The 57,671-nt window shown below is 40.2% G+C and carries 50 protein-coding genes and 1 other RNA gene (1 of these 51 cut by a window edge); 31 read left to right on the top strand and 20 right to left on the bottom strand.

All coding sequences use genetic code 11. The features are described 5' to 3' along the window. The 5 genes from HPC41_RS08830 to HPC41_RS08850 all read left to right on the top strand — a co-directional run. On the top strand, positions 1-1,080 hold the 3' portion of the coding sequence (locus tag HPC41_RS08830; protein ID WP_246250507.1) for a SusC/RagA family TonB-linked outer membrane protein. 2,574 nt of this gene lie to the left of the window's left edge; 1,080 of the gene's 3,654 nt are visible here — the last part of the coding sequence; the start codon falls outside the window, past its left edge; the stop codon is at positions 1,078-1,080. A 14-nt stretch (positions 1,081-1,094) separates the two neighbouring features. Next, on the top strand, positions 1,095-2,747 hold the full coding sequence (locus HPC41_RS08835) for a SusD/RagB family nutrient-binding outer membrane lipoprotein (RefSeq protein WP_172393671.1): 1,653 nt from the start codon (positions 1,095-1,097) through the stop codon (positions 2,745-2,747). A 30-nt stretch (positions 2,748-2,777) separates the two neighbouring features. Beyond that, entirely contained in the window at positions 2,778-3,971 is a 1,194-nt protein-coding gene (locus tag HPC41_RS08840; RefSeq protein WP_172393672.1) for a purple acid phosphatase family protein, read from the top strand. Between the two features lie 18 nt (positions 3,972-3,989). After that, positions 3,990-4,838, top strand: coding sequence for a glycerophosphodiester phosphodiesterase family protein (locus HPC41_RS08845; protein WP_172393673.1), 849 nt, complete (start codon positions 3,990-3,992; stop codon positions 4,836-4,838). 298 nt (positions 4,839-5,136) lie between these two features. Then, positions 5,137-7,500, top strand: a complete 2,364-nt coding sequence (locus HPC41_RS08850) for a glycoside hydrolase family 3 N-terminal domain-containing protein (protein ID WP_172393674.1) — start codon at positions 5,137-5,139, stop codon at positions 7,498-7,500. Here HPC41_RS08850 and HPC41_RS08855 read toward each other — a convergent pair whose 3' ends face one another. The 6 genes from HPC41_RS08855 to HPC41_RS08880 all read right to left on the bottom strand — a co-directional run bounded on the left by HPC41_RS08855 (position 7,501) and on the right by HPC41_RS08880 (position 16,842). Continuing rightward, positions 7,501-7,911, bottom strand: a complete 411-nt coding sequence (locus tag HPC41_RS08855) for a hypothetical protein (protein WP_172393675.1) — start codon at positions 7,909-7,911, stop codon at positions 7,501-7,503. It lies immediately after the preceding gene. A gap of 57 nt (positions 7,912-7,968) precedes the next feature. After that, complete coding sequence (locus HPC41_RS08860; protein WP_172393676.1) at positions 7,969-9,003, bottom strand: sialidase family protein; 1,035 nt, start codon at positions 9,001-9,003, stop codon at positions 7,969-7,971. Between the two features lie 184 nt (positions 9,004-9,187). Next, positions 9,188-10,624, bottom strand: a complete 1,437-nt coding sequence (locus HPC41_RS08865; RefSeq protein ID WP_172393677.1) for an alpha-L-fucosidase — start codon at positions 10,622-10,624, stop codon at positions 9,188-9,190. 71 nt (positions 10,625-10,695) lie between these two features. Continuing rightward, entirely contained in the window at positions 10,696-12,276 is a 1,581-nt protein-coding gene (locus tag HPC41_RS08870) for a SusD/RagB family nutrient-binding outer membrane lipoprotein (protein WP_172393678.1), read from the bottom strand. 12 nt (positions 12,277-12,288) lie between these two features. Further along, entirely contained in the window at positions 12,289-15,513 is a 3,225-nt protein-coding gene (locus tag HPC41_RS08875; protein WP_172393679.1) for a SusC/RagA family TonB-linked outer membrane protein, read from the bottom strand. Positions 15,514-15,645: 132 nt separating this feature from the next. Further along, on the bottom strand, positions 15,646-16,842 hold the full coding sequence (locus HPC41_RS08880) for an ROK family protein (RefSeq protein WP_246250509.1): 1,197 nt from the start codon (positions 16,840-16,842) through the stop codon (positions 15,646-15,648). 249 nt (positions 16,843-17,091) lie between these two features. Here HPC41_RS08880 and HPC41_RS08885 point away from each other — a divergent pair, with 249 nt between their 5' ends. Both HPC41_RS08885 and rpsO read left to right on the top strand, forming a co-directional pair. Continuing rightward, the gene (locus HPC41_RS08885; protein ID WP_246250511.1) at positions 17,092-18,306 is read left to right on the top strand and encodes an acyltransferase family protein; all 1,215 of its coding nucleotides are present in this window, start codon (positions 17,092-17,094) and stop codon (positions 18,304-18,306) included. A gap of 101 nt (positions 18,307-18,407) precedes the next feature. After that, a complete protein-coding gene (rpsO, locus tag HPC41_RS08890) occupies positions 18,408-18,686 on the top strand; it encodes a 30S ribosomal protein S15 (protein WP_104385015.1) in 279 nt (92 codons plus the stop codon). Positions 18,687-18,803: 117 nt separating this feature from the next. Here the strand turns inward: rpsO and HPC41_RS08895 are convergent, their stop codons facing one another. Further along, the gene (locus tag HPC41_RS08895) at positions 18,804-19,463 is read right to left on the bottom strand and encodes a DUF6266 family protein (RefSeq protein ID WP_172393681.1); all 660 of its coding nucleotides are present in this window, start codon (positions 19,461-19,463) and stop codon (positions 18,804-18,806) included. Positions 19,464-20,258: 795 nt separating this feature from the next. Here HPC41_RS08895 and pnp point away from each other — a divergent pair. Together pnp and HPC41_RS08905 are read left to right on the top strand one after the other, a co-directional pair. Continuing rightward, positions 20,259-22,445 carry a polyribonucleotide nucleotidyltransferase gene (pnp, locus tag HPC41_RS08900; RefSeq protein WP_172393682.1) on the top strand — a complete coding sequence of 729 codons (2,187 nt, stop codon included), beginning with the start codon at positions 20,259-20,261 and terminating at the stop codon, positions 22,443-22,445. Positions 22,446-22,537: 92 nt separating this feature from the next. Beyond that, on the top strand, positions 22,538-22,993 hold the full coding sequence (locus tag HPC41_RS08905) for a hypothetical protein (protein ID WP_172393683.1): 456 nt from the start codon (positions 22,538-22,540) through the stop codon (positions 22,991-22,993). A 38-nt stretch (positions 22,994-23,031) separates the two neighbouring features. Here HPC41_RS08905 and HPC41_RS08910 read toward each other — a convergent pair whose 3' ends face one another. Beyond that, positions 23,032-23,358, bottom strand: a complete 327-nt coding sequence (locus HPC41_RS08910) for a DUF493 domain-containing protein (protein WP_172393684.1) — start codon at positions 23,356-23,358, stop codon at positions 23,032-23,034. A gap of 77 nt (positions 23,359-23,435) precedes the next feature. Beyond that, the gene (locus HPC41_RS08915) at positions 23,436-25,718 is read right to left on the bottom strand and encodes a GH92 family glycosyl hydrolase (RefSeq protein WP_172393685.1); all 2,283 of its coding nucleotides are present in this window, start codon (positions 25,716-25,718) and stop codon (positions 23,436-23,438) included. A gap of 142 nt (positions 25,719-25,860) precedes the next feature. On the opposite strand from HPC41_RS08915, the gene HPC41_RS08920 reads away from it, so the two are divergent. Beyond that, a complete protein-coding gene (locus HPC41_RS08920) occupies positions 25,861-26,871 on the top strand; it encodes a LacI family DNA-binding transcriptional regulator (RefSeq protein ID WP_172393686.1) in 1,011 nt (336 codons plus the stop codon). Here HPC41_RS08920 and HPC41_RS08925 read toward each other — a convergent pair. After that, positions 26,861-27,274, bottom strand: coding sequence for a methionine-R-sulfoxide reductase (locus tag HPC41_RS08925; protein ID WP_246250555.1), 414 nt, complete (start codon positions 27,272-27,274; stop codon positions 26,861-26,863). The two genes, HPC41_RS08920 and HPC41_RS08925, sit on opposite strands and share 11 nt — an antisense overlap. A 391-nt stretch (positions 27,275-27,665) precedes the next feature. Here HPC41_RS08925 and HPC41_RS08930 point away from each other — a divergent pair, with 391 nt between their 5' ends. From HPC41_RS08930 to HPC41_RS09005, 16 genes are all read left to right on the top strand, one after another. Beyond that, the gene (locus HPC41_RS08930) at positions 27,666-28,928 is read left to right on the top strand and encodes a cytochrome c3 family protein (RefSeq protein WP_172393688.1); all 1,263 of its coding nucleotides are present in this window, start codon (positions 27,666-27,668) and stop codon (positions 28,926-28,928) included. A gap of 37 nt (positions 28,929-28,965) precedes the next feature. Then, positions 28,966-31,980 (top strand): TAT-variant-translocated molybdopterin oxidoreductase, encoded by a 3,015-nt coding sequence (locus tag HPC41_RS08935; RefSeq protein ID WP_172393689.1) that lies wholly within the window; start codon positions 28,966-28,968, stop codon positions 31,978-31,980. A gap of 29 nt (positions 31,981-32,009) precedes the next feature. Then, entirely contained in the window at positions 32,010-33,494 is a 1,485-nt protein-coding gene (gene nrfD, locus HPC41_RS08940) for an NrfD/PsrC family molybdoenzyme membrane anchor subunit (RefSeq protein ID WP_077437920.1), read from the top strand. A gap of 6 nt (positions 33,495-33,500) precedes the next feature. Next, on the top strand, positions 33,501-34,037 hold the full coding sequence (locus HPC41_RS08945) for a DUF3341 domain-containing protein (RefSeq protein WP_104385006.1): 537 nt from the start codon (positions 33,501-33,503) through the stop codon (positions 34,035-34,037). 106 nt (positions 34,038-34,143) lie between these two features. Continuing rightward, entirely contained in the window at positions 34,144-34,659 is a 516-nt protein-coding gene (locus HPC41_RS08950) for a c-type cytochrome (protein ID WP_313533445.1), read from the top strand. 19 nt (positions 34,660-34,678) lie between these two features. After that, positions 34,679-35,914 (top strand): quinol:cytochrome C oxidoreductase, encoded by a 1,236-nt coding sequence (locus HPC41_RS08955; protein WP_172393690.1) that lies wholly within the window; start codon positions 34,679-34,681, stop codon positions 35,912-35,914. A 43-nt stretch (positions 35,915-35,957) separates the two neighbouring features. Continuing rightward, positions 35,958-37,295 carry a cytochrome c oxidase subunit II gene (locus HPC41_RS08960; RefSeq protein WP_172393691.1) on the top strand — a complete coding sequence of 446 codons (1,338 nt, stop codon included), beginning with the start codon at positions 35,958-35,960 and terminating at the stop codon, positions 37,293-37,295. Positions 37,296-37,323: 28 nt separating this feature from the next. Further along, positions 37,324-39,195: a cytochrome c oxidase subunit I gene (locus HPC41_RS08965; RefSeq protein ID WP_172393692.1), complete on the top strand. Its 1,872-nt coding sequence runs from the start codon at positions 37,324-37,326 to the stop codon at positions 39,193-39,195. Positions 39,196-39,274: 79 nt separating this feature from the next. Next, complete coding sequence (locus HPC41_RS08970; protein WP_172393693.1) at positions 39,275-40,318, top strand: COX15/CtaA family protein; 1,044 nt, start codon at positions 39,275-39,277, stop codon at positions 40,316-40,318. A gap of 73 nt (positions 40,319-40,391) precedes the next feature. After that, positions 40,392-41,297 (top strand): heme o synthase, encoded by a 906-nt coding sequence (cyoE, locus tag HPC41_RS08975; protein WP_172393694.1) that lies wholly within the window; start codon positions 40,392-40,394, stop codon positions 41,295-41,297. Next, entirely contained in the window at positions 41,297-41,878 is a 582-nt protein-coding gene (locus tag HPC41_RS08980; protein WP_172393695.1) for a cytochrome c oxidase subunit 3, read from the top strand. The genes cyoE and HPC41_RS08980 overlap by 1 nt, the downstream gene beginning before the upstream one ends. Before the next feature lie 9 nt (positions 41,879-41,887). Beyond that, positions 41,888-42,622, top strand: a complete 735-nt coding sequence (locus HPC41_RS08985) for a cytochrome c oxidase subunit 3 (protein ID WP_108635989.1) — start codon at positions 41,888-41,890, stop codon at positions 42,620-42,622. A gap of 27 nt (positions 42,623-42,649) precedes the next feature. Further along, positions 42,650-43,027 (top strand): cytochrome C oxidase subunit IV family protein, encoded by a 378-nt coding sequence (locus HPC41_RS08990; RefSeq protein WP_120261492.1) that lies wholly within the window; start codon positions 42,650-42,652, stop codon positions 43,025-43,027. Between the two features lie 12 nt (positions 43,028-43,039). Next, the gene (locus HPC41_RS08995) at positions 43,040-43,768 is read left to right on the top strand and encodes an SCO family protein (RefSeq protein WP_172393696.1); all 729 of its coding nucleotides are present in this window, start codon (positions 43,040-43,042) and stop codon (positions 43,766-43,768) included. 8 nt (positions 43,769-43,776) lie between these two features. Beyond that, a complete protein-coding gene (locus tag HPC41_RS09000; RefSeq protein WP_172393697.1) occupies positions 43,777-44,322 on the top strand; it encodes a DUF420 domain-containing protein in 546 nt (181 codons plus the stop codon). Positions 44,323-44,342: 20 nt separating this feature from the next. After that, positions 44,343-44,798 carry an ABC transporter ATPase gene (locus HPC41_RS09005; protein WP_172393698.1) on the top strand — a complete coding sequence of 152 codons (456 nt, stop codon included), beginning with the start codon at positions 44,343-44,345 and terminating at the stop codon, positions 44,796-44,798. Between the two features lie 102 nt (positions 44,799-44,900). Here HPC41_RS09005 and mtgA read toward each other — a convergent pair whose 3' ends face one another. Beyond that, positions 44,901-45,665: a monofunctional biosynthetic peptidoglycan transglycosylase gene (mtgA, locus tag HPC41_RS09010; RefSeq protein WP_172393699.1), complete on the bottom strand. Its 765-nt coding sequence runs from the start codon at positions 45,663-45,665 to the stop codon at positions 44,901-44,903. 136 nt (positions 45,666-45,801) lie between these two features. Here mtgA and mutS point away from each other — a divergent pair, with 136 nt between their 5' ends. Beyond that, positions 45,802-48,408 (top strand): DNA mismatch repair protein MutS, encoded by a 2,607-nt coding sequence (mutS, locus tag HPC41_RS09015; RefSeq protein ID WP_216660715.1) that lies wholly within the window; start codon positions 45,802-45,804, stop codon positions 48,406-48,408. A 134-nt stretch (positions 48,409-48,542) separates the two neighbouring features. Here mutS and HPC41_RS09020 read toward each other — a convergent pair whose 3' ends face one another. After that, positions 48,543-49,688 (bottom strand): hypothetical protein, encoded by a 1,146-nt coding sequence (locus HPC41_RS09020; protein WP_172393700.1) that lies wholly within the window; start codon positions 49,686-49,688, stop codon positions 48,543-48,545. A gap of 93 nt (positions 49,689-49,781) precedes the next feature. Between HPC41_RS09020 and HPC41_RS09025 the strand changes: the two genes are divergently transcribed. Both HPC41_RS09025 and HPC41_RS09030 read left to right on the top strand, forming a co-directional pair. Further along, positions 49,782-50,489, top strand: a complete 708-nt coding sequence (locus HPC41_RS09025; RefSeq protein WP_172393701.1) for a tRNA1(Val) (adenine(37)-N6)-methyltransferase — start codon at positions 49,782-49,784, stop codon at positions 50,487-50,489. Between the two features lie 3 nt (positions 50,490-50,492). After that, the gene (locus HPC41_RS09030; RefSeq protein WP_172393702.1) at positions 50,493-50,987 is read left to right on the top strand and encodes a metallophosphoesterase family protein; all 495 of its coding nucleotides are present in this window, start codon (positions 50,493-50,495) and stop codon (positions 50,985-50,987) included. A gap of 15 nt (positions 50,988-51,002) precedes the next feature. On the opposite strand, the gene HPC41_RS09035 is transcribed toward HPC41_RS09030, so the two are convergent. The 3 genes from HPC41_RS09035 to HPC41_RS09045 all read right to left on the bottom strand — a co-directional run bounded on the left by HPC41_RS09035 (position 51,003) and on the right by HPC41_RS09045 (position 52,193). Then, positions 51,003-51,308, bottom strand: coding sequence for a cupin domain-containing protein (locus HPC41_RS09035; protein ID WP_172393703.1), 306 nt, complete (start codon positions 51,306-51,308; stop codon positions 51,003-51,005). A gap of 14 nt (positions 51,309-51,322) precedes the next feature. Further along, positions 51,323-51,688 carry a DUF488 domain-containing protein gene (locus HPC41_RS09040; RefSeq protein WP_172393704.1) on the bottom strand — a complete coding sequence of 122 codons (366 nt, stop codon included), beginning with the start codon at positions 51,686-51,688 and terminating at the stop codon, positions 51,323-51,325. A gap of 169 nt (positions 51,689-51,857) precedes the next feature. Then, entirely contained in the window at positions 51,858-52,193 is a 336-nt protein-coding gene (locus HPC41_RS09045) for a MerR family transcriptional regulator (protein ID WP_077437903.1), read from the bottom strand. A 299-nt stretch (positions 52,194-52,492) separates the two neighbouring features. Between HPC41_RS09045 and HPC41_RS09050 the strand changes: the two genes are divergently transcribed. Continuing rightward, complete coding sequence (locus HPC41_RS09050; protein ID WP_172393705.1) at positions 52,493-52,828, top strand: hypothetical protein; 336 nt, start codon at positions 52,493-52,495, stop codon at positions 52,826-52,828. An 83-nt stretch (positions 52,829-52,911) separates the two neighbouring features. Here the strand turns inward: HPC41_RS09050 and accD are convergent, their stop codons facing one another. From accD to dprA, 5 genes are all read right to left on the bottom strand, one after another. Next, positions 52,912-53,754 carry an acetyl-CoA carboxylase, carboxyltransferase subunit beta gene (accD, locus tag HPC41_RS09055; protein WP_172393706.1) on the bottom strand — a complete coding sequence of 281 codons (843 nt, stop codon included), beginning with the start codon at positions 53,752-53,754 and terminating at the stop codon, positions 52,912-52,914. Between the two features lie 222 nt (positions 53,755-53,976). Then, positions 53,977-54,074: signal recognition particle sRNA small type (gene ffs / locus HPC41_RS09060), an RNA gene on the bottom strand. Positions 54,075-54,216: 142 nt separating this feature from the next. Next, positions 54,217-54,453, bottom strand: coding sequence for a DUF6814 family protein (locus tag HPC41_RS09065; protein ID WP_172393707.1), 237 nt, complete (start codon positions 54,451-54,453; stop codon positions 54,217-54,219). Continuing rightward, complete coding sequence (locus HPC41_RS09070; protein ID WP_172393708.1) at positions 54,446-55,948, bottom strand: MFS transporter; 1,503 nt, start codon at positions 55,946-55,948, stop codon at positions 54,446-54,448. Before HPC41_RS09070 ends, HPC41_RS09065 begins: the two co-directional genes overlap by 8 nt. An 87-nt stretch (positions 55,949-56,035) precedes the next feature. Continuing rightward, the gene (gene dprA, locus HPC41_RS09075; protein WP_172393709.1) at positions 56,036-57,157 is read right to left on the bottom strand and encodes a DNA-processing protein DprA; all 1,122 of its coding nucleotides are present in this window, start codon (positions 57,155-57,157) and stop codon (positions 56,036-56,038) included. 221 nt (positions 57,158-57,378) lie between these two features. Between dprA and HPC41_RS09080 the strand changes: the two genes are divergently transcribed. Then, positions 57,379-57,612 carry a hypothetical protein gene (locus HPC41_RS09080; protein WP_172393710.1) on the top strand — a complete coding sequence of 78 codons (234 nt, stop codon included), beginning with the start codon at positions 57,379-57,381 and terminating at the stop codon, positions 57,610-57,612. The last annotated feature ends 59 nt before the right edge of the window (positions 57,613-57,671 follow it).

Genomic DNA, 57,671 nt, shown 5'->3' on the forward strand with positions numbered 1-57,671 from the left:
TCAAGTGGCTTCAATTCCAAAAATATCAATGCTGGACTATTGAGCAGCCGTGGCATCGAACTAACTCTTTCGGGACGACCTATTGCTAAGGAACATTGGTCTTGGGATCTCGGTATCAACTGGCACCGCAACCGTACCCGAATCGATGAGTTATCCGAAGGTGTAGAGTTCTATACCTTCTGGACAGACGGAAGAGGGGGAGCGCGCACCTATGTTGGTGAGGAAATTGGCGATTTATACGATTCGAAATTGGTGACTGTCGAAGATCAGTCCTCACCCTATTACGGATTTCCTATACTGGACAAAAATGGTTCCTGGCAGGCTGTCCGAATCAATAACAGCCGGAATAAGATCGGGAACTTTAATCCGGATTTTACCATGGGGCTGCAATCCAGCTTACGGTATAAGAAGTGGACTATGAACATTGCTGCGGATATGCGTTTTGGAGGTAAGTTCATGTCGCAAACTTATCGGTATTTTGAATCTAACCTGACTACACAACGTTTTCTCGATAAGTTGATCAACCCCAACGGAATGACGGGGGAGACGCTTCGGAATTATTTGATAGACAATAATTTGGTGCGTGTGCAAGGGAATCGTTATCCGATTGTCGGCGGGCCTGGTGAAGCCTATGGCGGTTATCCTGTTAATGTAGGCGGTGTCACTGGAAATTTTGGTGTATTTAATCCCGGGGTTATTGCCCAGTACGATGATAAGGGGAACATCACGGGATATACTGAAAACTTAGGCGCTGAGGGGACTAAGTATATTGCATACTCCGATAATTATCCCTGGGACTTTATGAATGCGGCGACATTCGATGCATCTTTTATTAAGCTTCGAGAGCTTTCTTTCAGCTATGACCTATCGGGGAAATGGTTGAGCCGTCTCGGTATCGCACAGGGAAGTCTGGGCATCTATACACGCAACCTGATCTTATGGACAAAAGCAAAAGTAGGGATAGATCCGGAAATGGCTTTCCAACCAGAAACGGGCATTGGATTTAAACAGGGGATTGAGCGCTATAACGTCACCCCTTGGTCAATGCCGATAGGATTTAAAATAAATGCGACATTTTAATATTTGCAACAACGATGAAAAATCAGCTGAAGACATTAACGAAAATGATCATTGCTCTGGGGATGATCCTAAATATTTCTGCTTGTAAAGACCTGACAGAGCTCAATATCAATCCGAATGGAGTGAGTGAAGAGGATGCAAATCCCAACCTGCTATTGCCAACGATCTTGACAGGGGCCGCAAAAAAATACAATGAATTAAGTTTTTCCGACCTTGGTGGAGTGATTCAACATACACAATTAGACGCTTGGTTCAACGCGCATAACGATTATGAATGGACGGGGGGAATTTTGAGCTGGGATAGCTATTATGGCTATCTGCGGGATAACGAATTAATGCGTAAACGTGCCGAGAAATTAGGGCTGGATTTCCATCAGGGGGTCGGCCTGGTGATGCGTGCTTATCTGTTTGGATTGATCACGGATTTATGGGGCGATGCGCCCTATACAGATGCATTGAAAGCAGAACTTGGGGATACAAAATATAATTTCCCAAAATACGATAGTCAAGAAGTGATCTACAAAGGGATTATTGAGGAATTAAAACAGGCAAATGAACTCCTTTCACGACCAGATGCGTCGTATGAGGTATTGGCGGGTGCCGATGTGTATTTTGGTGGTAAGGCCTCAAAATGGCGTCGTTTTGCCAATTCCTTGGCCCTGCGTTATTATATGCGTATTTCGGAGAAGGCGAATGCTTTTGCCAAGCAGGGGGTTGAAAACATGGTAGCCAACCCCGATAAGTTTCCGCTGATCAGCAATACTGCAGATGAGGTACTGATGGATTTTGCTGGGAATAATGCGGCTGACTCATGGCCATCCAATACGATATTTGATGCCAGTGGAAGCAATTTCAGGAGGATGAAAATGTGTGCGACACTTGTTGACCGACTTCAGGAATTAAGCGACCCACGTCTGGCTGTGTGGGCAAAGAAGGTAGAGATACCAATCGAAGTAAGCAATACCGTACCTGCTGGTACCGATAAAATCGTCAATGGTGTCCGTATCGTGTCACCGGATGTGGTTAAGGGGATACCTATTGATATGGACAAGGACTATGTCGGTTTACCAGCAAGTGGATCGAAAAATCCATCGGCCTACAATTTGAATCCGACACCGGGACAGACTTCCATTAATCCCCATGTGTCTTACCTCAATGAAATTTATCGTTCGGCCAAAGGAAGCTTGCTCAAAGCAAGGTTGTTAACTGCTGCTGAAGTGGAGTTTATCTTGGCAGAGGCGGCTTGGAAGGGTTGGGCTCTACCAGAGACGGCGCGTGCATATTATGAACGTGGTATTCAAGCTTCGCTGACAAGCTGGGGGAAGACAGCGGAATACGCAAATTATATCCGTCAAAAGGGCGTAACATTTGAAAATACACAGGTACAGATTATGGAGCAAAAATGGATTGCAAGCTGGTCTACCGCTGCACAGGCCTGGTTTGATTATCGGCGAACCGGTTATCCGAGGTTGAAAGCTGGTCCAGCGGCAATTCGGACACAGCTTCCGGTACGTGTACCCTATATGCAGACAGAGATGAGTGTGAATCAAAAGAATGCCGAAGAGGCATTACGCCGCATAGAGAAAACAGCCTATTCACAGGCCGATAACGAAAATAGTGCCTGGTCTAAACCTTGGCTATTACAAGGAACGGGCAAGCCATGGTAAAAACAATACATAAATTAAAATAGAAATCCAATGAAAATAAACTCTCGTTTTTTTGTAATAGCGTTATGCTGTTCCGTGGCGCAGGGCCGTGCACAATCAGAAGCTATAAGCAATCAGCCGGATCGGATTATGTTGACCTGGTCAGCTGATCCTAGCAGTACACAGTCGGTCTCTTGGCGAGCAACTGGTGCCGGGGATAAAATAATAGGGCAGATTGCCGAAGAGCAAAGCCATCCCGATTTTGAAACACAGGCACAGACGGTTGTAGGGACACGCCAATATCTGGCGCGCGACGAACAGCGGCATGCCTACAATCAAGTAAACTTTACGAATCTGAAACCTGGAACCACCTATACCTATCGTGTCGGCGATGGTACAAACTGGAGTCCATGGAATCAATTTCGAACGGCAGGAAAATCGGGGGATTTTTCTTTTATCTACCTGGGCGATGCACAGAATGACTTACGTTCGCGCTGGTCAAGGACGATCCGGCGTGCTTTTCAGCAGGAATCAAACGCACGATTTATTGTTCACGCGGGTGATCTGATCAATCGTTCGAATACAGATGAAGAATGGGGTGAATGGTATGAGGGGGGAGGTTTTATTCATCAAATGATACCCGCTATCCCTACTCCCGGAAATCATGAATATCGACGGGATTCAACCGGAAGCCTAGTTTTGGATCCACATTGGAAGGTGCAGTTTAACCTCCCTAAAAATGGGCCTGTTGGTTTGCAGGATGCCGTCTACTACTTAGACTATCAGGATTTAAGGATTGTTTCACTGAATTCCCAATTAATTATGTTGGATTCGTTGGCAGCTAATACGCAAGAAAAGTGGTTGGAGAGTGTATTGGCTTCTTCTACGAAAAAATGGAATATCGTCGTGATGCATCATCCCGTATATTCTACGGCAAAAAAACGTGATAATACGATCTTAAGGGAACGATTCAAACCTATTTTGGAGAAATATGGTGTTGATTTAGTTCTGCAAGGCCATGATCACACCTATGCACGTGGCAGTCTTGGAAGAAAACGACCTGTATACCTGCTGTCAGTAGCCGGACCGAAGATGTATGAATCCGATTCTGAGCGTTGGATGGATGTTGCTACAGCACAAACACAACTATATCAAGTGATAAAACTAACGACAGATAAACTCTATTTTGCCAGTTACAAGCTCAATGGACAATTGTTTGACTCGTTTGAACTGTCAAAAAAATAAAAAAATATCTGTCTACTGATGAAAAAGATGCTATTTTCAACAATATTATTGAATGTAATAATAAGTTCTACCGCAAGTGTATATGGTCAATCGATCGAGTTATTAAAAAAGCTGGATCAGAAAAGTTTGCATATTGCGGCCCACCGTGGCGCACATCAGGAGCAGCCAGAAAATTCGATTGCTGCTATTGAAGAAGCCATTCGGCAAGGCGTTTCAGTAGTTGAGGTCGATGTGAGAGCGACCAAAGACGGTGTACTGGTTCTTATGCACGATAAAGCCTTAAACCGCACTACAACTGGAGAAGGGGAGGTATCCAAACATACCTTTACCGAGATTCAACAGCTGCGCTTACGTAACAAGGCTAACGGAGAAGCTTCGGAACATGTTGTACCAACGTTAACAGAAGCTTTACGCGTAGCGAAAGGAAAAATTATTGTAGACCTAGATTTTAAGGAAGATCGAAAAGAGTTTATTAAGAAAACCTATGATCTCGTCGAAAAAGAAGGGATGGAAGATGAGGTGTTGTTTTTTCTTTACGATTATAAGGATATGCCTAGGATTTACAAACTCAATCCAAGAGTGACGCTCTTTCCACGGGCACGCAGTATGAAAGATTTAAATGCCATTCTTCAAATGAAGATAACGTCAATCATTCATCTTGATGAGTCGTTTACGGACACCAAAAAGCTTAATACAATGCGGCAGCAAGGTATTTATTTTTGGATGAATAGCCTTGGTGAATATGACGATGAAGCAGGACAGGAGGGAAAGGATATTTATCGGTCGTTTTTGGAAAAATATCCTTTTGTACGGCTGATTCAGACAGATTATCCCAATCTATGGCAAGAAGTACTTAACGGATTTTAATATGTAGTATATTTCCTATAACACTTAAAGAAAGACGGCAAGCCGTCTTTCTTACTTTTTTATCAATATATTTATTGCTAATTTTCAGCATCACAGATCACATTCTTCGATCAGCTATGCATAAACGAGATACGTTCGTTGCCAAGCTGATTATCGAAAGGACTAAGGAAACAAATATTAACTTGTTTATTTCTGCTAAATCGTTAATTTAGTATTTTGAAACCGGTTGCATTAATCGTGTGATGTTTAAATTTAGGTTCCGTAAAGGAATAGAAAATAGAAAAATAATAATCTACTTATGAAACTCCGAATATTACTTCTGACTGCAATGTCAACATTCCTTCATCCGCAGCTCCACGCACAACAATTGCCTTATAAAAATAGCGGCCTCGGAACCGAACAACGGGTCAAAGATCTGTTGGGACGCATGACCGTTGAAGAGAAGGTCGGGCAGCTGAGCAAATTGCTTGGATGGGATATGTATGAGAAAAGGGGCAATTATGTTGGCGTTAGCGATAAATTAAAGAAAGCGGTAAAGGAACAACATATTGGATTATTGTGGGCCACGTTGCGTGCCGATCCCTGGACGCAAAAAACATTAGTTAACGGTCTTAATCCTGTAGAAGCAGCCCGTGCGACTAATGCCATCCAGCGGTATATGTTGGACAGTACCCGATTGGGTATTCCACTGCTGCTGTCTGAAGAAGCTCCGCATGGTCACATGGCTATTGGTGCCACGGTATTTCCTACAGCAATAGGGCAGGCCAGTACTTGGAATCCAGTTTTGATTGCGCGTATGGCATCGACGATCGCGCAAGAAACCTATGCTGTGGGTGGAAAAAATGGCTATGGCCCTGTGTTGGATCTGGCCCGTGATCCACGCTGGTCCCGGACAGAAGAAACCTATGGCGAAGACCCTTACCTCATTAGTCAGATGGGAAGTGCCATGATCCGTGGTTTTCAGGGCCAAAAGCTGGGGCAGCAAGATAAAATTATTGGTACATTAAAACATTTTGTAGCTTATGCCGCACCGGATGGTGGGCATAATGGGGAGTCTGTATCCTTCGGCGAACGGAGCTTAAGACAGTATTTCCTACCACCTTTCGAAGGTGCCGTTAAATCTGGCGCAGGGTCGGTGATGACGGCATATAATAGTATTGACGGTATCCCTTGCTCTGCAAATCCGTGGTTGTTGAAAGATATTCTCCGCAAAGACTGGGGATTCAAGGGATTTGTGGTTTCGGATCTATTGAGTATCTCAGGTCTCAACGGCGGGCATGCTACCGCTGCAACAGCAGTGGAAGCGGCTTCACAAAGTATACATGCAGGATTGGATGTTGATCTGAGCGGATCAGGATATGGCCCGAATCTATTGAAAGCGGTGCAAGAAGGCCTGGTCGAACCTGCCGTATTGGATACCGCAGTGTCCCGGGTATTACGCATGAAGTTTAATCTTGGGTTGTTTGATCGTCCATACGTGGATGAAAAAGTGGTTACGCAGAAAGTTGCGACCGTACAGAATAAATCGGTAGCAAGGCAGGTCGCAAGAGAATCCATTGTTTTGCTGAAAAACGATCAGCATACCTTGCCATTAAGCAAATCCTTAAAACGGATAGCGGTTATCGGACCGAATGCGGACAATGTTTATAATCAATTGGGTGATTACACTGCTCCTCAGGCCGATGGTAAGGTGCAGACCGTATTGACAGGTATCCGTGCGGCTGTAGGTAAAGACACACAAATTGATTATGTTAAAGGCTGTGCTATCCGTGATACGGCAAATTCTGATATTCCAGCTGCGGTGGCAGCGGCACAGCAGGCAGATGCCGTGATTTTAATTCTCGGTGGTTCCAGTGCAAGGGACTTCAAAACCTCCTACCAAGCGACCGGGGCGGCCAATGTAGATCCTAATACCGTCAGTGATATGGAAAGCGGAGAGGGTTTTGATCGAGTATCGCTGGACATGCTGGGCGATCAAATGAAGTTGATGAAAGCGATACAGGCAACGGGAAAACCTGTAGTCTTGGTGACGATCATGGGAAGACCTCTAAATCTTAACTGGGCTTCAGAACATGTTCCTGCAATCGTCAATGCTTGGTATCCTGGGCAGGAAGGTGGATCGGCTATTGCAGATGTGTTATTTGGTGATTATAATCCTGCTGGCAGACTACCGATTTCGGTACCACGTTCGGTAGGACATCTTCCGGTACATTATAACCATACAAAACCCAAACACCACGATTACGTTGAAATGTCAGCTAAGCCTTTGTATGCTTTCGGATATGGCTTGAGCTACAGTAGTTTTGAATATTCAAATTTGCAGGTAAAATTGGCTGAAGAGGCGACAGACTTTGTGTGTACCGTAACATTCGATGTAAATAATACCGGAAAATTAGCAGGTGACGAGGTTGCACAACTGTATGTTGTTGATGAAGTTAGTTCGGTGGTAACGCCTGTGATGCAGTTGAAGCGATTTGCACGTAAAAATATTGAGGCAGGGAAGAAGGAAAGTTATTCTTTTCAATTGACCAAAGAGGATCTGAAACTCTGGAATGCGAACCAGGAGTGGAAAACTGAAAAAGGAAAGTTTAAGCTATTGGTAGGCACTTCATCGGATGATATTCGGCTGAAGGGAGAAATGGAATTAACGAAGGATTATTAATTAATCCTTCGTTAATTTATAGATATAGCTATTGTTTTGATAGGGAGCTTTTGACAAAATAAGATCTTTTCCATCGAAAGAGTACGTGTAGTCATGGTTCAATATCAATGCCCAGTCGAAATCTGCGGTCCAAATATTTTTGTCTTTAAAAATAATTTGGTCTCCAACAATTTTGTACGTTCCTGAACCACCGGCAGGAAAACGGTTTTTGTTTGCTGTACAAAAGAAACTGTCTGCTTTAAATCGGACGGTTACGTCTCCAGTAAAGGTTTGGTCCTGATTTTTATAGGTGGCTATAAATTGCCCTGAATAACTTCCTTCGAGATACCGGTTTTGATTAGAAGTTTCCTTTGAGCAAGCTACGCATGCGAAGCTTGCTAAGCATGTTAATAATTTTGATATTGATCTCATAACTTGGTTTTTTAGAATAAAACGAAGTTACTGCCATTTTTGATACAACTGTCCTGCTTATTTGAGCACAACATGCTTAATACTTTTCCTGTTCCAGGTATATGTGATATGAATAAGACCTTTAGGATCTTCTATAATGGTCGGATAAGAATATTCGTCATTTTTTACGCCATCTTCAAGTATCAGCACGTCTTTCCATTGAAGACCATCTTTGGAAGTCGCTACATGAAGCTTTGTACGTCCTTCCCACCAGTCTTTACCTGCTACAGCCGGATTGTAGACAATCATAAATAAGCCGTTTTTCAAGCGGATCGCATCTGTAGCCGAATTGGGATTGAGCAGATTTGTTGCTTGCCACGGTCCCCAGGTAAGACCTTGATCCATCGAAAAAGCTGCCATCACCTTATTTTCTTTACTTCGGCAGAGTACCTGAAGACGGCCATCTTTGTGTTGGACAATACTGGGCTGAATGACTTGAATACTTGTATCGGGTTGAATTGTATGAATAGACCAAGTTTTACCCTGATCCCTACTGATCTCCACGTGAGCCTTCCATATTTCTTCTTTAGACTCTGTGCTGGAAGGAGAGAGTATTAATCCGTTATCTAAGGTAAGCGGTTTATTTTTGATCGGTCCTAATATCCCTTCAGGTAGTTGTTGAGCTACTGACCATGTTTGACCTTTATCCTGTGAATACTTAACAAAGCCTTTCCACTCACGTGGATTAGGTCCAATTTTATAATACAAAGCGAGTGTGTCACTAGTAGGATATTGATAGAGCACAGGATTCCAGCTGGGATAACGAGTATCTGCGATGATACCATCTGCGATTTGCACAGGTGCCTGCCACTTACCATTGGTATACAAGGAACTCCAGATCACGACATCAGGGTTTGATTCATGGGTTCCACCAAACCAAGCGGCCAGTAAACTATCTTTACCAATGGATTGAATGGTTGAGGCGTGGCATTCTTTGAAATCGACCTGCCCTTGTTGAAAGATCTGATGAGACGAAATTATTTGCGGTTTATAGCTTTTACATGAATAAAATGTTAAGAATAGGAAGGCTAAAAATGGAGCTATATTTTTCATTTGGATGGTATGTGCTGCTTAGTTTAAGCTGTATTTTCTATCGGTACTGTTTTTAGTTATTCTGGCAAGGATTGAGGCCGGAGACCGGTGCGTTTGTATTCGCTAGCCGTGTGCTGCCGGTTCAAGTCGATGCCTCATATTCGGATAACAAAAAAGCAGCGGAACTAGTCCAGCTGCTTTTTTATTATTTGCTTTGCAATTGGATTGCGGTGGAATAGTTAAATCTTGTACCTGGACTTCTCAAGGTGATCTGATTGTCACGTTGTGACCAGTCCAAGCGACCTTTATGGCCCAAAATTGTGATTTTTTTCACCTTAAAATTGTCGGGCACCTGAAAGACATATTCATTCGGTTGCTGATAAGTGTCACCTTCAGAAAGATGAAATACATTGACGATTTTACTGTCCTTACTTCTGGTATAATAGTAATCACCTTGATGATAAGGTGCGACGGTACGTGTTGCATACACGGCATTCTGATTGATCTTCATCCAAGCAGCCAGTTCGTTTAAACGATCATATGCGGCTTGATCGTAATCCCCTTTGGGGCCGGGGGCGATATTGAGCAGATAGTTTCCGCCACGAGAAATAATCTTGACGAGGGTTTCGACGATCTTCTTTGTTGGTTTGTAATTATCATTGGGCACATAGCTAAAAGAATCTCCCATGGTAATGCAGCTTTCCCAAGGGATATCCAATGGATGCTCGGGTACGGCCTGCTCCGGCGTGACATAATTTTCCCAGTTTCCGGGAACGGTGCGATCGACAACAATGATTCCGGGTTGATTTTTTCGGGCCATGCCACCAATGCGGTCCATGTCAATATCTTGTTCAACTTTAATGGTTTTTTGCCAGTCGACGGACTGATCGATCGTTTTGAAAGGACGTACCCAGCCACCGTCTAACCATAAGATATCGACCTTTCCATATTCGGAAGTGAGCTCGTTGATCTGGTTGTAGGTATAGTTTTTGAATTTTTCCCAACGCTCAGGATGTTTTTTAGGATCGTAGTTTACATTGCGATCTTTTGGTGGGAAATAATTCCACCAGTAATAATCTGTATGCCAATCCGGTTTTGAAAAATATGCACCAATTTTGAAACCGTCGTTGCGGAAGGTGTTGAAGATTTCCTTGGTGACGTTTGCCTTTGGATTGGAGGAGAAAGGTGTTTTGCTGGATGTGATTTTGTAATCGGATTCTTTGGTGTCAAACATCGCGAAACCATCGTGATGTTTGGTCGTAAAGACGACATATTTCATGCCAGCAGCTTTGGCGGCATCGGACCATTTTTGCGGGTTGAAATCTGTGGGGTTGAATGTTGTTTGTAGATTTTCGTAGTTCTTTACGTATTCGTTGTAAGTTGCGCCATGTTCAGGCTTGCGTTGTGTCCAGCCTTCATCTTCGGGGCATAAGCTCCAGCTTTCCACGATTCCCCACTGACTATAGGTTCCCCAGTGCATGAAAAGACCAAATTTCATGTCCTGCCATTGTTCGAGGTTTTCGATCACCTGTGGATCGGTAGGTTTTTGATAGCCACCCGACACATTGTGCGCTTGACCAAAGATTAAAGTAGTGGTCGTAGCCAAGAGTGCGGTGGATATAATAGTTGTCAGTTTTTGCATGTATAAATATAATGAAAATGATAAAAAGAAAGCCACTTGAAGGTGGCTTTCTGTAGGAGATGTAGTGTCGATTAATTAACGTCCCAGAAGATTTTGGTTGTTCGTGTGTCTTTGGATCGAACAGCTTCGTAATTTTCGGAATTAACTGAGATCTCTCCGGTAGGATATAAAAATCTTAATGGAAGAGTAGAATAATTCGCTGCTCCGGCTGTCAATATTGTGATTTTAGGATACCCAGTTCTTCTGTATTCAGACCAAGCATGCTGCGCTTGTAAGAATCCATAATGAAGCCATTTTTGCGTTAAAATCAATTCTAATTTTGCCGTTGAAGTTCCAGCATATTTTGCCGTTGAATTTTCAACGAAATTAGCGATCACAACATCAGATGGTTTTGTCTCTGTTTTCAGGCCTGATGTATTTAAATTATTCAGGTAGTAATAAAACGTAACAGACTGCTTAAGTGCTAGATCATAAGCAGCTTTTGCATCACTATCACTTCCCCATCTCAGATAAGCCTCAGCTTTAGCAAAGTTAGTCTCAGAAGCTGTTGCGACTATACCTGGTAGTTTTGCATTATCAAAGAATGTCGCCGAGTCCAATACGGCATATTTTTGGTAATTTGTTAAGATGTCATTTTCTGTGAAGGTAATAGGCATCGCATTATACTCCTTATTTGGGGTAAATACATTATCTTTAGTTACACCGAATTTATCGTAAAATACAGGGATACGTGGGTCATTAGCAGGTTTCATCGTCTTATTCAACATATAGTCAGTTGCATATTGATTATTTCCTTCTGTTAAAGCTTGACGCAATGTTTCTGTGTATGTTGTTAACGGTTGCAGCAGAATGTCAGTAGTTCCAGGCAAATAGTTCGCATTAGCTGATCCATCTACTAGTGGGTATGTAGTGGGATTATTCAACATTTCTAAAACTTCCGTTTTAGCTTTACTTTCATCGACATTTGAAATGCGCATGAGTAAGCGTAACCGCAGCGAGTTGGTATACCTTCTCCATTTGTCAATACCACCGCTATTTAAAATGTCAAATTTTGAAAAGTCACCGTTAGTTGCTGCGTTGCTAAAATACGTGTTAATCGCTTTTAAATTATCTATAAAAGAATAATATAGCTCTTTTTGATTATCAAATTTTGCTTGTTTAGAAATACCTGTTAATGGTAAGCTTCCTGCTTCTGAAAATGGAATATCTCCATAATTGTCGATGAGTTTTGATGCTTCATCGTACATCACGACTTTACCAGCCTGCAGGAAAATTTCTTCTTTAGCTTGATTTTCTGTGCTTAATGCGGCATAAGCGGCCTCCATTTTTCGATAAACACCTAGTACGCCTGGCGCATAGAAATCTGTCCAATAGCCATAGGAATAGCTATCATTTGGCTGGTACATCGTATTGCTTGGTATAAAAGACGATGTTTGGGTGTATATTGCTTGATTTGATAGAATAAATGTTCTGTAATGCCAATATGATGGGCGAACTCTATCGTTATTTAACAAATCGGTAAAAAAGCCAGGAATACTGGCTTCCGTGGTTTGATCAGGATTGTTAAACGCATCTTCCAATTCTGTTTTACACCCTGTAAAACCAAAGGTAGATAGCGTTAAGATTAATAGTATATAAAATGATTTATTCATGATTAATTACGGTTAAAAGTTAGCATTCAATGAAAATCCAAAACTTCTTGTTGCAGCATTGGAGCCTACATCTACACCTTGTGACCACCATTGATTACCAACGGGTGATTCTGGATCAATATTTTTAAGTGTTCTATAGAAGTAAAATAGATTTCTACCCAGTAGCGATACTCTGACGTTATTCAATTTGAGTTTCTGCGTAACGGAAGATGGAATCCGGTAACTAACAGATAGTTCCCGCATTTTAATAAATGAGTTGTCGTATACAGCTCCTTTTTCAGTCCATGAATCCGCACCCCAAGCGAAGGTATTCATGTAATAATCTGCTGCGCTCAGATGTACATCATTTTTCGCACCAGTATTCTGATTTACCCCATCCAATGTAACACCCGTCTCTCTGTACTCCAAGGTGTTTTCATAAGCACCGGTTCCCATAGCGTATTTTTGGTTTTCAGACACCATTTTACCGCCGAAACGATAATCTACAGTGAAATCCAATGAAATATTCTTATAGTTGAATGTATTGGTCATACCACCAATTGCTTTGGGTAATATATTACCGACATATTTGTACTTTGTTTTATCAATGACATAATAACCTTCATTTGAAATCAGATTATTTCCTTGTTCGTCTTTAGCAATGTCATAAACATAAATGTTACCTAATTTTTTACCAACTTCGGCCACAACTTTTAGGGAGTTTTCATCCGCACTGTAGAACGTTAGCATGTCTCCGCCGCTATTTAATTTATCCACCATTGTTCTATTGAATGAATAGTTTAGACGTGTATTCCAACTGAAATTTTCACGCTGAATAGGTGTCCCAGTTAATGAAACTTCTAAACCATTATTGGAGATACGGCCTATATTGTCTGCTTGAAGAGTAGCTCCTACAGATGCTGCTTTTGTTAAATCTATAATTTGTTTATCGATGTAGTTGTCATAATAGCTGATATCTAACCCTAATCTGTTTTTTAGAAATTTTAGTTCCAAACCATACTCCCATTCATATTTCATCTCCGGCATAAGTGCTAAGTTGCCATACTTCGAACTGTATGTTAGGGAAGGCACAGACCCATTGATTGTAGCTAGAGGAGTTTGAATGTTCGCAATAGTAGCAGCATATATTCCTGCATCATTTCCGACAATACCATAAGATACCCGTAATTTACCGAAATTGAATTTTTCAGACTTTATACCCAAGGCATCACTAAAAATAAAACTTCCGCTTACCGAACCATATTTATAGTTGTTGTTCCCTGGAGGCATGGTGGAAGAATATTCCGAGCGATAAGTACCATCTAAATAAGCAAATCCTTTATAACCAATATTGGCCATTCCGAAATAGGCATACTTTATTTTTTTCTTACGATCATTAGTTGTTGTTGCTGGGGCATAGCTATTGCTGATGCTAAACCAATTTTCTTTTACAAGTCCACTTTGTGTAGTAGACGATTGATCGTCATAGTTTTCTTCCCTAGATTGAAAGCCGGCACTTACACTATAATCCCAATCACTATTTATTTTGTTGGCATAAGTTGCTAATACATCACCATACAATATAGAATATAGCCCCTTTGAAGTACTGAATCCGCCAGAACTATTTGTTGTCGAATTATAGCGCGTTGCATACTCGTTGTATTGTTTATTTGTGATGGCTGCTGAGGTAAAATCATTACCGATACGACCTCTTAATTTAAGGTGGTCTACGACCTCCCAATTCAAAGTAGCACTTGTTAATAAACGATTTTCTGTTTCGTCGTAGCTGTTTTTATATTGAGACCAGAAATAGTTCAACAAATTATAGGGGCGTATGGTATACTTAAGATCTTCGTCTCGGCCAGTTCCGAAAGCAGAATATTTATAGCCATCGGAAGTTTGATACATTTTCTTTAAAGCCGACATGTCTTCGGTGCGGCTAAAGAAACCATCATATGAACCTAATACTTGTCCAAGTAATTGCGATCGATTATGTGTTTGTGTGTTGGTATAGTTAGCCACGAGATCCAATGACAATTTTTCGTGCATCTTCACCGTACTATTTAGGTTGAAGGTATTTCTGCTTTGTTTTGAACCTGGACTTGTACTTTTGTAATCCATGCGTGTACCACTCAAACGATAATTCACTTTGTCAGTTTGGTTGGAAATGGCAAAGTTGATGTTGGAATTGTAGCCATTGTCGAAAACCTCCTTGTAGTTGTTTTTCCGAGCTTCGTATTTTTTGGTTGTACCATCCCACCAGCTTACTTCTTCACCTGTAAATTTGGGCCCAAAGTTACCGTAGGAGCGAAAGTATGGGCGTCTTCCCGATGGTGATTTTGCATCGATAATCCAACCTTCTTCTGTGGCGCCATTGGCTAAATTGGTAGCTGCGTCGTAACCTGGACCATAGATATTTTGAAATTTTGGTAAGAATGCTGCACGTTCTATAGAACCGTTGTAATTAAAATCAATGCCTAATCCTCTTCCTTTAATTCCTTTTTTTGTCGTGATGACGATAACGCCACTTGCTGCATCAGAGCCGTATAATGCACTTGCTGCAGATCCTTTTAAAACAGACATGCTCTCAATATCCGCGGGATTAATATCTAACATACCATTACCTCGGATACGTTGGTCGTCCCAATAGTTATTATTGTTGGCACCTTTAGTTCCGTATTGCTCATCATTACGAATAATTACACCATCTACAACATATAGTGGTTGCCGTTGATAATTTAAGGAGTTAATACCGCGGATTTGAACGTTTACAGCGCTGGAGGCTCCTCCGGGCGCTGTTGTAATTTTTAGACCAGCAACTTTACCATATAGTGCAGAACCAAAGTTTGTGTTTCCTGCTTTGGTAAGTTCTTCCGCTTTGATTGTACTAACGGCGTAACCTAAGGCTTTTGACTCCCGTTTAATGCCCATTGCGGTTACTACGACTTCGTCTAATGCGGAAGCATCTTCAGTCAATTTGATGTTAATTGTTTTTGTGGATCCAACGACAATCTCTTGAGCTTTGTATCCAACGATAGAAACACGTAATGTTTCGCCCTGTGAGGCTTGAATTGTAAAAGATCCATTGGTTCCTGTTTGTGTACCTCTAGTTGTTCCCTTTACAGAAACAGTTGCACCGGAGATAGGTCCGTTAGCATCTGAAACTATTCCAGTAATGCTTTGCTGCGCGTAGAGCGATGTAGCACTAAAGAGTGTACACAAGGCCAGTCCTGCAGTTTTTTTGTAAAATAGACTCATGTTTTTAGGTATTTGTGTAATATGTTTAGTTAATTATATGTGTATGAATTATTAGATAACAAAGGCCGTCTGCTAAACAGCAGTACATTCTTATAGAAGCTGGATATACTAAGCCTTATTCTTTTTGTAATATTATTCATTGATAAGTTTTTTATGTTGATGATTTTTAGTTAGAATGCTATTGATATGTCTTTCAACTACAATGGCAGCAGTGCCTTTGATCTGAGCATATTTGTTTAACGCAGACATTTGTATATTGGTTGTTTTTGCAATTTCAGGAATACAGAATTCATTGATTGCAATTTGTATTTGAGGATTCAAAATGCGGCCAAGCTCCGCGCCTCTGCCACTAACAATAATCTGTTTTGGGTTTAGGATATGAATTAAGGTTGATATACCTTTTCCTAGCATGTAACCTATCTTTCCAAGATTGTTTATGGCAATTTGATCTCCCACATTAGATGCTTCAATCAAAGCATCAATTTTGTTTAAATTACTGTTAACAAAGGTGCTATAGATTGAATATTCATTTTTTTTGATATCGTTTTCTGTATTTCTGATAGCCGCATTTAGCGAGGCCTCTACCTCTAAGCAACCTCGCTTGCCACAAGAGCATAGCGTATTGTTATCAGAAAGTGGAATATGGCTAAATTCTCCTGCAAAACCCGACTCTCCTTTGAAAACTGCTCCATTAATAATGATTCCCAGTCCTACACCCCAATTTAGATTGATAATTAAAGAGTTTTCGATGTTTTTTGCCAAACCGAATTCCTTTTCTGCAAGCGCTATACAACGTGAATCATTTTCTATGACAGTAGGGATGCCGTATTTTTTTTCTATTGTGTTTTTTATTCCATATAGATGGTGACTAATAGGATATGATTCGTTAACTCCTAATTCAGAGTTGACAAAGCCGGGCATACTTAAACCGATTCCAATTAGCCTATTTCTATTAATAGGAGTGGAAGCCAAAATTTTTTCAATTTCTGCCAAAAGTAAATTGGCGGAATTGCTACATTTTAATTCCAAAGAGATATCTCTATGTTCGGAAATAATAATTTGGTTTAAATTTGTGATTGTAAACGTAGAAAAATACTGATCAGCTGAAATAGTTAGAATATAGAAATCCAAATCAGGATTGAGTGCAAACTGGATAGGACGCCTTCCGCCTGTGGATTCTGCAAATCCACATTCAACAATAATATTTTCATCTAACAGACGATTGATAACCTTTGTAATTGAAGGAGTACTTTTTGCCAGTTTTTTTACAAAATCAGCAGTTGACAGAGTTGCATCAAAATAAAGGTTTTTCAATAATTCTTTTTCCATCGGTAGCCGAGACATTTATAAAAGCTGGTTAAACTATTGTTAAAGATATGTTAAAAAAAATCCAAGTTCCAAATACTTTTTAAAGTTTTTTAAAAAGTATGGTTTTTTTTATCTAAAATCAGTATGAACATGGTTTATTGTAACAATTCTATTCGTCAGAGTTTTTGTCCTGTTTATGCAATTTTTATAAATATTACGCATAAAAATGAATTGGGTAATGCCTATATTTACGAACTAATCACTTAATTTATGATGAAACAACGTTATTATTCCTTAGATGTGTTTCGTGGGGCAACTGTAGCACTGATGATTATGGTGAACAATCCGGGTACATGGGCGCATATGTTTGCTCCGCTTAAACATGCAGCCTGGCATGGCTGTTCGCCAACAGACTTGGTTTTTCCATTTTTTCTATTTGCAGTAGGTAACGCAATGTCTTTCGTAATTCCTAGATTGCAGGAAGCCGGTCCAGCAGTTTTCTGGAAAAAAGTACTTAAACGTACTGTCTTGATTTTTGCAATTGGTCTTTTCATAAACTGGTGGCCTTTCGTTAAATGGGAAGGGGCAGTATTGGTCTTTAAACAATGGGTAGATGCGAGCGACCCGAGTCGGGGAATTCGCATTCTTGGTGTATTGCAACGCATTGCAATCGCGTATTGTTTTGCGTCTATATTAGCCTATTATTTTAAAGAAAGAGCAATTATCTGGATTTCTGCAGGTATTTTATTCTTATACTGGGCTGTTTGTGCAATAGCTGGAGGTGCTGACCCCTATAGCCTGGAAGGCTGGTTTGGAACAAAATACGATATCGCTATATTAGGGGTTCCCCATATCTACAAAGGGGAGGGCGTTCCCTTTGATCCAGAAGGATTGATGAGTACCTTGCCTGCAATTGTACAGGTTGTATTTGGCTATTTGGTCGGCGTATTTATCAAAAAGCAAGGCCAGGTGGATTGGCTATGGTCTAAAGTATCTGCTTCAAACGAGCCTCATTTTAAGTTGTTGTCTGGGATGTTTGTTACAGGTTTTATCCTTTTGGTTTTGGCTTGGATCTGGGCACTTGGTTTTCCGATCAACAAAAAGATCTGGACAAGTTCGTATGTCCTTTATACAACAGGGCTTGCTACAATGACTCTTGGCGGTATGATCTGGTTTATAGAAGTGCAGGGCGTCAAAAATAAATTGACTCAATTTTTTGATGTTTTTGGCAAGAATCCTTTGTTTATATTTGTGTTGAGCGGAATTTTACCACGTTTGTTGGGGTTGTTCCGCATCCCGGATGGATTAAAGGAGGATGGATCACAAAAATATATAGATGCTTTCGGTTGGTTTTATAAATATGTCTGTGCCGAAGTACCTGGTATCCCTGAAGTTGGTTCTTTTGTCTATTCGTTGTGCTTTCTGACACTCATGTGGGTGATTTGTTACTGGCTTGACAAGAAGAAAATATATGTAAAAGTGTAGTGGAATTGAATAAGTTAGGAGCTAAATTTGTTCATCTCAAAAAAAACACTACCTTTGCACGCAATTAATAAATTTTTTAACGCTTTAATATTATTCAAGAAATGTATTTAAGTAAAGAGTACAAAGCTGAGATCTTCGCAGAATTTGCTGGATCAGCTACTAACACTGGATCTACAGAAGGTCAAGTTGCTTTATTCACTAAGAGAATCGCTCACTTAACTGAGCATTTGAAAAAAAACAGAAAAGATTTCGGTACACAACGTGCCCTACAAATGTTGGTAGGTAAACGTCGTTCATTATTGGCTTATCTTTACAAAACTGATATTAACCGTTACCGTGCGATCATCAAAGGTCTAGGTTTACGTGATATCATCAAATAAGCTTTTGTACAAAGGTTTTTAAGAAAGCCATCCAGATTTTGGATGGCTTTTTTAGTTTTTATGAAATATCTCGTTTTAGGTATCACACATATATGACCGTGTCATTAATAGCTGTAGTCAAACTTCTATCTTGCCCAAGTGCAGACTGTCTGTATTACCCCCACCATAGCTCTCTATAAAAAATATATACACTTCATAAGTCGTTACCTTTCGATGTTCAGGAATATTAATGTCTTGTTTGCCAGCTATTAAGCTATTTTTCGATTCGTTCATCAAAAGTGGATATTCAACCCTACTATCCGCTGCGCTATACAGGATTAAGAAGGAATCGTAAGACCTTGTGTCAAATTTTTTCTCCAGATAGGCATCATATTCCCAAGTAACCTGAAGCACTCCGTTTTCTTGATCTAAATCCATCGTATAGGAAGTGATGGGGTTGGGGCTTCCTTTGGCAATCATAAATTTCTGCCAGTCAACCATAAAACCGTCTTCTTTCTGGATAAGTGCTTCGTTCAGATTATAAGACATGGCGACATCGTATGCCCGCTTTGGATAGCTATACGCCTTATAACCTATCTTGATGATCGGATTTAATAGGCTAATATGCGACCTCACAATTTTGAAGCGTGTTCTACTGAGCAGCTGTTCAGGAGTGGGCTCCCTTTTTTTAACGCGAGGAAGAGAGCGTACATAATTTCCTGTTTTCGTCAACACAAACACAACGGAACCTGCTTTCCCGGAAACAGTTCCATTAACGCCATTTTTGATGATTGCCATAACTAACTGATTAGAAATAGATAATCAAGATAAATATTAAAACCGAAATATCCTAATACCAAATCCTGCCTAATCATAACGTTCACTCAATATTTAGACAGTGATAAGTCATTAATTATTCAATCGATACTGAATGATCACTGAGTAAGCACTGAACAAACACTGAACAAGTACTGTTTAAAGTTAAAATTTGATCACCGTTTGATCTTAATGCTGTCCCCTAAAAATTAAAAGAGGAAAAAAGGGAAGGAGCTAGGCTTGTGTAACGGAAATACCCAAATTTAAAATCACAATTTCTGGCTTGATAACTTAATCTGTTGATAGGGTTAACCTCCAAATGATCTAAACAAAATTAGAAGTACCTATGGCCCAATCTTTTCTGGATTGGTCGTTGTTATTCGGAAAATGTTCAAAAAAATAGAGGCGTATCAAAAGTCGATTTTAATAGATTGATACCAAATAAAATTTTGAAGCTTTATTGAATCGAATGAGAAAGAACCAATTCTCATGAATGTGTTTTGGTTCTTTTTTATTATTTCTGTAAATAAAAGCTGACCTGCTAAATTTAATTCTGAATTGCAATTATGGATTTCATTTGTGATTTGGCCCCAGATTTCCAAACAATGACGTCGGATGCTTCACTTCCCTGTGGTCTAAGTGTTATCTTTGCTTATTTAGCCTGATGTTAATTGCATTAATCTTAATATTTTAATTTACCTTTGTGCTGAAATCTAACGTATTTAAAATATAGGCCCGCTGCCAACAAGATGAAAAGCGTGTCAAAAACAAGATTAAATGAATTACAACGAAATTAAAACAACCATCGATATGGGTAATGGCACCCAAATCGAATTGTCTACAGGAAAATTGGCAAAACAGGCTGATGGAGCTGTAGTGTTAAAACAAGGTGATACGATGTTGCTAGCAACCGTCGTTTCTGCTAAAGAAGCTAAATCCGGTGTTGATTTTTTACCACTTTCAGTAGATTATCAAGAAAAATATGCGGCTACTGGCCGTATCCCAGGTGGTTTCTTACGCCGTGAGGCTAGATTATCAGACTATGAAGTATTGATTTCTCGTTTGGTAGATCGTGCATTACGTCCATTATTCCCTGAAAACTATCACGCAGATACACAAGTTGCCATCAGCTTGATTTCTGCAGATAAAGATATTATGCCTGATGCTTTAGCAGGCTTAGCGGCATCTGCTGCAATTGCAGTATCTGATATTCCTTTCAATGGTCCTATCTCAGAAGTTCGTGTAGCGAAAATTGATGGTCAATTGGTCATCAACCCAAAATTATCAGAGCTTGAAAATGCAACTTTAGAATTTATCGTTGCCGGTTCGGCTCAGGATATCGGTATGGTGGAAGGTGAAGCGAAGGAAATTTCAGAAGCTGAAATGGTTGAAGCGATCGCTTTTGCACACGAAGCAATCAAAAAGCAAGTAGCTGCTCAGGTGGAATTAGCTAATTTAGTTGGTAAAACAGTAAAACGTGAATATAATCACGAACCTGAAAACCTTGAATTGAGAGATGCTATTTTTGCTGCTACTTATGACAAAGTATACGCAATTGCAAAATCGGCTTCTGCAAAACATGAACGTTCGGAGAACTTTGCAAAAATTGCGGAAGAATTCAGAGCGACAATGCCTGAGGAGCTGGATGATGATACCGCATTCTTATTCAAAAAATATTTCCATGATGTTCAGTATGATGCTGTCCGTAATCTGGTTTTGGATGAAGGTATGCGTTTGGATGGCCGTGATGTGCGTACCGTACGTCCGATCTGGTCTGAAGTGGATTACTTGCCAGCGGCACACGGTTCTGCTGTATTTACACGTGGTGAGACCCAAGCGTTGACTTCGGTTACTTTAGGTGCTAAAGACGATGAGCAAATGATTGATGGTGCTTTCATCAATGGTTATAACAAATTTATCCTTCACTATAACTTCCCTGCGTTCTCTACAGGTGAAGTAAGACCAAACAGAGGTCCTGGCCGTCGTGAAGTTGGTCATGGTAACTTAGCGATGCGTTCATTGAAACAGGTTTTGCCTGCAGATAGTGAAAATCCTTATACGATCCGTGTGGTTTCCGATATTTTGGAATCTAATGGTTCGTCTTCTATGGCAACAGTATGTGCCGGTACATTGGCTCTTTTGGATGCTGGTGTGAAATTAAAAGCTCCAGTATCTGGTATCGCAATGGGATTGATCTCTGATGAGAAAACTGGTAAATATGCGATTTTATCAGATATCTTGGGTGATGAAGACCACTTAGGTGATATGGACTTTAAGGTAACTGGTACTGAAAAAGGTATCGTTGCTTGTCAGATGGACTTAAAAATCAATGGTTTGAAATGGGAAGTGTTGACACAAGCTTTGGACCAAGCTAAAGAAGCACGTTTGCATATCTTAGGTGAAATGACGAAAACTATTTCTGCACCTCGTGAAGACTACAAACCACATGCGCCTCGTATTGTTCAATTGTTGATCGATAAAGAGTTTATTGGTGCTGTAATCGGCCCAGGTGGCAAAATTATCCAAGAAATGCAACGTGAGACTGGTGCAACAATCTCTATCGAGGAGGTTGACAATAAAGGTGTTGTTCAGGTATTTGCTGATAATAAAGCCGCGATTGATGATGCTGTTGGCCGTATCAAAGCGATTGCTTCTAAACCTGAAATTGGTGAAACTTATGAGGGTAAAGTTAAATCTATTATGCCATTTGGTGCATTCGTAGAGATTATGCCGGGTAAAGATGGTTTATTGCACATCTCTGAGATCGATTGGAAACGCCTTGAAACAATGGACGGTATCTTCAAAGAAGGTGATAAAGTAACGGTTAAATTATTGGATATTGACAAACAAGGTAAAATGAAACTTTCTCGTAAAGCTTTATTGCCTCGTCCTCCAAGAGAAGATAAACCAAAACAAGATACCCCGAATGGCGAAGCTCCGGTAGCTGGTGCCGGTCAGGAATAAGCTTGTTCTTTAACTAAATAGAAAAAGCCTGCTTAATAGCGGGCTTTTTTTTGTGCGCTAAATTTGATTAACTTGGTGCTATACTTTTAATTATGGTCCGAATATATTGTTTTCTATTTTTATCGGTATTATATCGGCCAGTTGTGGCGCAGGTGCCAAAAAATGCTGATACAAGCCATATCTATACGGCCGTGGATATTTTTCTTGTACCGAATGAGGGAATGAATAGCTTTAAGATCCGTTGGCTAAACTATCTAAACGAAGCTAAGCGTGAAGGCCGGTTGGACAAAGCAATCCATGCTGATCATATATTTGAGGTACTCGTCACAAAAAACGGGGCGCTAATGGACAGGGGAAAAGGTTCTAAAGATCTCGTTCTACTTGATTTTCTAAGAAGGCAAAAAAGATGGAGTCCGGGGATTCAATCGGGGCGCCCAATATGTTATCTTTTGAAGCTCAAAGTTCCGAAAGAATTGTTTGATAAGGTAAAGTTGGAAGAGCTGGTTGTTCAAGGCGATTTGGTCAAGCAGGAACTTCTTGAACCATAAACAAACCAGGCTGTCATTTCGACAGCCTGGTTTAGTTTTTATAGCATAATAACACCTTTTATTTTGGCTACTTCTTTGTAGAAGTAAATGACTTGATCTGCATCTTTTACATTTAGACTGACCGTAATTGAGGTGTATTTACCTGTTTTGGAATCCTTGAAATCAAAGCGTGCATCAGTATCATCAAATACATGTTGAATCTGATTGAAATGATCCTGATCCTTTGGTAAGATAAACTTATAGGTATAGTCTTTTGGGAAGGTTTCCAAATCTTCTAATCTTTCTTTGAAAGTTTCATAGAAGTCTTTTGGATTCTCGCCACCATCAGGGATGTCTTGTATATTGATGTTTTTGTAATCTGCCATTTTTTGTTCTCCTTTAATTTATATACTAAGGTATTAACAAATATTAATCCATGAATGTTTTACTGACAATTTTTCAGTTAATTATTGTCAATACTAGCTGGTCTATCTGCTTTGTTTTTTCCAAAATTCTTATTTGGTGTTGCGCTCATTTCAATTTCCATTTGACCACCTTGCAATAACTGTGCATGCGTAATAAAAGTCTTTGTATAAGGCTTTCCATCTAATTTAATGGATTTGATGTATTGGTTTGCTTTGCCTTGGTTTTTAACGTTAATTGCTAGGGTTTTACCATTTGGTAAATTAACGTTAGCATGTTCCATCATCGGTGAACCAAATACATAAACTCCACTCATCGCATTCAACGGGTAGAACCCCATCGCTGAAAAGACGTACCATGCGCTCATTTGCCCGACGTCATCATTCCCACAGAGCCCTGCTGGCGTATTTGTGTAAAACTCAGTCATCGCTTTACGCGCTAAAGCTGCACCTTTCCATGGTTGTCCTGCATACGCATACAAATAAGGGATATGGTGATTGGGCTCGTTGCCTTGCGCATATTGCCCGATCAACCCCGAGATATCTGGTGAAGCTTCACCGCCCAAATCCGAGGACATTGTTGTAAAGTAGTCCAATTTTTTCAAAAATTGTTGTTCACCACCAAAAAGATTGATCAAGCCTGTCACATCCTGCGGTACCAACCAAGTGTATTGCCATGCATTACCTTCACAGTAATCGTTTTCACGGTGCTTGGCCATTAGCGGGTCAAAGGGACGGCGGAAGTCGCCATTAGCTTTTCTGCCGACAAAGTGGCCAACTTCTTTATCAAAGTATTGCTCGTAAAGTTTATAGCGTTTTTTGAAATAGGCAGCATCTTCGATTTTACCAAGTTTCTCTGCTATTTTATAAGCACCAAAATCAGCGATGGCATATTCCAGTGCCCAAGCGACCGATTCGTTCGGCATGCTGTCAATAGGGATATAGGTCAGGTCACGCGCGTATTTTAGGCCGTGATCATTGCCCATTGCTGTGGTCTTGACCGCTTCCCATACTAAAGGATAATCTTTCTCGTCAATGATTCCTTTTAAGAATGCATCAGCAATCACCGGAATAGCTGGCAGGCCAACCATTGTATTGGTTTCATTACCCTGCAGATGCCACATCGGTAATTTTCCCTGCTGCTGATAGATGGCAAGCATTGTCTTGATAAAATCCTGATTGATCTTACGGTCCTCAAGGATGGTCATCAAAGGATGAAGCCCGCGATAGGTATCCCATAAGGAGAATACGGTGTGATTGACAAAATCTTGTTTTTCGTATACTTGTTTATCGGTACCCATATAATCCCCATTTGCATCGTTGAAAATCGTGGGCGCGAAGTAAGTATGGTATAGCGCTGTGTAAAAGATTGTTTTAGTATCCTTATCTGCTTCAAACTGGATTTTGTTTAAGGTCTTGTTCCAGCGTAGATCTGCTTCTTGTTTTACTTTTTCAAAATTCCAGCCCGAAATCTCGGCATGAATATTATTTAACGCATTGGTGGAGCTGACTGGCGAAATACCAACTTTCAGTTCAATGTTTTTATTTTTAGCTGCATCGAAGAAAAGCGCCGCTTTGATTGCTTGTCCCTTAAACGTGGTCTGACCAAGTTTTTCTTCTTTGCCATCAAAAAATCGAACTTTCTGAATAGGCTGCGAAGTTCTTATGGCGAAGTATAGTTTTTGATCAGTTGCCCAGCCGGTAGAAAAGCGGTAACCAACGAACGTGGAATCGTTTATTTGTTTAATATAAGTATCTGTTGGTTTATCCCAGTTGATATGATAGCCTAGATCGACCAAAATATGTGCATTGTCTGTTTTTTCGTAACGGTATTGATGATAACCGACACGTTCCGTTGCTGTTAGATTCGCCTGGACGTTATAGTCATCCAGATACACACTGTAGAATCCGGGTTTAGCGATTTCATTTTCTTTTTTGAAAGATGAACCATAGCCCGTATTCATTTTGTTGAATTCTGCTGGCATTAATTGTAGCTTGCCATTCGCTGGAACAATCATAAGATCATTTAGATCGCCAATACCTGTTCCACTCAGATGCGTATGTGTAAAACCTAATATTTCCTGACTTTTGTAATTGTATCCACTGCACCAATCCCAACCATTGAATTTGTCCCAAACCTGTGGTATCTGAGTTGGTCCAAGCTGTACTGCACCTAAAGGTACATTGGCTCCGACAAAGACGTGTCCGTGGTCCGCTGAGCCAATAAAGGGATTGACATATTGTGTTAAATTTTGTTGAGCTTGAACGCAAAATGGTAAAATTAGCGTGCCCAACACTGTTGTGATAAGTTTATTTCCTGTCATAGGTGTTGTATTCGGGTGTTTGAAACTGCCTAAAATTAGTAAATAAAACCTTTTAGCGCAATTTTATTATTATTTTAGTAAATTGTCGTTAAATTTTTTACTTTAGTAATCTTCGAAATAAAACTTAACAAACCTACTCTACATGAAGAAACGTATTCTGATCAGTGATATAGCAAAGGCATTGGGAATTTCTGTAACTACAGTCTCCTTTATTTTGAATGACAAGGCGAAAGAGAAGCGTATCAGTGAAGCGCTGACCAAGCGCGTATTGGATTATGTCAAGAAAGTAGGGTATAAGCCGAATGAGTTGGCAAAAAGCTTGCGTACCGGAAAAACCAAGATTTTGGGACTGATTATCGAAGATATCTCGAACCCATTTTTTGGAAATATCGCCCGCCTGATTGAAAGCAAGGTTTACGAGCAGGGATACCGTATTATCTATTGTAGTACAAACAACGATGTAGACAAGGCGAGGGAGTTAATTCAGATGTTTTACGACCGTCAGGTCGATGGTTTTATTATTACACCATCAGATGGTTTGGAAGATACTGTTAAACAATTGCAGCAAAGTAATATACCCGTTGTTCTCTTTGATCGCTATTTTCCAAGCTTGGAAACAGATTATGTAGGGGCGGACAATTTTCAGGGAGCCTTTGACGCCACCAGTCATCTGTGTCAGCAAGGATATAAACGTATTGGCTTTGTGTCCTTATATTCTGACCAGACGCAGATGAAAGAACGCTCGGATGGTTACCTGAAGGCGATGGATAACAATAAGCAGCAAAGCTTCATTCAGAAAGTTCAAATGGATGCGTCGGATGAGGAGGCAATGGACTCCCTGAAAGACTTTATCTGTGAGAATCGCTTGGATGCTGTGCTATTTTCAACCAATTATCTAGCAATTTCTGGTTTGAAAGCATCAAAGAAATATAATTTTGTTATGCCTGCTATGATTGCCTTCGATGATCATACTGTTTTTAAATTGCTGGAGCCCTCCATCACTGTTGTCTCTCAGCCGATCAAGGAGATCGCAGAAAATCTGATCAATATACTTTTACTTCGGCTACAGGGCAAAATAAAAGCAACACGTAAGATGGTGTTGCCTTGTGAATTGAAAATTCGTGAGTCGACTAAAGCAAAGGTTACGCTGTAGTATCCGCAACGAATTTCATCGAAATCGAGTTGACGCAATGGCGTGTGTTTTTCGCTGTGAAGCCTTCTCCGAGAAAAACATGCCCCAGATGCGCGCCACATTCGCTGCAGAGTATTTCTGTACGACGACCATCCGCATCTGTAATTTTAGTAATAGCGCCAGGGATCTCGTCGTCAAAGCTCGGCCATCCACAGCCAGATTCGAATTTTGATTCCGAACGGTACAGTGGACTGTCGCAACGCCTACAAATGTAGGTTCCTTTCACTTTATTGTCCAAAAGTGCTCCCGTAAAAGGACGCTCCGTCCCTTTGTGGACAATCACATATTCCTCTTCTTTGCTTAACGGGTTGTGTTTTTTATTGGTTTCCATTTTGTTTTCTGTTTGTGTTCTTCTTCCTGACAGCTAAAGCTGCGAGCAGGATGCTGTTACGTTAGCGATAGTATCGGATTTTGATCCCTATAAAGTTACGGAATTAATATGAAATAGTGTTTTTTCTGACCTTAAATAGGCCTGGTATTCAGCTATTTTAAATTGTCATGGTAATGTCTTATATTTGATTGAATGTCGTAATGAAAAGTTGTAGCAAAAGAACTACTTTTTACTATAATAGTGATTTCACGGTGGTTTAAACGCAATTGTTTAGAATGATTATAAATTGATATTAAAGGTCACAAAATTGTCAGCGATTTATTAATAAATCATACTTTTGTGGCATTGTTAAGGGGGTAGTGGCTCCTTTAACCATGGGAGTTAATTTTTTACATTCACAAATAAATAGTATAAAGTGCTAAATATGAGAACTATCTCATCCGTTTTGGGAAGCCTTGCGAGGGTGGTGTCAACGAGTTTGATGCTATTATTTGCCGTTACGACGTTGCATGCGCAAGATGTCAAGGAAGGTGAAAAAATCTTCAAATCTAAGTGTACATCCTGTCACGCAATCGACAGAAAAGTTGTTGGACCTGCGTTGAAAGGAATTCCGGAGACTAAAGATGAAGCTTGGTTAATCAAGTGGATTCGTAACTCTCAAGCTTTAATTGCTTCTGGTGATGCCGAAGCGGTTAAGATCTTTGAAGAGTACAACAAGTCTGTGATGACTTCTTTTACGGATCTATCTGACGATCAGATTAAATCCGTATTGGCTTACATCACTGACGCGTCTAAGGAAAAACCGAAAGACGGTCCGGGTGGTACTGCGGCTGCAAAAGATGACAATGCATCTATGTTCATGATTTTGGGCTTGATCGCGGTTGTTATTTTAGCGGTTGTTGTGATCGTGGTCTTGAACCGTGTGATCCGTACCTTAGAAAATGTTATTGCTAAGAATCAGGAAGCGATTGCTGCGCAAGAGGAACCTGAAGACAGTCAGCGTTTTGTGAAGTTTGCGAAAGCATTCGTTAAAAACAAAAAATTGGTTGGGTTCACCGTGTTGATGCTTGTTGCTTTGTTGGCAGTAGGTGGTTGGAAAACGATGTGGAACGTCGGTGTTCACGAAGGTTATAAGCCTGTTCAGCCAATCAAGTTCTCGCACCAAATTCACGCTGGTGTAAATAAAATTGAGTGTCAATACTGTCACGGTGGTGCATTTAAATCGAAAAATGCGTCTATACCATCGGCTAACGTATGTATGAACTGTCACAACACAGTCACTGCTTCTGAGCATTACAATGGTGATATTTCTCCGGAAATCGCGAAGATCTACCGTGCGTTAGACTGGAATCCTGAGACACGTACTTATGGTAATAATCCAAAGCCAATTCAATGGGTTCGTATCCACAACTTGCCTGATTTTGCTTACTTCAATCACTCACAACACGTTGTGGTCGCAGGAGTAGAGTGTCAGACTTGTCACGGACCGATCCAAAATATGGAAGAGGTATATCAATACTCTCCATTGACGATGAAATGGTGCGTGGACTGTCACAAAAAGACGGATATCAAATCAGATAATAAATATTATGAAGATCTGATCAAGGCACACGAGAGAATTAAGAAAGGTGAAAAAATGACTGCAGCCATGATCGGTGGTCTTGAGTGTGGTAAATGTCACTATTAATAATTATTTGAAATACGCAATCTTATATACAGCTTAAATGGATAGCAATAAAAAATATTGGAAAGGTTTGGAAGAGTTAAATCAAACTCCTGCTTTCGTTGAGGGAAGCAAGGGTGAGTTTGCCGAATCTATTCCTGTAGAAGATGTATTAAACGAAGCTGGCCTGAGTACAAAAACTCCTCGCCGTGACTTCTTGAAAGCATTAGGTTTTGGTTTGGGTGCTGTTTCTTTAGCGGCTTGTAACCGTACTCCTGTGCATAAGGCAGTTCCTTATTTGATTAAGCCTGAAGAGGTAACTCCAGGTATCCCTAACTACTATGCTTCGACATTCAATGGTCAAAGTATCTTGGTTAAAACGCGTGAAGGTCGTCCAATCAATGTTGAGCCTAACCCGAACGCAATTGGTTTGAACCAAGGTTTGGATTCAACTACGGCTGCTTCGGTATTGGATTTATACGATGAGTCTAAACTGAAACAAGCGCAATTGAAAGGTCAAGATGTAGAATGGTCTAAATTGGATGGGGAAGTTGTTAAAGCATTAACTGCGGCAGCATCTTCTGGTAAACAAATTACGATCGTTTCGAATACAGTAAATAGTCCTTCAACTTTGGCAGCAATCGCTGCTTTCGCAACGAAATTCCCGACAGTTAACCATGTACAATACGATGCTGTTTCCTACAGTGGTATTATCGAAGCTAATAAAGCTTCTTTTGGTAAAGCTGTAGTTCCTTCATACAATTTTGATAAAGCAAATATCATTGTTTCAGTTGCTGCTGATTTCTTAGGAACTTGGTTGGCAGGTGAAGAACATACACAACAATACGCTAAAAACCGTGACTACAAATCATTGAAAAATGGCAAAATGTCACGTCACGTACAATTTGAATCCGGTCTTTCGATGACAGGTACAAATGCAGATGCACGTATCGCTATTAAACCTTCAGAAGAAGGTGCAACTTTGATTGCTTTATATAATGCAATCACTGGTCAATCACTGGCTGGTGCGACTGCAAACAAAAAAGCACAAAAAGGTGTAGCGCTAGCGGCAAAAGAATTGCTGAACAGCAAAGGTGCTGCCGTAGTTGTTGCTGGTTCAAACGATGTGAATGTTCAGGTATTGGTCAATGCGATCAACGTCGCATTGGGCGCTTACGGTACAATCATTGATTTAGATAATTATTCTAAACAATACCAAGGTTCGGATTCGTCTTTCCAAGCTTTCTTAGCTGCTGCAAAAGGCGGTCAAGTGGGTGTAGCGTTCTTCTTGAACAGCAACCCTGTATATGATTACTTCAAAGCGGATGATGTAAAAGCTGCATTGAAACAAATTCCTTTCACGCTCTCTTTCTCGCAACGTGCTGATGAGACAGCATCGGAGTTGACAGCGATCGCGCCTGCAAGTACTTTCTTAGAGTCTTGGGGTGATGCAAATCCGAAGGAAGGTTTGTATTCAATCGTTCAACCAACAATCAATCCTGTCTTCCAAACACGTCAAGTTGAACAAAGCTTGTTGACTTGGGCAGGAAACACAACAGATATGTACAACTTCGTTAAGAACTTGTGGTCTACACAAATCTTAGCTGGTTCTACGAAAAACTGGGATGCTGTATTGCAAACTGGTTTTGAATATAAAGGTGCTAAAGCTGCAACTGCTCCTGCTTTTACAGGAAATGCTGCTGCTGCCGCTTCTGCTATCGAAGCTTCGAGCAAAGCAATCACTGGCGAGTTTGAATTGAAACTTTACGAACCTTCTGCTCTTCGCGATGGTCGTTATGCAAACAATGCTTACTTACAGGAATTGCCTGATCCAGTATCTAAGGTAACTTGGGACAACTACGCTGCCCTAAATCCTAAAGATGCTGAAAAACTAGGTTTGGGTGAAGATGGTAAAGTAACGGTAAAAGCAAATGGTGTTGAATTAGAATTACCAGTTGTTCAACAACCAGGTCAAGCACAGGGAACCGTTTCAGTTGCTGTAGGTTATGGCCGTACGAAAGTTGGTAAAGCAGGTAATGAAGTTGGTAAGAACGCATTCCCATTTGCTTCTATTATCAACGGTACTGTTCAAGGTGTTGCAAAAGCAACTGTAGCGAAAGCTTCCGGAACTTACCAATTGGCACAAACACAAACACACCACACAATCGAAGGTCGTAACGTGATTCGTGAGACTACGTTTGCGAAATATTTGAAAGATCCTAACTCTGAAGCGGGACGCTTTACAGATAATCACAAAACCTACGATCTGTGGAACAAATATGAGCAACCAGGGCACAAATGGGTGATGGCGATCGACTTGAACGCATGTACAGGTTGTGGTGCTTGTATCGTAGCTTGTAACGTAGAGAATAACATCCCTGTTGTAGGTCGTGACGAGGTTCGTCGTCGTCGTGAGATGCACTGGTTACGTATTGACCGTTACTATACAATCGAAGGCAAAGATCAAGATCTTACAAAAGAGAAAGAAATTGCGAAAGCTTCGGCTGAATTGGATTTCGAAGATATCACTGTTGTTCACCAACCAATGTTGTGTCAGCACTGTGGTCACGCTCCTTGTGAAACGGTTTGTCCGGTATTGGCAACAGTACACTCTTCAGAAGGTTTGAACCACATGGCTTACAACCGTTGTTTTGGTACACGTTACTGTGCGAATAACTGTCCATTCAAAGTACGTCGTTTCAACTGGTTTGCTTACTGGAATGATTCACGTTTTGACAACTACTTGAACAATGAGTTCACACAATTGGTGTTGAATCCAGATGTCGTAACTCGTTCACGTGGGGTAATGGAAAAATGTTCAATGTGTATCCAACGTATCCAAGGTGGTAAATTGCAAGCGAAGATTGAAAATCGCAAAGTGAAAGATGGCGATATCAAGATGGCTTGTCAACAAGCATGTTCGGCAAATGCAATCATCTTTGGTGACGCCAATGATCCAGAATCGGAAGTATCCAAAGCATTGCGCAATGAGCGTGTTTATTACGTACTTGAGGAAATCAATGTTCAACCGGGTATCGGTTATATGACAAAAGTTAGAAACACTTTTGAGGCGTAATCTTGTACAATATTTGAAATAAAAATACTATGTCATCGCATAACGAATCAATATTAAGAGAACCATTAATGACCGGTAAAGACATCACGTATGCAAAAATTACGGATGATATCTTACTACCGGTTGAAAATAAACCAAATAAAGCATGGTGGATTGGTTTTACCGTTGCTGTATTGGGTGCTTTATTATGGGTAGTTAGCGTTAGTTATACCTTTTGGACAGGTATCGGCGCTTGGGGTCTGAATAAAACTGTAGGCTGGGCTTGGGATATCACCGACTTCGTATGGTGGGTTGGTATCGGTCACGCTGGTACGTTGATTTCAGCCGTATTATTAATTTTCCGTCAAAACTGGCGTAACTCAATCAACCGTTCCGCAGAGGCGATGACGATCTTTGCGGTAATCTGTGCGGCTACATATGTTGTGGCTCACATGGGGCGTCCTTGGTTGGCTTATTGGATTTTCCCACTTCCAAATCAATTTGGATCACTTTGGGTAAACTTTAACTCTCCATTGGTATGGGATGCGTTTGCGATCTCAACATACTTCACCGTATCCTTAGTATTTTGGTACTGTGGTTTGTTGCCAGATATCGCGACTATCCGTGACCGTGCTACGGGATTAAAACAAAAGATTTATTCTGTATTATCATTCGGTTGGAATGGTTCTGTGAAGACTTGGCAACGCTTTGAAATCGTGTCATTGATCTTGGCGGGTATTTCAACACCACTGGTACTTTCTGTACACACCATCGTATCCATGGACTTTGCAACTTCGGTTATTCCTGGATGGCACACGACGATCTTCCCTCCCTATTTCGTGGCAGGTGCGATCTTCTCGGGTTTTGCGATGGTACAGACTTTATTGTTGATCTTACGTAAAGTAATGAACTTTGAAAACTACATCACGATGTTCCACATTGAGTCGATGAATATCATCATCATGACTACTGGTTCTATCGTGGGTGTGGCTTACTTAACTGAGTTGTTTATCGCGATGTACTCTCGTTCAGAATACGAAATGTATGCTTTCGAGAACCGTATGTTGGGTCCATATGCATGGGCATACTGGTCGATGATGACTTGTAACGTAATTTCTCCACAGTTATTTTGGTTCAAAAAAATCCGTACAAGTATTCCGATCTCATGGATCTTATCTATTGTTGTAAATATCGGTATGTGGTTTGAGCGTTTCGTAATTATCGTGACTTCATTGCACCGTGATTACTTGCCTTCATCTTGGGCAATGTTCTACCCAACTTGGACAGACGTTGGTATCTTTGTAGGTTCAATTGGATTATTCTTTACGTTATTCTTGTTGTTCTTACGTTTCTTGCCAGGTATCGCGATTGCCGAAGTTAAATTGTTGTTGAAATCATCATCATTACAACATAAAACTAAATTGGCTCAAGAAGGTGCATTCCCTGCAGAGCAAGTGGAGTACTTCCAAGAATCATTGGAAAAATATGATTCAGTGACAGAAGAAGAGATTAAAGAATTATCAGTTAGAAAATAATCAGCAATGAGCAATACAAAATATATATTAGGTAGTTTTGCGGATCCAGATGACATGATGCATGGGATCGACAAATTGCAAGCAAACAATATAAGTATTTATGACTGCTTTACTCCGATGCCTATCCACGGTATCGAAGCGAAGTTAGGTGTGAAACCTTCTCGCTTGCCTATCGCAGCATTTTGCTTTGGAGCATTGGGAACGACATTAGGGTTTAGTTTATTGTATTATACCATGGTATACGATTGGCCAATGAATATTGGTGGTAAACCATCTTTTGCAATGCCAAACTTTGTTCCTGTAACATTTGAGGTTACCATCTTATTGTGTGCTTTGGGTATGGTTGCTACATTTTTCTTCCGTAACCACCTGTTTCCAGGACGTGCACCACGAGTGATGGACTTGCGCGCGACAGATGATCGTTTCATCCTTGCAGTAGATGCCAAAGAAAATGCAGATCACGCTTTGATCGATAGTTTATTGAAAGAAGCTGGTGCTGTTGAAGTTAAGTACAATGATAGAAAATATGTTAGCTATGAATAAGAAGAATTTACTTGGAACTGTATGCGCAGCTGTAGCATTAACAGCACTTGTTTCTTCTTGTGGTGATAAAACAACTCGTAGTACAGGTTTGGAATTTTCCCGTAACATGTACGATCCGCTTGCGTTCAATCCGGATCAACCTAACGCGAATTTTGCTGATGGAAAAACAGCGCAAACTCCGCCAAAGGGTACAGATCCAGTTGGATTCACTCGTTTCGAGTATGCCAATACATTAGAGGAGTACGAACGTGCGGGGCGGGAAGTTAAAAATCCTTTGGTTGTCAATGCAGAAAACCTTGAAAAAGGAAAAGCATTGTTCACCACTTACTGTTCGGTATGTCACGGACCGGAAGGTAAAGGGGATGGACCGCTGACGAAAGATCGTAGTGTAACTGATTCTAGAGGTACCCGTCAATTAGAGAACTTTCCGCCGCCACCTTCTTATCACAGAACAGACGCGGCAAACTCTTCAAGAGGTGGTTTGATGGCTGACTTGACAGATGGTAAAATCTACCATACGATTTATTACGGACACAACTCTATGGGATCGCATGCATCGCAATTGTCTCCAGAAGAGAGATGGAAAGTTGTTATGTATGTTCACGAATTACAAAAGAAATAATCTAACATCAGATATATAAATGGGAACTCACAGTCATCATCACGATTATAATTTCAACGAGCGATACGAGTTTGCTGGCAAAGCTAAATTGTACAGTATTATCGCTGTTGTACTAGGCGTAGCTGCTGTTGCTTTCGGGTTGCTTTCGGGCGATCACGTTACTGTAGAGCGTACTTACGCCAACTTGTTATTGATGGGTTATTACTTTACATGTGTATGCGCAGCTGGAGCATTCTTCGTTGCCTTGCAATATGTAACACAGTCTGCATGGTCTGCAGGTCTGGTACGTATACCTCAAGCTATGGCAGGTGTTTTACCAATTGCATCCTTGATCTTATTAGTTATAGTGGGCTTAGGTCTGACTACACATAACTTGTATCATCACTGGCATGCAGATGGTCTACTAGACCCCAATCACGCAAATTATGACCCTATTATCGAAGGAAAATCTGCTTACTTAAATGTACCTTTCTTTTTGACTCGTCAAATCGTATTCATGGGTATCTATAGTATTTTTGCCGTTGTCCTTGCGAAACTTTCTTATAAGGAGGATTTAGAAGGCGGTTTGACATCTTACAAAAAGTCATTCAAATTGTCTGCAATCTTTTTGGTTATTTTTGGCTTTACTACACCAATCTGGTCTTTTGATACCATCATGTCCTTAGAAGCACACTGGTTTTCTACCATGTTCGGATGGTATAACTTCGCAGCAATGTGGGTAAGTGGCTTATGTGCCATTACTGTAATCGTTGTTGTCTTGAAGAAAGCAGGTTATATGAACTGGGTAAACGAAAATCATTTACACGATTTGGGTAAATTGATGTTCGGTTTCTCGATCTTCTGGACTTACGTTTGGTTTGCACAATTCATGTTGATTTGGTATTCAAACATTCCTGAAGAAACAGTTTATTTCTACAAACGTTGGGAGCCTGAATACAAACCTTGGTTTTGGTTGAGTATTATCATTAACTTTGTGGCACCATTGTTACTATTAGTAGATCGCGATGCGAAACGTAAGCAAAACGTCATGTTGTTCGTAGCGATTCTATTGTTGGCTGGTCACTGGCTTGATTACTATATCATGGTTATGCCTGGTACTGTTGCTGAACATAGAGGATTTGGTATCATTGAAATCGGAACTGCACTTGGTTTCTTAGGTTTGTTCATCTTTTTAGTGATGAGTAAACTGAGCAAACAAGCATTGGTGCCTAAAAATCATCCTTTCTTGGATGAGAGTTTACATCACCAAATATAGTTTCACTTTTAAAGGAAGGTTACGTAAAAACGTTATAAAAGAAATGAGCTTTAAATTAAATAATAGATTCAAATCCATCTCGGGTTTTGTGCTTGCACTAGGGCTGCTTTTTGCAAATCCTATTCTTGCAAGTCAACAAGATACAGTAGCATCTGATTCTGCTAAAGCGGCGACTACAGCGGTAGCTGCCCCTGCAGCAACGGATTCGGTTGCAAAAGATACAACAGCGGCAGCAGGTACTGCTGCTGTTGCATCTGCTAGCTCTACTACAGAAGCTAGCGCAGCTGCTCCTGCTGTTGAAGAAGTGAAGCAAATAGACCCTCAGGTTTATAAAAACTTCACATATTATGTGTTATTGTTTTTAGTCGTTTGTACAATTGTTGCTGTGATTGGCAAGGTACTTTCGATTTATGAATTAACACGAAAAATGAATGGTAAATACAATCCATTTGCGAATAACACATTCCAATCGGTATTGTTCTTTATCTTCTTGGTTGTATTTCTTTACGGTGTTTATTGGACATACGTACATTGGGGAGCAGCTTATTGGCGTTCAGCGGTAACAGAACATGGTGCACGCATTGATACCATGTTTATCATCACAACGGCAATTACAACATTTGTATTGGTGATTACACATGTCTTGTTAATGACTTTTACATTTTTGTACCGTATGCGTGCAAAACGTCAAGCGTACTACTATCCACATAACAATGCCATTGAGAAACTTTGGACAATCGTTCCGGCAGTAGTCTTGACAGTATTGGTATTATTTGGCTTTTTTACATGGAGATCAATTACAAATATTCCTGAGGATCTTCAAAAATCAGCATTGCAGATTGAAGTATTAGGAGAGCAATTCCAATGGCAGGTTCGTTATCCTGGTACCGACGGTATCATTGGTAAACGTAATTACAAAATGACGACACCTACGAATCCTTATGGTATCGACTTTAATGATAAAAATTCTTGGGATGATATTCAAGGTTCTGAAATTTGGTTGCCAGTAAACAAGCCAGTTCGTTTCCACATCGTTTCAAAAGATATTATTCACTCTTTCTTTATTCCTGATTTCCGTGTTCAGATCAATGCGGTACCCGGAATGACCAACTATTTCCAATTCACACCTACTGTGACAACAGAAGAGATGCGTGATCGTTTGGGAGACTACAATTATGATTTCGTGATGTTGTGTAACAAGATCTGTGGATCTGGTCACTACAACATGCAAAAGAAAGTTGTTGTTGTTACTGAGGCACAATATAAAGAGTGGTTAGCTAAGCAAAACAAATATTTTACTGAGGATCTGCAAAAGGAATTCAGTACTAAAACAGCTAACGTAAAAAAGGATAGCGTACAAGTTACAGCATCTTTGAACTAATTAAGAATTTTTGAATATAAAATCGAATATGTCAAGTACAGTAATATCGCATAGCGCTGAACATCACGATTCGCACGGACATCATCACGAGGAATCATTCATCAGAAAGTATATCTTTTCTGGTGACCACAAGATGATTGCCAAGCAATTCTTGATCACTGGTATCATCATGGCAGTTTTTGCGATGCTTTTATCAGTATTATTCCGTATCCAGTTAGCATGGCCGGATAAAGAATTCCCTATATTAGAAGTATTCTTGGGTAAATGGGCTGAAGGTGGCCGTATTAAACCGGAGTTTTTTCTTTCCTTGGTGACCATTCACGGTACCGTCATGGTATTCTTCGTGTTGACAGCAGGTCTATCGGGTACATTCAGTAACTTATTAATTCCATATCAAATCGGTGCGCGCGATATGGCGTCGCCTTTTATGAATATGTTATCTTACTGGTTGTTTTTCATCGCGTCAGTTATTATGGTTGCTTCTTTCTTTGTGGAGAGTGGGCCTGCTTCTGCCGGTTGGACAATCTACCCACCATTATCAGCTGTACCAACGGCAATCGCTGGATCTGCAACTGGTATGACTTTATGGTTGGTGAGTATGGTTCTATTCGTTGCTTCGCAGTTGATCGGTGGTATCAACTATGTAAGTACGATCTTGAACATGCGTACAAAAGGTATGGATCTTTGGAAAATGCCATTGACAATCTGGGCGTTTTTCTTAACTGCCATCGTGGGTATGTTGTCATTCCCAGTATTGGTATCTGCAGTTGTTCTTTTGATTTTTGACCGTGCCGCTGGTACGTCATTTTATTTGTCTGACTTGGTCGTACAAGGACAAATTTTACCGAACGAAGGTGGTTCTCCAATTTTGTTCCAGCACTTGTTCTGGTTCTTGGGTCACCCTGAGGTATATATCGTTGTTATGCCGGCTTTAGGTTTGACTTCTGAGGTTATTGCAACAAACTCACGTAAACCAATCTTCGGTTATCACGCCATGGTTTACTCTTTGATCGGTATTACTGTATTGTCCTTTATCGTATGGGGTCACCATATGTTTGTGACAGGTATGAATCCTTTCTTAGGTGGTGTGTTTATGATCACAACGTTAATTATCGCCGTTCCTTCGGCTGTCAAGGCCTTTAACTACCTTGCAACATTATGGAAAGGTAATATCCGCTTTACACCAGCAATGATGTTTGCTATCGGTTTGGTATCGTTCTTTATCTCCGGTGGTTTGACAGGATTGTTCTTGGGTAATGCGGCATTGGACATCAACCTACACGATACATATTTTGTCGTAGCCCACTTCCACTTGGTAATGGGATCGGCTTCCATTTTTGGTATGCTTTGTGGTGTTTACCACTGGTACCCTAAGATGTTTGGCCGTATGATGAACACAAAATTGGGTTATTTACACTTTTGGTTGACTTTCATCGGTGCTTACCTGGTATTCTTCCCAATGCACTTTATGGGTATTGATGGTGTACCACGTCGTTACTATGCATTTACGGAGTTTGCTTTCATGGCAAAATGGGTTTCTGTGAATCAATTGGTGACTTGGGCTGCGATCATTGCTGCTTTGGGTCAGGTTGCTTTCTTATGGAATTTCTTTTACTCGATTTTCTTCGGTAAGAAAGCGCCACAAAATCCTTGGCATTCGAATACTTTGGAATGGACTACTCCGGTAGAGCATATCCATGGTAACTGGCCAGGCGAAATTCCGACAGTACACCGTTGGCCTTATGATTACAGTAAGCCGGGTCACGATGAGGATTTCATTCCTCAAGATGTTCCTTTTTCCCAAACAATGAGCTCGAATTTGCCTCATGATTTTGAAGGGGATGAGGAAGCTGAGCGTATCCAGGCAGAATGGAATGCTCAAAATGGTAGAAGAGACTAATAAAATTTAATTGAATGGAGTAGGACTTGTCCTACTCTATTTTATACAAGTTTGTATTTTAAGAGGTAGGGGTAGTATTATGTTTCCAGCAGCTGAAAAGCGATTTATAAAGACCAATTTTATTACGATTATCGTATTATTCATGGTCATTATTGCTGGAGGTGTTGTACGGAGTACAGGTTCAGGCATGGGATGTCCAGATTGGCCAAAATGTTTTAACCGTATTATTCCACCCACAGATATCTCCCAGCTACCACAAGGATACGAACAACATTATATTGAGGGAAGAGCAAAAAAAAATGAGCGTTTCGCCAAAATTGTAGAATTTTTTGGGGATAAGGAAATGGCTTACAAGCTCCGTACTGATAAAAGTATCTTGCAGCATGAGGATTTTAATGTTGCGAAGACTTGGACGGAGTACATCAATCGTTTGGTAGGCGTTATTTCTGGATTTTGTTTATTGTTTACTGCAATTTATTCCTTCACATATATAAAATCAAAAAGTTCAATCGTTGTTTGGTCAGTGGTTAATCTTTTTGTTGTGGTCATTCAAGCATGGTTAGGTTCGATCGTTGTATCGACCAATTTGATGCCTTGGATAATCACAGTACATATGCTCTTGGCGCTTGTAATTGTTTGTATCAGCGTATATACATACTTTAAAGCGGTTACACTACGTGACAAGACCATATTGGTTAATCGTTCTTTAGGCGTATTAAAAGGTCTTGCGTTGATCTCTATTTTGTTGATGTTAACGCAAGTGATCGTCGGAACGGGGGTTCGGGAAGAAGTAGATCTATTGACTGGCTCCGACATTGCCCGCGCCGATTTTATAACAGCTATTGGCCAACAATTTGAAGTGCATCGATGGTTGGCATATTGTTCTTTGATTTTAGTTATTGTATTATTCTTTTTGGTCCGCACAAGTTTCAATACGGGATCTAAGCAGTTTAAATTCGCTTTGATCGCATTGATCCTCGTGGGTATCCAAATGCTATCAGGAATTATCTTAGCTCGATTTGCAATACCTGCATTTGCACAGACAACGCATCTGGTTGTTGGGACGCTATTATTTGGTGCCCAATTTTATCTGTTGTTGCTGTTGACTAAGCAAAGGCATTAATTTTGAAATTCGGGATGTTTATGTTTAAAAGTTCGTGTTTGAATACACTGGTAGTAGGAGGTCTCTTTTAATTATGAAAGAATTTATTTCAGATTTCAATAAGCTCGTTAAGTTAAGACTTACGTTGACGGTGGTATTTTCCGCGTCAATTGCTTTTCTGATAGGATCAAAACAACAGGGTGAAATTTTCTGGGTCAATTGGTTATTGTTGACTGTAGGTGGTTTTCTGGTCACAGGTTCTGCCAATGGTTTTAATGAGATCATCGAAAAGGATCTGGATAAGTTGATGAAACGTACAGAGGATAGACCGCTACCTTCGGGTCGGATGACAACAGGGCAAGCTTTGGTATTGAGTGTCTTTATGGGCATATTGGGTACTTTGGTATTGGTCCGCTTAAATTTTGTCGCTGGCTTATTGTCGGTTTTTTGTATCCTTCTTTATGCATTCATTTATACACCTTTAAAAAGAAAGTCACCGATAGCCGTTTTTGTAGGGGCATTTCCTGGCGCATTTCCACCATTAATTGGTTATTATGCTGCTTTTTCACAGGATGACCTGGCCTATTATAGTGGACATAACGAAGCCGCAATTATTATTATTCCCTTCGTGTTGTTTGCTATTCAGTTTTTATGGCAGTTCCCACATTTTTGGGCGATTGCTTGGGTCGTCGATGACGATTATAAATTGGCTGGTTTTAGGTTGTTGCCAACGACAAAAAGAGATAAGATATCAGCCTTTATGGTATTCATTTCAGGACTGTTAATGGTTCCTGCAGGATTTATACCTTATTATTTTGGCTTTGGTGGAATTTGGTTTACGATAGTGTCGGTCATTGGGGGATTGATGTTTGGATATTATGGCTATTTGCTGTTTAAGAATTGTGATATTCCTTCAGCAAAGAAAGTGATGTTTACATCATTCATCTATTTACCTGTTACACAACTCGTATTATTGCTTAACTTTATTCCTTTGAAATAATGTTAGATATACAAGCACAAACTGACGAGAAGTTAGTACAGAGAAAGGCCCAGAAATTCAACCTTTGGTTGGGTATGTTGGGTATGTTCATGATGTTTGCCGCGTTATCCAGTGGTTTCATTGTATATACAGCGAGTGGCGTGGACAAAGGAATCAAGACATTGTTACCTGATACGTTCGTCTATAGCACAATCGTAATCGTGGTGAGTAGTCTTACGATGTTTTTGGCACATAGAGCTGCTAAAAATGGTGATTCTTCCAAACAGAAGTTATTGTTAATGGTTACTTTTGTTTTGGGTATCGTGTTTTTTGCATTGCAAGTACATGCTTGGAATGTGTTAACTGAACGAGGTGTTTATTTTGTCAATAACAATGCATCTCAATCTTTTATCTACATTTTTACAGGAATGCACTTGGCGCATATTATTGCGGGTTTGATCGTTTTGATTGGCGCGATTATAGGAGCGAATAAGCTTTCTAAAGACGGCAATCTTTTCCGCATGGATCTTGCCAGTATTTTTTGGCATTTTCTCGATCTTTTATGGATTTATATATATGTTTTCTTACTTTTGAATCAATAATAGTAAACAATGAGTACAACAGTATCGCAATTGGATAAGGTAAAAACTGGTCCATGGAATGGTGGAAAATCACCTTGGAACTTAGAGTATGGAAAAATCATGATGTGGTTTTTCTTGGTAGGGGATGCCTTCACATTTTCTGCATTTTTGGTTTATTATGGCGCACAACGCTTTTCTCACCCAACTTGGCCAGATCCTGATAAGATTTTCCAATCTATCCCGGGTATTGCGGAGCATGGTCAACCTTTGGTATTCGTAGGTTTGATGACCTTTATCTTGATTATGTCTTCTGTGACAATGGTTTTGGCTGTTGAAGCTGGTCACCGTAATCAAAAAAATGAAGTTGTCAAATGGATGCTTTGGACGATTTTGGGTGGTATATGTTTCGTAGGTTGTCAGGCTATCGAGTGGACCCACTTACACCACATGGGTTTCTGGTTTGGTAAAAATCCGGCTACAGGTCTAGAAGGGGATGCGATTAAAACTGCATTGCTACCGTACTTTACACACGATATTTCCTATACATCGGCGTTGCAATTTGCAAACTTGTTCTTCACGATTACAGGTTTTCACGGTTTCCACGTTACTGTAGGTATTATATTAAACATCATCATTCTTTGCATGACTTTGAATAATACTTTTGAAAATCGTGGTTCTTATTTAATGATTGAAAAAGTAGGTTTATATTGGCACTTTGTGGATTTGGTGTGGGTATTCGTATTTACATTCTTCTACTTAATCTAATTACTGAATTAATAATTTTAGATCGCTATGTCACAATATCAAGATAATATCGCTCACGGAGAGCATGCTCACGAAGGTGGGATGGATAAGAAAGCCATTTGGAGAGTATTTGGCGTACTTTTGGCGCTTACTTGTCTAGAGTTCTTAATTGCGTTAGGTTTTGTTCACCACTGGCAAATTTTGGCCAAAGGTGCATTGGTAAATACCATCTATATTGTTTTAACATTAGTTAAAGCATATTATATCGTTGCATTCTTTATGCACTTGAAATTCGAAAAATCGAGTTTCATCGTTACCGTTGCAATAGTCTTTATTTTTATTATTTATTTTATCGTCCTGATGTTAGTTGAGGGAGGTTTCTTGGCAGGTGCTTTTCAAGAGCATCAATTGTTTCCAAATAAATAGATAAGGTGAATAATGGACAATAATACTGGACAAAAGAAAGGTATTAAAACTATATTGATCCTGGCAGTAATTCTCTTATTGCCAGGATTTTTATATTTTATACTAAATAAAAGCGGTTCGAATAGTTATGCTTCACTGCCGATTCTAGGTAAGAAGGAAGTGCCGGGGACAACCCATCGGAAGTGGGGACGTGATATTCCAGATACAATCTATCATACAGTTCCGCCCGTTGATTTCGTTAATTATGACGGCAAGCATGTACGCCTATTGGACAGTGATACGACGCTATCTGTGGTACATTTGATGTATTCAAGAGACGCTTCATTGTCGCGAACAATGGTGAAAAAGCTAGACCAGATAGCCAATCGATTTATTCATAACAAAAAGGTAAAACTGTATTCGATCACAGTAGACACAAGTTATGATACACCCGAAGTATTGGCGAAATATGTCAAAGTTTACAAACCCTGGACTAAATCTTGGTTTTTTGTGACAGATCCTACTGTGGATATCTTTAAATTTGCCAAAGAGAGCCTATTACAGGATGCATTAGTCAACAATGATAATAACAAGCCATTCATTATTGGTTCAAATTATCTTTTACTTGATACAAAAGGACGGATTAGAGGGATGTATGACATTAATGTAAAAACAGACGTAGACCGTCTTGAAGATGAAATTAAGCTATTGTTGGTGGAGGAAATTCGGAACCATCCGGCTACCATAGAACAAAACAGGTAATTATTATTATGGAAGAGAGTCTTATTAAGGAGAAAAAGTATAGCAAGTGGATCTGGCTTCTGTCTATTGTGATTCCAATAATTGTAGCTATCCTATTTACCGTCAATTTACAAAAGCTGGGTTATGATGTAAAGCCCTTGACGTTTTTGCCGCCTATTTACGCTACAATTAATGGTATCACTGCAGTACTGTTGGTTTGGGCTGTCGCAGCAATAAAGAAGGGAAATAAAACATTGCATGAACGTTTGATTAAATATTGTATTGCTTGTTCCCTGGCTTTTTTGGCGCTGTATGTGGCTTATCACATGACATCGATCGAAACGAAATATGGAGGGGAAGGTATTTTAAGGCCAATCTATTTTTTTATATTGATCACACATATCCTCTTATCTATCATTATAATCCCATTTGTGCTGTTTACTTTTGTGCGGGGTATTTCGGGGTCTTATGAACGGCATAAGAAGTTGGCTCGGATTACCTATCCGATGTGGCTGTATGTTGCAGTGACAGGCGTCATTGTCTATTTGATGATTTCACCTTATTATATAGGTTAATTTAATAAAGGAGAGTGCTTATGAAACGTATTTGGATATATCAAGCTGATCGCATCCTCACGGTTGAGGAGGGGCAACAAATCGAAGTTGAACTATCGGCTTTTGCTGAGCAGTGGAAAGTGCATGGTAAGCCCTTGTCTGCCTCTGCTGAACTGCGCGACAACCTTTTTATTATTCTAAAGGTTGATGAGGCTATCGCGGCGGCATCCGGTTGCTCTGTAGATAGTTCGGTTCGCTTCCTAAAGGGAATAGAGGAAAGGTATCATGTTCAGCTCTTCGATCGTATGCAGTTTGCGTATAAATCAACGAATGGTGTAGCTGTAGCGAATCGTGCAATCTTTGAAAAGCTTTTGGCTACCGGTGAAATAGATGACAATACGCTTGTGTTTGATAATACGATCACTTACGATCATCAGCTGGATAGTGCTTGGATTGTTCCTTTTAAGGAAAGCTGGCATAAGAGATTATTCGCATAGTGAAAAATATCATTTATAAAAAGAGCGCCATTGCTAAAATGGCGCTCTTTTTATAAATGTAGTGCTATATTCTTAAACGAATGGAAGGCCTTATCAATCCCACTATTCAGGAATGGTATAATGATGCATATACTTTGCTATTGCATTTGCTCTTCTATTGACATAAGCAGATGGATTGCGTGCGTCCCATGCACGCGGATTTGGTAAGATCGCAATGATCAGCGCAGCCTGTTTTTTGGAAAGATTGCTTCCTGTTTTGCTAAAGTAATATTCTGCAGCAGCGTCAGCACCATATACGCCTCGTCCCATTTCAATAACATTAAGATAAACCTCGAGGATGCGTTTTTTACTCCAGAAGGTTTCGATTAGAACGGTAAAGTAGGTTTCAAAACCTTTTCTTAGCCAGGAGCGCCCCGGCCATAGAAAGACGTTTTTGGCAACCTGTTGACTAATTGTACTTCCACCGCGCAATTTTTTACCTTGTGAATTTTTCTTTATGGCATTTTGAATGCCTTTCAGGTCAAATCCCCAGTGTGTCATGAAATGAGCATCTTCCCCTGCAATCGCTGCTAGCTTTAGATTATCCGAAAGCTCATCATAACTCAACCAGTTTTTTTCTAGTTTAAATCCCTTTCCTTGTTCCTTGAGTTCAAAACCACGTTGAATCATGAGCCAGGTAATAGGCGGGTTAATAAAGCGTAAGCTAATTACCCAAAAAAAACTGATACCAATAAAATAGAGGAGGACTCTGCTTATGATGCGTAGAATGGGTGATTTGATAGACTTCAACGGATTGAAGGAAACTTTTTTAAAGGTATTTTTTTGCTTGCTGGCAGTATTTTGCTTACCAGATCTTTTGATGGCCATGACTAATTTTTTTCGGATACAAACTTAGCGTATATTCTTGTTTAATGGAAATGATTTTATCGAGAAGTTGAGGGGATTGTTTGCCAAAGCGACGATATTATCCTATTTTTACGCTTCACAAATTTGATTTTAGAAGTTGGCAAAAGAAAAGAAAGTAACTCCGTTGATGCAACAGTATAATGCAATCAAGATTAAGTATCCTGGTGCGTTATTGTTGTTCCGTGTTGGCGATTTTTACGAGACATTTGGTGAGGATGCGATCAAGGCGGCTCAAATTTTGGGTATTGTTTTGACAAAGCGAGGGAATGGTTCGGAATCCGAAACGGCATTGGCAGGTTTTCCGCATCACTCCTTGGAGACTTACCTCCCAAAATTAGTGCGTGCAGGTCAACGGGTAGCAATCTGTGATCAGTTGGAGGATCCCAAAACGACAAAAACGATCGTTAAACGTGGCGTCACGGAATTGGTTACTCCTGGAGTCTCTTACAATGATAACATTGTTCAACAGAAATCGAATAATTATCTAGCCTCGATTTTTACAGATAAAGACAAGATCGGTCTCGCTTTTCTGGATATTTCAACAGGCGAATTTTTGGTCGCACAAGGAAGTACATCCTATATTGATAAATTGCTTCAGGGATTTAAACCGACTGAAATCATTTTACCAAAAAAACAAAGCAAGGATTTTATCGAGCAGTTCGGAGCACACTATTATACTTATTTTTTGGATGAGTGGCCCTATACTGGTGACTATGCGACCGAGGCTTTGTTAAAGCACTTTGAAGTTGCATCGTTGAAAGGCTTTGGCGTGGAGCGGATGTCAGCAGGCATCGTTGCGGCGGGGGTTGCCCTGCATTACCTCAATGAGACGGAACATCGCAACCTACAACATATATCGACGCTTTCCCGTATTGAAGAAGACCGGTTTATGTGGCTGGACCGATTTACGATCCGCAATCTGGAACTGATCGGATCCATGAACGAAAATGCAGTTACACTTTCAGATGTCCTCGATCATACAGCCAGTCCAATGGGCGCGCGATTATTAAAGCGATGGATCGTCATGCCATTGAAAGATAAAAAGGGTATCCAGGAACGTTTGGACGTGGTGGATTTCTTTTTTAGCAACCGTGAACTGCGGGACGAACTTATCGGTCAGATCAAACAAGTTGGTGACCTGGAACGGCTGATATCAAAGATCGGACTTCAAAAGGCCAATCCAAGAGAGATCGTTCAATTGAAACGTGCTTTACATGCCATTGAAAAGCTCAAGGAACTGACTGACCGTAAGGACGCGCAATCGCTGGCCCTGATATCCGATCAATTGGATGCCTGTGCCGCCATTCGAGAACGAATAGAGCAACAAATACAGGCTGAGCCGCCTGTCGCCATTAATAAGGGCAACGTCATTGCTGCGGGAGTTGATGCTGAATTGGATCGCCTGCGTAAGATTTCTTTTGGTGGTAAAGATTATTTGTTGGAAATTCAGAAAAGGGAAGCTGAACTGACGGGTATCCCGTCCCTAAAGATCGCCTTCAACAATGTATTTGGTTACTATCTTGAAGTAACGAATACACATAAGGACAAGGTTCCAACGGAGTGGATCCGAAAGCAAACCTTGGTCAATGCGGAACGATATATCACAGAGGAACTGAAAGAATATGAGGAGCAGATTCTTGGAGCCGAAGAAAAAATCCAGGCATTGGAAAATAGACTCTATGCTGAACTATTGGTTGCTATTGCAGAATATATCAAACCGATTCAACTGAATGCACAGCTTATTGCCAAGCTGGACGTGCTACTTAATTTTGCCATTGTCGCAGAGAAGAACTATTACGTCAAACCAGAGGTGAGTGACAGTAAGATTTTAGATATAAAAGGTGGACGGCATCCAGTTATCGAAAAAAATCTGCCGATAGGTGAAGATTATATTACCAACGATACTTATCTGGATCCGAAAGCACAGCAGATTATTATTATTACCGGTCCGAATATGGCCGGTAAATCGGCCTTGCTCCGTCAGACAGGATTGATTGTCTTGATGGCGCAGATCGGCTGCTTCGTTCCAGCTAAAGAAGCTAAGATTGGTTTGGTCGATAAAATATTCACACGGGTAGGGGCTTCGGATAATTTGTCCTCCGGGGAGTCTACATTTATGGTGGAGATGAATGAAACCGCAAGTATCATGAATAATCTCTCAGATAGAAGCCTGATTCTTTTGGATGAAATTGGGCGTGGTACGAGTACTTATGATGGAATTTCGATCGCCTGGGCAATAGCGGAATATTTACATAATCATCCTGCTGCCAAAGCAAAAACGCTCTTTGCGACTCACTATCATGAATTGAATGAATTGTCAACCTCTCTTGAACGCATAAAAAATTATAATGTGACGGTAAAGGAGGTCAATAACAAAGTGATTTTTTTGCGGAAACTGGTGCCTGGAGGATCAGAGCATAGTTTTGGGATCCATGTCGCCAAGCTTGCCGGAATGCCTCCAAAGCTATTGAACCGTGCCAATCAAATTTTAAAACGGTTGGAGCAGGAACGTACGGGAGGGGAGCAGATTAAAGATAGTATGCGTAAGATTCAAAAACAAGCTTATCAACTGCAAATGTTTTCCATTGATGATCCGGTTTTGAATAAAATCCGCGACATGTTGAATAACCTCGATGTCAACTCGCTGACACCTGTAGAGGCTTTGATGAAATTGGATGAAATTCAGCGTTTGCTAAAAAATTAAATAAGCATGACAGGAGGCCGTTCCCGCCGATGCGGGCCTCATAATAGATAAGCACGGGCTCTTGTCGCTTGGTCGTTCACATAACATCATCGGAGAAAAAACAGACATCCGATGACAAGTGGTGATCAATGGTTTTAAAATCTGAAGAACAGTGCTGCAGTTCCGTAATTTGCTTGTATCGGTGTAAGGACCCTGCTGCTTGCATCATAGGGTGCATAGTGGTAACCCACTTCAATACCCACATATTTCTTATTTCTCATTTGAAAAAGAGAGGCAAAGCCTAAACCTAAATGAACATTGTTAATGGTGACCATGCGATCGTTGTAACCACCCTCATAGTAGTAGCCATCTGGGTCGTAATATCCATCTGAATAGACGCTTTCGGTAATTCCTGTATCTGTAATATCTATCCCTATGATTCCTTTGGGAATCAGAATGCATTTCTCGCTATCAAAAATTTTATATCCTACAGCACCGCCTATAAATCCGGTTGTGGAAGAGTTGACGGTGACATTAGACCCTTCATAATTGTAATCAATATTTTTATCGTTTGAATTGATACGGATATTGATACCGCCCTCAAATATGAATTTGCGTTCCAATGAACTCATTAACTTAAATCCAAACATGAAATTTGTTCCAAAAACTTTATTTGTGCCTCCCAAGGGGCTCATTACACCGATGAGAGGAACATAACCCAGTTTGGATTTGCTTCGGTTTCCGTGCGTTTGTGGATGACTAATCGGGCGTTCGAGATTTTGGGGTGCAGGTTCATCTTCAGGACTGCCGCTGTCAGAGAATAAATGAAGAATGTCTCTTTCACGATCATTGAGATCGTAATTGGTTGAGGAGAGTAGCGCCAGCGCTCTTATCTTGATTAAATTGTCCAAGGGGTGCCGCAAGGGGTAGAAATTGTATTTCGCTCTATTTTTTTCGTATTGTTGAGCGAAGTCGTCCCGGTCAGCCGCATCAAAACGTTGAAGTAATGTCTTGTCCAATTGATTATCGATATAGTGCTGGATTTCTGTACCACTGTTCTTTTTGTCGATAATGAGCAAAAGAATGTGTAGGCGTTGGCCAAATTCCGTTATACCACAGCTGGCCTGTAAGGTCTTTAACAAGGGGTCAATCTTATCAAACTCATTGCTGTTCAAGGCAGTCGTTATCAAAGGAAGGATCGCTGCTGTGTGTTTTTCACATGTTTCTTGTGCCTGGATTTTTTCTGGGGCGAGAAAGCAAATGAAAGCAAATATTGCAAAAGTGAACGCACGGATTATCATGGCTTATGGATTTATAACGACTAAATTAATAAATAAATTGAATGATGTCTTTGTTATTTGGGGCAAACATCCCAAAAGTTTTATCTTTGGTCTATGGCTTCGATATTTCGATTTAAACAATTTGAAGTTGATCAATCTGATTGTGCAATGAAGATCAATACAGATGGAGTACTGTTGGCTTCCTTGATCGATATGCATGATGCGAAACGGATTTTGGATGTCGGTACGGGAACAGGTGTGATTGCGCTCATGTTGGCTCAACGCATGGGTGATAGTCAGGTAGATGCTGTGGAGATAGATAAACTCGCGGCAGCGATGGCCCATAGAAATTTTAACAATTCGATTTTTCGGGATCGTCTCGTGTTACATGCTACTGCTTTTCAACATCTACAAATCACACATCATTATGATCTGATTGTCTCCAATCCTCCTTTTTACACAGATTCGTTGCATAATCCGGATGCCCGGAAGAAATTAGCCCGGCATACCGATCTGAATTTTTTTGGTGAATTATTACAGTTTGGATCTTCGCACCTAAGTCCTCAGGGGAAAATTGTTTTGATTCTTCCTACACAGCTGGCAGAAACAGTCGCGGCACTGGCTATCGAATATCGTTTGTACTGTAGTGCTGAAATTCAAATAAGTTCTTTCGATGGGGATCCTGTTATCCGAAAGATCGTTACTTTTGGGCGTATGCCGACTACAACGATTGATGAGCGTGTATTTGTGATCTACAAATCCAAAGGCATGTACTCTGATTCCTACAAACAGGCTTTAGCACCTTATTTTTTAGCTTTTTAGACGATGACAAAAATTGGACTTCTTTCGGATACACATTCCTATTTAGATGAATCTGTATTCAAGTACTTTGCTGATTGCGATGAAATTTGGCACGCTGGGGATTTTGGTGACGCTGATGTTGCTGACCAATTGGAAGCTTTTAAGCCCTTGCGTGGGGTATACGGAAATATAGATGGACAGGATCTGCGGCTACGTTTTCCCGAAAATTTGAGATTTACCTGTGAGGAAGTGGAGGTCTTTATGACCCATATCGGAGGTTACCCTGGTAAGTATGCGCCGCGAATAAAAACAGAATTAACAGTGAATCCACCAAAATTGTTTATCACAGGGCACTCTCATATCCTCAAGGTGGTTTTTGATCCGAAAATCCGTTGCCTTCATCTCAATCCCGGAGCGGCGGGGAAACATGGCTGGCATAAAGTAAGAACACTCATGCGTTTTGAGATCAATAAAGACAAAATTGAAAACCTAGAAGTTATCGAACTCAAAGGACGCTAGCATTGCGTAGAAAGACTAAGCTTTCATGATGGATAAACGGAGTACACTTTGTGTAAGCGCAAATAGATCATGTGGCGTATCTGGCTCCAAGGCAACCAACATTCCCTTGGTTAAGTTGATTTTGCTACCATTCACTCCAAAATCGATACTACCCTCTATAATCTCTACAATAATTGAGGTGGAGGTTTTGTGTTCCTTCAGATATTGCCCTTTGGCAAAAGCCAGGCGATACTCTTTGCTGTTCCCTGTTTCCAGTAAAAGATCCATCTTGGGATGTTTTTCATGGTAGGTGATATTTTGAAAAATAGATGCTGTTTGCATAATCAATTTATGTTTTAGGGTTTAGTCTTCTTGGACAGCTCTTGTAGGTACTGCTGTAGGATTGTTGCGTGACTATGTATTTTGTCTTTTGTCGCATATAGTAATGTAATAACGGCTTGTTGTCTGTGTGCTTTCAACCAGTTTTTTCCGAGGTCCTGCTGTTCGAGTTCTTCTTTATATTTTTTTGAAAATTGATTCCATAGATCTGGGTTGTGATGAAACCAAACACGGAGCGCTGTAGAGGGGGCGAGATCTTTATTCCATTCCGACAGGTCGGCTTTTTCTTTGGTCATGCCACGGGGCCAAAGTCTATCAACAAGCATACGGTAACCATCATCGGATGTAGGGGGATCGTAAATTCTTTTTGTAACGATTTTCATTTGCTTGCTTTTTAAAAACTACTTTATCGTAATCAATGATGTACAGTGATCTAAATAGGTGATTTTACGCGAAAAGCAATATCTTTTATTTTACGCGTTTTATGTATTATCATCAAACTTCTCCGAAAGTGTATTGAGGAGCCTAGCGGAGAGCATGTTATATTGATTTTTATAAAGAATCGCGTACCTCTAACAAGAAGCTTTTTAATCGTTCTAAGGAATCCACAACACGTTGGTTTTCTTTAGCTTCGGATTTGTTGTCGCGGAGATAGTCTCTCGCTCCTTGTAATGTATAACCTTTTTCTTTTACCAGGTTGAAGATAATTTTGAGGTTTGCGATATCTTCTTGTGTAAAGAGGCGGTTTCCCTTTTTATTTTTCTTGGGTTGAAGAATATCAAACTCACGCTCATAAAAACGTATTTGGGACGCATTTACATCAAACATCTCTGTAACTTCTCCCATTGTATAATACAATTTATTTATTTCACGCTCTTTGTACGGCATATCTTCGTAATTAATCTATAGCAAACTTAATAAAAATTCCAATTCAAAAAGAAATTTTGCCCGCTCTTATTTTAGGCTGGTAGGAAATAAAACAATGAAATTGAGCGAATAATACAGAATTATGGCCTGACGAGTTTTAACGTTGAACAAATTCTTACATTGCGGGCTTTAAGGTTTATATCCGCTCGGCATATGGTTGTATCTGTGGTATGATGCGCTATTAAACGCGATGGTCAGCATTGTAAATCAGGGTTAAAATAGCTAAGTTTGATTAGTGTTGAAACTTATTGACCGATTAAATGATTATAGTTAGTAAATTTTGGACAAATTTATTTTCCTTTGGTAGAGCCAATGCAGTCACGATTTTTCCCATTATATTTCTTAAATATGGATTTTTTCGAGCTAATGAGCAGCTAATCCGCCATGAGCGCATTCATTTGCGGCAGGCTTTGGAATTGGGTATTGTATTTTTTTATCTGTGGTATTTAGGTGAATTTGTGGTTCGTTTTGCTCGTTTTCGGGATTTTGACCGGGCTTATCGAAATATTTCTTTTGAACGTGAAGCATACCGTCATGAACATGATCCCGGCTACTTATCAAGAAGAAAGGTCTGGACATTTTGGAATCATTTATAAATGATTCGGCTTGAAATTTTGCTTATAAATAAAAACAGCTCTTAAAACATTTTAAGAGCTGTTTTTATTTATATTTTTTCCGTTTATCCGACCAATTTCAGATAAGTCGCTACTTTGTTTTTTAATTGTCTCCGGTCAACGATAAAGTCCAAAAATCCATGCTCAAGTACAAACTCAGATGTTTGAAATCCTTTTGGAAGATCTTTTTTGATCGTTTCTTTGATAACACGGGGACCGGCAAATCCGATCAACGCACCGGGCTCAGCTATGTTTACATCTCCTAGCATGGCATAAGATGCTGTAACCCCACCTGTGGTTGGGTCAGTCAATAGACAGACATAAGGAAGCTTTGCCTGCGCCAGTAAAGCTAATTTAGCAGAAGTTTTTGCCATTTGCATCAAAGAAAAAGCGGCTTCCATCATACGTGCGCCACCTGACTTTGAAATCAGCATAAATGGAATTCTATGTTCTAGGCAGTAGTCAATGGAACGTGCGATTTTTTCGCCAACGACGGAACCCATTGATCCTCCGATAAAGCTAAAGTCCATACAGGCAATCACAATGTCTTGGCCATTCATTTTGCCGTGACCAGAGCGTATTGCATCTTTAAGGCCTGTTTTAGCTTGACTTTCTTTTAAGCGTTCTGGATATGGTTTTGAATCAAAAAATTCCAGAGGATCGCCAGAATTTAGATTAGGGAATAGTTCGGTAAATTCGTTATTGTCAAATAAAATTGAAAAATATTCCTTGGAGCCAATTCTTAAATGATGGCCACAATATTGACAAACGTAGTCGTTTTCTACTTGTTCAAGATGCAACAGCGGTTTTTTACAAGTGGGACACTTGTTCCACATGCCATCTGGTGCTTCTTTTTTATTAGCGGTAGCTGTGCTAATACCAGCTTTTTCTCTTTTAAACCAACTCATACGATAGTTCTTATTCGACTACAAACTTAGATAAAAATGCTTTTATATACAATTATAATTGTGTTGAATGTAAATGGCCGTAAATCAGCTACTTTCGTCGTAAGGATTGCCTGTAAATAAATTGAGGAGGGATAAGAAGTCCGATTCAAGCGCGTATTGTTTTGCAGAATTGGACGCGCTGATATTGTAGCTTGGTGCTTAACCAAAAATTTGGGCACAAAAAAAGGGTAAGCTACTCCTATCGCACCGCTCAACCAAATACCCTTGCTTTGTTCCCAACCTGGGGGAGTCAATGGGAGCTGGTCGTAGAAGACTTACCCGGCACAAAAGTAGAAAAAAAAATAGTTTTAGGAAAGAAAAAATGTCTTTTTATTATACTGTGCTGATTTTCATGAGAATAAATTGTGTAAATGGCCATCTTGTCAACTGGAAATAATTGTTAAGATGGCCATGAAGTATTTTCTATTGCACTACATCTTTATTGTTGTTGTATTCGCCCAATAATGAATAATAGCCAAAAAGGCCTAAGCCCAGTGAAATGATAGGCGTTAAAATGCAGAGGATGATAATACCAAAGACCAAATCTTCTTGCTGTCCTGTTGAAATTTTGGGTATTGCAAGCTCAAAAATAGAAAAATATGCGGTGTATATAGCCAATATGATCCAGACGATACCGAGTAGCTTTTTTAGATTATTCATGATTTGAAGGAGTTGATTTGTTGTTGATGTATAGACTACCAATAATAAAACAGACAGCAGCAATAATGATAGGATACCCTAGCCCTGCCAGATAAAATTGTGGTGTATTGGATGCTTCCGCATTTGTCGTGAGATATGTGGAAACTGCTGGAAGGAGTCCGCCGAATATACCGTTGCCCACATGGTACGGTAAAGACATAGAGGTGTATCTGATTTTTACAGGAAATAATTCTACCAAAAAAGCAGCAATCGGACCGTACACCATTGTAATATAGATTATCTGAATAAAAATCAGGGCAATCAGCAGTATATAGTTTTTGCCCGTCAAATGCACAGCCGTTTTGACCGTTTCTTTTCCTTTAAGCTCGCCCTCTTGATGCTGGATTTTTGAATAGGTCATTTCTGTCCCATCGGCATACTGGCTTTTTGTGATCGTAATGATGGTGGAATTTTGTTGGGAACTAGGTGCAGTAGTTTCGTTTAGCTTGGTTTTTTGCTGGACATTCGATAGTTGATACATCGCTTCGTAGATCGGGCGATAGGTTAATACTGCAAGGAGCATACCGCCCAACATAATCCACTTGCGGCCAACTTTATCACTAAGCCATCCGAAAACGACAAAAAATGGAGTTCCTAACAATAACGCAATACCTAAAATGGTATCTGCTTGATCCGATTGTAGATGCATGACTGTTTTCATGAAACTCATGGAGTAGAATTGACCGGTATACCAAACGACTCCCTGTCCCATAGCCGCACCAAATAAGGCTAGTAAAACAAATTTGAGGTTATACCGATTTCCGAAACTTTCTTTTAGCGGGTTGGTACTTGTCTTGCCCTCAGCTTTAGCTTTGCTAAACTCAGGCGATTCCTTCATTTTTTTGCGGATAAGATAGGATACGTAAACCATGATTAAAGAGAGTAGGAAAGGAACGCGCCATCCCCAGCTATCAAATTGTGTCTCACTCAGAAAGCTTTTGGTTAAAAGAATCACCACAAGGGAGATAAATAGGCCGAAGGTAGCGGTAGTCTGTATCCAGGATGTCCAATAACCACGTTGTCCCAAAGGAGCGTGCTCGGCGACATAAGTAGCTGCCCCTCCATATTCGCCTCCTAAAGCGAGTCCTTGTAAAAGCCGTAGGATCAGGACGATTAAAGGGGCCCAAAAACCTATACTTTCATAGCTTGGAATACAGCCAATCAAAAAAGTTGCGCCACCCATTAGCATTAGTGTCACCATAAAGGTGTATTTGCGGCCTATGATGTCGCCTAAGCGACCAAAAAATAATGCCCCAAAAGGGCGTACGACAAATCCAGCAGCAAACGTAGCTAAGGTGGATAGAAAAGCGGCAGTGGGATTGTCTGCGGGGAAAAATTTTGTTGAGATTACGATGGAGAGACTTCCAAAAATAAAAAAATCATACCATTCAATGAGTGTGCCCATGGATGAGGCACCGATGACTTTCCAGATGCTCTTTGTACTGTTTTCGTTCATTAATAATCGGTTTAGTGTTATGTTTGCGTAATATAGAATTTGATTTGAATGAATTTATATATTCTTTTCTTGTAATTACTGGATAACTTATTTGGTTACCATTGTAGACTGCCCCTGCGATTTGTATACTTTTCCGGGTAACGAATAGATTAGAGACTGCATTTCCAGTTCCAATAATATTAGCGCCAACTTACTCTGGGGCCATTTGAGTAAATCGATCATTTGATCAAGTGCCAGTTGTCCTGTTGTATGAATGAGATTAAAAAGGTGCTCTTGATCTTTTGTCAAATTCAGGGGAAGTGTTAACTGCTTGTTTGCTTCACTTCGTTTGCTGATTTCCCAATTCATTACATAGTCGAGATCCTCTGCTTTTCTAATCATATGAGCCCGGTTTGTTTTGATTAGATAGTTGGTTCCTTCGCTGCTCTTTTCGTAAATGGATCCGGGAAAGGCACATACATCTCTGTGATAACTATTTGCAATTTCAGCTGTAATCAATGCGCCACCCTTAATTGCCGCTTCTACCACGATAGTAACATCTGCCATTCCGGCGATAATGCGGTTTCGCATTGGAAAATTTACTCGTTCGGGTATAGTCTCAGATGTGAATTCGGTTAATAATCCACCGTTTTCGAGCATTTTTGACGCAAGTTCACGATGGGATGCCGGATATATCCGATCCAACCCATGTGCTAGCACTGCAATGGTTGGTATATTATTCTTTAATGCATTGCGGTGTGCTAAAGCATCAATGCCATAGGCTAGTCCGCTAACGATCAGGAGATCTCGATTTTCATTTAAGTCCTGGATAAAGTCTTCACATAATTTCTGGCCATAATGGGTTGAATGTCTTGTGCCGACAATGCTGATTACCTTTGTTGTGTTGAGTGCTGCGTTTCCCTTGTAATATAACATAAGAGGCGCATCATCGCATTGTTTAAGCCTATCGGGATACTCCTGATCTTCGATCCATAGCGCTTTAATTTGATGTTTGTCGATGAAAGCAAGTTCTTTTTCACAGGCATCCAGGTATGTTTTGTTGCGTATGGCATCAGCAATTGATTCCCGTATCCCAGAGATTTGCATCAGCTCTTTTTTTGAAAAGGAAAAGAAATCTGCTAAGCTGTCACAATGCGCCATGATATTACGGGCTGTTCTAGGGCCAATGCCCTTGATCTTAGTCAAAGCTATGGGATAGATTAGTTTCATAATTGGTACTTTAAATATAGTGAAAATTATAACTTCTTGTATAACTTTTCCTTAGAATAAATAATTTGCTTTAGCAATTTCAGATCGATATTGGGATTTGCTTCACTCTGCAGTGAACTTTGATTAGAAACCATTCTTTTTTAAGATAAAAATTTGGACGACGTATCTGGGAAGAATGTACTGGATTTGGTAGCTTTGTCGGATTAACAATATTTTTTAGCATGGAAATGAAAGAACCGTTTGATATAGAATTGGGGGATATAATTTATTCCGTTTTTCCGGAAGAGGAAGATACCTATGTGATCTTTAAGGATGGAATGGAATATGTGAAGATTATAAAGGATACCGATACCACTTGGCTGAAGCTGAATCCTGAGACCGAATTGCCGATGTTTGGAATGGATGAAGAGGTCAACTTGATCGGGGAGGAGATCAAAAAAGAACTTGGCCAATAAGTCTTGTAAGTTAAAGATCGTTAAAATTATTACGGACTTATTTCCTGTTGGTTATTTTA

The organism is Sphingobacterium prati (assembly GCF_013167215.1).
GTDB lineage: Bacteria > Bacteroidota > Bacteroidia > Sphingobacteriales > Sphingobacteriaceae > Sphingobacterium > Sphingobacterium prati.

Bases quoted from the DNA above. Each gene is read 5' to 3' on its own strand.
- HPC41_RS08845 (WP_172393673.1), top strand. From the start codon at position 3,990: ATGAAAAAGATGCTATTTTCAACAATATTATTGAATGTAATAATAAGT.
- HPC41_RS09030 (WP_172393702.1), top strand. From the start codon at position 50,493: ATGACAAAAATTGGACTTCTTTCGGATACACATTCCTATTTAGATGAA.
- HPC41_RS08855 (WP_172393675.1), bottom strand. From the start codon at position 7,911: ATGAGATCAATATCAAAATTATTAACATGCTTAGCAAGCTTCGCATGC.
- HPC41_RS09070 (WP_172393708.1), bottom strand. From the start codon at position 55,948: ATGAACGAAAACAGTACAAAGAGCATCTGGAAAGTCATCGGTGCCTCA.
- HPC41_RS08915 (WP_172393685.1), bottom strand. From the start codon at position 25,718: ATGACAGGAAATAAACTTATCACAACAGTGTTGGGCACGCTAATTTTA.
- HPC41_RS08880 (WP_246250509.1), bottom strand. From the start codon at position 16,842: ATGGAAAAAGAATTATTGAAAAACCTTTATTTTGATGCAACTCTGTCA.
- HPC41_RS08885 (WP_246250511.1), top strand. From the start codon at position 17,092: ATGATGAAACAACGTTATTATTCCTTAGATGTGTTTCGTGGGGCAACT.
- HPC41_RS08870 (WP_172393678.1), bottom strand. From the start codon at position 12,276: ATGAATAAATCATTTTATATACTATTAATCTTAACGCTATCTACCTTT.
- nrfD (WP_077437920.1), top strand. From the start codon at position 32,010: ATGTCATCGCATAACGAATCAATATTAAGAGAACCATTAATGACCGGT.
- HPC41_RS08970 (WP_172393693.1), top strand. From the start codon at position 39,275: ATGTTTCCAGCAGCTGAAAAGCGATTTATAAAGACCAATTTTATTACG.
- mtgA (WP_172393699.1), bottom strand. From the start codon at position 45,665: ATGGCCATCAAAAGATCTGGTAAGCAAAATACTGCCAGCAAGCAAAAA.
- HPC41_RS08865 (WP_172393677.1), bottom strand. From the start codon at position 10,624: ATGCAAAAACTGACAACTATTATATCCACCGCACTCTTGGCTACGACC.
- HPC41_RS08910 (WP_172393684.1), bottom strand. From the start codon at position 23,358: ATGGCAGATTACAAAAACATCAATATACAAGACATCCCTGATGGTGGC.
- HPC41_RS08995 (WP_172393696.1), top strand. From the start codon at position 43,040: ATGGACAATAATACTGGACAAAAGAAAGGTATTAAAACTATATTGATC.
- HPC41_RS08835 (WP_172393671.1), top strand. From the start codon at position 1,095: ATGAAAAATCAGCTGAAGACATTAACGAAAATGATCATTGCTCTGGGG.
- HPC41_RS08950 (WP_313533445.1), top strand. From the start codon at position 34,144: ATGTACGATCCGCTTGCGTTCAATCCGGATCAACCTAACGCGAATTTT.
- HPC41_RS08905 (WP_172393683.1), top strand. From the start codon at position 22,538: ATGGTCCGAATATATTGTTTTCTATTTTTATCGGTATTATATCGGCCA.
- HPC41_RS08955 (WP_172393690.1), top strand. From the start codon at position 34,679: ATGGGAACTCACAGTCATCATCACGATTATAATTTCAACGAGCGATAC.
- HPC41_RS09025 (WP_172393701.1), top strand. From the start codon at position 49,782: ATGGCTTCGATATTTCGATTTAAACAATTTGAAGTTGATCAATCTGAT.
- HPC41_RS09045 (WP_077437903.1), bottom strand. From the start codon at position 52,193: ATGCCGTACAAAGAGCGTGAAATAAATAAATTGTATTATACAATGGGA.
- HPC41_RS09000 (WP_172393697.1), top strand. From the start codon at position 43,777: ATGGAAGAGAGTCTTATTAAGGAGAAAAAGTATAGCAAGTGGATCTGG.
- HPC41_RS09020 (WP_172393700.1), bottom strand. From the start codon at position 49,688: ATGATAATCCGTGCGTTCACTTTTGCAATATTTGCTTTCATTTGCTTT.
- HPC41_RS08860 (WP_172393676.1), bottom strand. From the start codon at position 9,003: ATGAAAAATATAGCTCCATTTTTAGCCTTCCTATTCTTAACATTTTAT.
- HPC41_RS08895 (WP_172393681.1), bottom strand. From the start codon at position 19,463: ATGGCAATCATCAAAAATGGCGTTAATGGAACTGTTTCCGGGAAAGCA.
- HPC41_RS09065 (WP_172393707.1), bottom strand. From the start codon at position 54,453: ATGAATAATCTAAAAAAGCTACTCGGTATCGTCTGGATCATATTGGCT.
- accD (WP_172393706.1), bottom strand. From the start codon at position 53,754: ATGAGTTGGTTTAAAAGAGAAAAAGCTGGTATTAGCACAGCTACCGCT.
- cyoE (WP_172393694.1), top strand. From the start codon at position 40,392: ATGAAAGAATTTATTTCAGATTTCAATAAGCTCGTTAAGTTAAGACTT.
- HPC41_RS09035 (WP_172393703.1), bottom strand. From the start codon at position 51,308: ATGCAAACAGCATCTATTTTTCAAAATATCACCTACCATGAAAAACAT.
- HPC41_RS08850 (WP_172393674.1), top strand. From the start codon at position 5,137: ATGAAACTCCGAATATTACTTCTGACTGCAATGTCAACATTCCTTCAT.
- HPC41_RS08985 (WP_108635989.1), top strand. From the start codon at position 41,888: ATGAGTACAACAGTATCGCAATTGGATAAGGTAAAAACTGGTCCATGG.
- dprA (WP_172393709.1), bottom strand. From the start codon at position 57,157: ATGAAACTAATCTATCCCATAGCTTTGACTAAGATCAAGGGCATTGGC.
- HPC41_RS08990 (WP_120261492.1), top strand. From the start codon at position 42,650: ATGTCACAATATCAAGATAATATCGCTCACGGAGAGCATGCTCACGAA.
- pnp (WP_172393682.1), top strand. From the start codon at position 20,259: ATGAATTACAACGAAATTAAAACAACCATCGATATGGGTAATGGCACC.
- HPC41_RS09080 (WP_172393710.1), top strand. From the start codon at position 57,379: ATGGAAATGAAAGAACCGTTTGATATAGAATTGGGGGATATAATTTAT.
- HPC41_RS09005 (WP_172393698.1), top strand. From the start codon at position 44,343: ATGAAACGTATTTGGATATATCAAGCTGATCGCATCCTCACGGTTGAG.
- HPC41_RS09040 (WP_172393704.1), bottom strand. From the start codon at position 51,688: ATGAAAATCGTTACAAAAAGAATTTACGATCCCCCTACATCCGATGAT.
- HPC41_RS08965 (WP_172393692.1), top strand. From the start codon at position 37,324: ATGTCAAGTACAGTAATATCGCATAGCGCTGAACATCACGATTCGCAC.
- HPC41_RS08930 (WP_172393688.1), top strand. From the start codon at position 27,666: ATGAGAACTATCTCATCCGTTTTGGGAAGCCTTGCGAGGGTGGTGTCA.
- HPC41_RS09050 (WP_172393705.1), top strand. From the start codon at position 52,493: ATGATTATAGTTAGTAAATTTTGGACAAATTTATTTTCCTTTGGTAGA.
- rpsO (WP_104385015.1), top strand. From the start codon at position 18,408: ATGTATTTAAGTAAAGAGTACAAAGCTGAGATCTTCGCAGAATTTGCT.
- HPC41_RS08840 (WP_172393672.1), top strand. From the start codon at position 2,778: ATGAAAATAAACTCTCGTTTTTTTGTAATAGCGTTATGCTGTTCCGTG.
- HPC41_RS08875 (WP_172393679.1), bottom strand. From the start codon at position 15,513: ATGAGTCTATTTTACAAAAAAACTGCAGGACTGGCCTTGTGTACACTC.
- HPC41_RS08945 (WP_104385006.1), top strand. From the start codon at position 33,501: ATGAGCAATACAAAATATATATTAGGTAGTTTTGCGGATCCAGATGAC.
- HPC41_RS08960 (WP_172393691.1), top strand. From the start codon at position 35,958: ATGAGCTTTAAATTAAATAATAGATTCAAATCCATCTCGGGTTTTGTG.
- HPC41_RS08980 (WP_172393695.1), top strand. From the start codon at position 41,297: ATGTTAGATATACAAGCACAAACTGACGAGAAGTTAGTACAGAGAAAG.
- HPC41_RS08920 (WP_172393686.1), top strand. From the start codon at position 25,861: ATGAAGAAACGTATTCTGATCAGTGATATAGCAAAGGCATTGGGAATT.
- HPC41_RS08935 (WP_172393689.1), top strand. From the start codon at position 28,966: ATGGATAGCAATAAAAAATATTGGAAAGGTTTGGAAGAGTTAAATCAA.